The sequence below is a fragment of the Isoptericola halotolerans genome (assembly GCF_013149785.1).
GTDB classification, from domain to species: Bacteria; Actinomycetota; Actinomycetes; order Actinomycetales; family Cellulomonadaceae; genus Isoptericola; species Isoptericola halotolerans.
This window is the reverse complement of the sequence record NZ_JABEZU010000004.1, coordinates 201,273-258,943: the sequence shown is the minus strand read 5'-3', so window position 1 is coordinate 258,943 and position 57,671 is coordinate 201,273. Positions and strand designations below refer to the sequence as shown.

The following is a 57,671-nucleotide window of genomic DNA, read 5'->3' as shown; positions in this document are numbered from 1 at the left end:
TCGAGGCCGCCGCGGTCGACGCGCGGGCGGAGACGCCCGTCGGCGAGATGCTCGCCGGCGGCGGGCGGCAGGTGTCGACGAGCCTGGACCGGGTGTGGCCGGTCGGCCCGGTCAGCACGACCGTCACCGTGGTGCCTCGCCCTGCGGAGGGCGACGAGCTCGCGGTCGCCCCGGACCCGGTCACGACCACGGTGACGACGTGGGCCCTGCCGATCCCTCAGCTCCTGCTGGCGCTCCTGGTGCTGACCGTCGTCTTCCTGGAGCGGGACCGGCGTCGGCGTCGGCGCGCGGACCTCGCGGCGCAGCTCGCCCGGGCTCGCGCGGAGGGAGCTGCCGCCGCCCGGGGTGCGTCGAACTGATCGTTCCTTTGCGATCGTGACCTTTTTGAGCGGTTCTGTTGAATCGGTCCAGGACCGATCGTAGGTTCGAGCCCACACGCAGCCACCGCGGGGACGTCGGCCGTCGACGTCCACCCACGATCACCGACGTTCGTGACGGTGGGGCGCCAGCGATCGAAGGAGATTGCCGTGCTCGACCACCCCCGGCGCGCGTGGAGCGCCTCCTGCCTGACCGTCGCGGCCCTCGTCGTCACCGCAGGGCTGGCGACGACGGCCGGCGCCGCGGCCGCCCCCGCCTCGACGGAGCCCGGGTCGACGGTGCCCGCCCCGGACGGGACGGCCTGGCCGGACGCCGACGGCCACCCGATCATGGCGCACGGCGGCTCCGTCGTCACCGTCTCGGAGGCCGAGGTCGGCCTGGACATCACCGGTGACGGCACCCAGGACCAGGACGTCCACCTCTGGTACGGGGAGGACAAGACGAACGCCACCCGACCGGTCGACGGGGTGCGGGGGTACTGGTCGACCGACCTGGCGACCTGGCACGACCTCGGCCGGGTCCTGCCGACCCACCAGCACTTCACGCTGACGGTCGAGGACGGCGAGGTGCAGGTCGACCCGGCGAAGGTCGAGGCGCTCAAGGACGTCGCGAACAAGACCGCCCCGGACGACGGGTCGACCCAGGAGCAGATCGACGAGGCCAAGGCGTTCGTCGCCCCTTACGTCGAGACCTGGGCCGACGAGGCGAACGGCGTCGCGGCCTCCTACGACGAGGACAACCTGGCGAACGCCAGCTACCGGCTCAACGGGAACATCAACATCGTCGAGCGTCCGAAGATGCTGTGGAACGCCAAGACCAGCAAGTTCGTCATCATCTACCACGCCGACGGTCCGCTGGCGACGAGCACCGAGCTCCGCCGCTGGGTCGACGGCGGCGGTGACCCGGCCGACCGCGACCTCGGGTCACGCTACGGGCGGGCCGAGATCGGCTTCGCGACGTCCGACACGCCCTGGGGCCCGTTCAGGCTCGTCAACACCACGAAGATGAACTGGGCCGAGGGCGTACCCCCGGCGGGGCGGGAGGGCGACTCCCGCGACATGACGGTCTTCCAGGACGAGGGAGAGCACGCCGTCGACCCCGTGGCCGACGACGCGTACGCCGTGTACTCCTCCGAGATGAACAAGTGGATGTACGTCTCGCGCCTGAACGCCGAGTACACCGGTCCGCTGGCCGAGGGCACGGACGCCACGCTCGGCGAGGACTTCTCGAACCGGGTGCTGCCGGACTTCAGCCGCGAGGCCTCCGCCGTCTTCAAGACCGGCGGCTGGTACTACATGATCACCTCGGGCACCGACGGGTGGGCCTCGACCCCGGTCGTGGCGTACCGCTCGCGCTCGATGATCACGCCGACCGAGGCGGTCGTCGGCAACCACGACGGGCACCCGGCCACCGGCCAGTGGGAGCGGCTGGGCAACCCCTGCGTCGGCGCCGCCGACCGCGACGACGTCGGCACCGCCGACCCGGCGATGTGCTTCGACTCCCAGCCGACCTTCGTCATCACCCTCGACCAGGAGGCCGGGCACTTCGTCTACATGGGCGACCGCTGGAAGATCGACCCGAGCACGGGGTCGGCGGGCCAGGGGTCGCGGTACGTCTGGGCGCCGGTCCAGGTGGACTCGCAGACCGGCGACCTCACGATCGAGAACGTCGGGCCCTGGGACCCCCGCAACGAGACGCTCTTCCGTCCCCTGGAGCCGGTGGCCCCCCTGGAGCTCGAGGCGAGCACGGAGGACCGCGACGACTTCGACCCGACCTTCGACGTCGTGGTCGACGGCGTGCGGTACGACGACCTGACCGCCCGCTGGAGCCCCGCGAGCCTCGACGCGGCGTTCAGCGCCCCGGGGACGTACCCGCTGGAGGGCCACGTCGCCGGCGACGGGCCGCTGGCCGGCCGCCACGTCACCGCCACCGTCGACGTGACCGGGCCGGCGAACCTGTGCACCGAGCCCGGCACGACGGTCTCCGCGTCGTTCCACCAGACCGACTACGGCACCTTCCCGGCGCAGGCCGCCTGCGACGGCGATCACGCCACCACCTGGTCCACCTGGGCCAGCGGCTCGGGCAAGCAGGACAGGGTCAGCTTCACGATCTCCCTGGCCGACCGGCACCGGGTCGGGTCCGTGCGGTTCACGAGCACCGAGGGCACGATCGCGTCGGTGGGCGTCGAGCACCAGGACGCCGACGGCTCCTGGCGGCCGGTCAGCTCGCCGAGCGGGACTGTCGCCGCGCCCGGGGCGCAGACCAGGATCTCCTTCGAACCCGTCGTCACGAGCGGGGTCCGGCTGACGTTCGACACCCCGGGGTCCTGGCTGAAGATCCCCGAGATCGTCCTGCCCGGCCCCACCGGGGACGGACCGCAGGCGACGACGGAGGCCGAGGTGCGCTGCCTCGGCGGTCGTGCGCTGCTGGCCGTCCGGGCGGTCAACACGTCCGACGGCCCGGTCGACGTGACTCTCGGTTCTGCCTACGGCACGCGGGACGTCGCCGACGTCGCCCCCGGTGCCAGCGCCTACCAGACGTTCGCGACCCGGCAGGCCTCGGTCGAGGCCGGGTCCGTGACGGTGACGGTGACCGACCCGACGGGCCGGACCGCCGTCGTGCCCACCACCCATGCGGGGGCCGACTGCTCATGACCCCCCGTCGACGACGACAGGATCAGCGATGACACCACCGAGTACCGCACCTCCTCGCCGTGGGCGACGCCCGCGGACCCTGGCAGCGCTCACGACGACGGCGGCGCTCGTCGTCGGTGGGGCGCTCGCCCCGCTCACGGCGACCGCCCTCCCGGCACCCGCGACGGCATCGACCGCCGTCGATCTTGATGACCCCAGCATCGACTGGCGCGAGATCGTCGTGGACGGCGAGGACGTCGACCGCCGCGACGACGGGACCGCGTTCAACACCTTCGGCGGCTTCGGCGCCGTGAACTGCAACAACACCGGCAATCTCCTGCTCGACTACAAGGAGGAGAACCCGGACGCCTACTGGCGGATCATGCACCTGCTGTTCGACCCCGACGAGGGCGCGGGCCTGATGCACATCAAGGCCGAGCTGGGCAGCGACACCAACACCTCCTCGGGGACCGAGCCGGCCACCAAGCGCACCGAGGACGAGCCGGCCAACGTGCTGCGCGGGGCGGGCTTCCACTTCATCGCCGACGCGCTGACCATCAACCCGGACATCGAGACCGAGGTGCTGCGCTGGGGCGAGCCCTCCTGGACGGGTACCGACCCGGTCAAGCGGTACCAGTGGTACAAGGAGACGATCGACGCCGCGTACGACACCTTCGGGGTCGAGCTCGACTGGGTCAGCCCCTCGCAGAACGAGGTGCGCGGTGGCTCGTGGCAGGCTGCCGAGCTGGACTGGACGGTGCAGTTCGCCCAGTGGCTCGAGCGCGACGCGCAGGCCGAGGACGCCCGCTTCGACTACCGCGACATCAAGATCGTGGCGCTGGACTCCTACCGTGAGGGGGACGCCATCGCCGGGCGGATCCTCAACCACCCGGAGGCGCTCGACCACGTGGACGCCCTCGGCTACCACTACGACATCGTCGGCGGGCCCAACGTCACCGCGCTCAACAAGGAGCACGGGATGCAGATCCTGTACTCCGAGGCGATCGCCCCCATGATCGACCCGCAGTACCGGCTGCACGCCGAGCCCGAGCGCGGCGGCGTCGGCGGGGCCACCAGCGCCGCCGACATCGCCGACCGCTTCATCAACGCCTACCGCTGGGACGGCGCCGGGGAGCACCCCGGCTACATGACGACGTTCCTGTTCCAGCCGGCCGTGAGCGCCATGTACGAGGGCACCCAGTACTCGCCCAAGCACCTGATCCGGGCCTCCGACCCGTGGTCCGGCTACTGGGAGGGCGGCATCGGCATCAGCACCGTGCGGCACTTCCACCAGTTCATCGACCACGGCTGGGAGTACATCGAGGGCGCCACCCGCGGCGACGGCACCAAGGGCGACGGCGGCACGCTCGTCGACACCTCCACCCGGACCGTGATGACCGCGCGGACCCCGGCCGCCGACGACGGCGCACCGGACTTCAGCCAGGTGCACGCCAACAACACCGCCGACGACCGGTGGTTCGAGGTGAAGGTGGCCAACCTCGGCGAGGCGCGCACCCTGCACGCCTGGCAGACCCGCGGGCCGGACGACGGCCAGGTGTACGACGCGAACCACTTCCAGCAGGTCGGCGGGCTCGACCCGGTGCGCTCGGAGACGATCGAGGGCACCGATCACCACGTCTACCGGGTGCACGTGGAGCCGTACTCGATCCTCACGCTCTCGACCCTGGAGAACGGGGTGCGCGGCGTCACCGAGGAGTACACGCCCGGCGACTTCGCGCCCGAGGCGCAGGACGAGATCCTCGCCCTGCCCTACGGCGACGACTTCGAGTACAGCGACTACCCGACCACCGTGGTCGGTGGCACCGAGATGTCCTACGTCGAACGGCGGGGCGGGGCGGCGCGCTACACGGCGGACCAGAACGGGGCCTTCGAGGTCGTCGAGACCTCCGGTGCACGGGGCAACGTGCTGCAGCAGCAGAACCACGCCGAGAACAGGGGTTTCACGTGGAACGTCTGGGGTGACGGCACGCAGGACAACCCGTCGACGGCGGCGCCGACGACCGTGCTCGGGGAGCACCGCTGGGCCAACTACACCGCGTCGGTCGACTTCCGGCTCGATCTCGTCGAGCGCGACCCGGGCCTCGACAACTTCGCCGGGCTCGGCGTCCGCCAGCTGTACGCCCGCGGCGGCGACCAGGCGACCTACGCGGCGCACGTGCACGACGACGGCTCCTGGCAGCTGCGTCGGCTCGACGTGCCCGTGGCGGAGGGGGTCATCGAGGACTTCGACCCCGAGTCCTGGCACACGCTGAGCGTCGAGGCGCGCGAGAACGTCATCACGGCCTCGGTGGACGGCGAGGAGCTCGCCACCTACGTCGACGCCGGCGCCAACCCCGTGATGACCGGTCGGATCTCGCTGGTCAGCGGGTACTACAACACGCGGTACGACGACCTCGAGGTCACCCCGATCGACGGGTATGCCTGGGCCTCGGAGAAGATCGACGACTCCGACCCGCGCATCGAGTACCCCGACGGTGCCACCTTCAGCCAGTCGGGCTTCGCCCACGACAACCGCACCCGGCACCTGGTCGCGACCGGCCAGTCCGTCCGGTTCGACCTCGACGGCACCGGGTTCGACCTGTACGGCGAGACCGGTCAGGCTACCATCGAGGTCCAGGTGGACGACCGTGCCCCGCGGACCGAGCAGGTGGGTGCCACCGGGGCACGGCAGACGTCCTACTGGCTGCGCGGCCTGCCGCAGGGCGAGCACACCGTGACGGTACGGGTGGTGTCCGGCACCCTCGGGCTCGACGGCGTGGACCTGCTCACCGGGGGCGCCGAGGTGCCCGAGGTGCCGGACGAGGAGCGGCCCGTCGCGGTCGCCGAGCCGGTGGCCCGCTCCGTCGTCGTGGCGGGCCAGGCCGTGGGGCTGCCCGAGACCGTCCGGGCGACGAGCGCTGCCGGCACGACCATCGACGCGGAGGTCGACTGGCTGGTCCGACCGGCCGACTTCGACACGGCGTATGCGATGGTCACCGTGCAGGGCACGTTCGTGAACGACCCGTCGTTGCGCGTCTCGACCGTGGTCGAGGTCGTTCCCGAGGGCGTCGTCTACTTCGTCGACGCCGCGGCGCCGCTGGTCCCCACGGCCGAGGCCTACGAGGCCGTCCGCGACCACGCCGCCGCCACCGGCGGGGGGCTGCTCAACGACCAGGCCGACGCCGCGTGGTCGGCCGACGCCGGCTGGGGCCGGGTCGCGTCCTACGGGGTCAAGGCACCGGTCGGCACCAGCCCGTATGACAAGACGCGCGAGACCGGCTACTACTCCTCGGGCACGGGCCAGGCGATCGAGTACCGGCTCAGCCTGGACGCCGGCAGCTACGAGGTCTCGTCCGGCCACACCGAGTGGTGGAACCCGGGCAGCGGACGGTCGCGGGACCTGGCGACCTCGGTCACCTGGACGACGGCCGGCGGCGACGAGCAGACGGTCCCGCTCGGCACGGCCTCGTTCCCGAACGGCAGCAACGGTCGGTCCGCCGTGATCAGCGGGACGCTCGACCTCCCCGAGGACGCCGTGGTGACGTTCAGCGTCGCGGCCGACGGCGGCACCGAGGCGCCGGTGCTGAGCTGGCTCGCCGTGGCGGGCGAGCCCCAGGCCGGCCCGACGGTCTCGGTGTCGGCCGAGCCGCGGTGCGTGGGCAAGCGCGTGATGGTGGCCGTCCGGGCGGTCAACGAGTCCGACGGCCCGGTCGACCTGCTGCTGGAGACGGCGTTCGGCAGCCGGGAGGTCACCGGGGTGGAGCCGGGTGACAGCGGGTACCAGTCGTTCGCCACCCGGTCCGCCCAGGTGGACGCCGGGTCCGTGTCGGTCACGGCCACGGACGACGCCGGCCGCTCGGTCGAGGTCGACGCGGACCACGAGGCGGCCGACTGCTCCTGAACCCACGCCCGGGGGGCCGGCACGGCCCCCCGGGCCCGAGCTTCGACGAGGAAGAAGGACGAGATGGACAAGAATGCAGGCGCCCGGCGGATGGCCGTCGGCGTGAGCGTCCTGGCGATGGCCGGGGTGGTCGGGCTCGCGAGCGCGGCCGCCGGGGACGACGACTCCGACGGCGTGGACCTGTCGGTCACGATCGAGGACCTGTCGCCGCCCGGGACACTGGCGATGTCGGTCGCGGCGCACGACGCCGTGGAGCTGGCCGAGGACGGCTCGGACGACGACGCCCGCCAGTTCACCGGGGCGCTGCCCACGGTGACGGTGAGCGACACCCGGTCCGCCGAGCAGGTCCCCGAGGGCTCCTACTGGGCCGTGGTGGGGCAGGCGGCCGACTTCACGTCGGACGGGGCCGACGCGTTCGGCGCGGAGTACCTGGGGTGGACGCCGCGGCTGGTGGCCGGTCCGGGTGGCGACGTGGCGGCCGGCGAGCCGGTGTCCTCGGTGATCGCCGACGGCTCGGGTGCCGACGCCGTCGGCCTGCAGGGCCAGGAGCTGCTGGTCTCGACGTGGGCCTCGGAGCCCGGCACGTGGGGCGTCGAGGCGGACCTCACGCTGCGGGTGCCCACCGACACCCCGGCGGGTGACTACTCGTCCACCCTGACGCTCTCGCTGTTCGAGGGCTGAGCCCCGCCTGACGTCCACAAGGGCCCGGCCTCGCGACCGCCACGGTCGCGGGGCCGGGCCCTTAAGCCCTTCGTCTGGTGCCGGTCCTGGTACTCCTTCTCGTCGCTGGCGCGCGCTCAGCGCGCCCCGTAACGTTGGGCAACGTCGGGGCGCTCGAAGCGGATCAATTTGCTTGGTCGCTTCCGATCAGCGGGGACCTCGGCTGCGCCCCACCGGATCGGCGAAGTGCCGATCTATACCTGCACTGCTGAGATTGCCGACGTGAAGCTTTTTTTGGGTGCCGTTCTGAGATTTATAGGAAGTGAGCATCTTATGCCCGGTGGTAGGCCAAGATGAAGATTGCGTATCGCATCCTTCTCATCGTTGTAGTTATTGCGGCGATCCTTGCTCTAGGTTGGTGGATTCTCGACGCTCTTGCCCGGATGTGGTTCCGCTCTGTTCCATGAAGACAGTTTGCTGGCGCTATCGCCTGCCGTCGCAAGCGACGTACTCGCATGAGACTTGTCGCGTCTGCGCAACGACACCACGCCCGACTCGGCACCCGGCTCGCCGATACGTACATGACCGCGCCTGCGATGAAGGTGCGAGCGCGGACAAGCGGACTCACTGCTTAGCCGGGAGCCGGCCCGGTGGACTCGCGGACCATGAGCCGCGGGCTGATCGCCATGCGGTGCACCGGCCGCGACGGGTCGGCGATGCGCTTGACCAGCAGGTCGACGGCCGCGTGGCCCACGGCGTCGCGCGGCGGGCGGACTGCCGTCATCGCCGGGCTGAAGAGGTTCGCGACCTCGTCGTCGTAGGCCACGACGGACAGGTCGCCCGGCACGTCGAGCCCGCGGTCCATGGCGCCCTGCGCGACGGCGGAGGCCTCCGGGTCGGAGTGCACCAGCAGGCCGGTGGTCCCGGAGCTGAGGGCTGTCGAGATGACCTCGTCGATGACGCCGGAGAACTCGGGGCGGCTCCGGTCCGGCGCGAGCCGCTCGAAGTGTTCGTCGCTGGTCAGCCCAAGGTCGTTGCACGCGGCGCGCCAGCCCGCCGCGATCTTCCGTGACGTCGGGGACTCTCGCGACAGCACGAGGCCGACCCGGCGGTGGCCCTGGTCGGCGAGGTGGTGGACGGCCATGAGGGCCCCGAGGGCGTGGTCCGAGACGACCGCCTCCAGGGCGTCCCGGTGCGGGGCACGGGCCGCCTCGCGCTCGACGAGGACGTGCGGCACGTCGGCGGCGGCGAGCCACTCGGCGACGTCCTGCGCATGCGAGCCGTCGATGCGCGGGGCGCAGATGATCCCGCGCACCCCGTCGGTGTCGACGAGGCGACGCAGGGCGGGCCGCTCGTCGGTCGTGTCGTACGACGACCCGCGCAGGACGATCCGCAGGCCGTGCTTGCGTGCCTCGGCCTCCATGCCGCGCACGACGCCGGGCCAGTAGTAGTCCAGGGAGGGGACGAGCACCCCGATCGCCTCGGCGGCGTCGTGCGGTGCGGCCGACGCGTGGCCCTGGAGCCCGCGCGCAGGGTCGGCCGGGACGGCGCCGCCGTGCACCCTGGTCAGCAGCCCTTCCTGCTCGAGCTGGGCGATGTCCCGGCGGACGGTCACCGCGGTGACCTCCAGCTCGGCCGTCAGGTCGGCGACGCGGACCACCCCGTCACGCTCCAGGACGCGCAGCAGGTGGGAACGTCGTTCGGCGGGCAGCGGCGAGCGCGGGCTCTCGGTGCTCACAAGGTCTCCTTCGTCGAGGTGGTCGTCGACCGGGCGGCGTGCTCGCGGGTGATGACCACCCGCGCCTCGCGCCGGTCCGAGACGTCGAGGTCGAGCCGGGTCAGGCGTTCGCCCCAGACGTCGCTGAGCAGCGGGTCGTCGAGGGGCCGGACGGTCAGCGAGGCCCGGGCGCCCGCGGGCCACTCCAGGCGGACCGGTGCGGCGCCGTCCAGGGGCCTGACGGTCGCGGAACCGGGACCGAGCGTGACGTCGCCCGCCAGCAGGAACCGCACCGTCGTCGGCGCGCCGGTGTCCCCGAGGTCCCAGGCGTCGTCGATCACGACCCGCGTGCCGTCGCCGGACCGATCGAGGCGGGCGCTGCGGCGCCACCGGCGCAGGCCGGGCACCAGGTAGGCGGCGGCGAGGTCCATCGCCAGCCCGTGCGGGTCGCCGGCCGGGTCGTCGAGCAGCTCGACGTCGCGCGCCCGGAACTCCTCCCCCACACCCTGCGCCGTCCCGGCGACCTCCGGCACGCAGTGCCAGGAGGACTGCATGGTCCAGATGTCGTACCGGTCGGGGCCGAACGTCTGCGCCGTGTAGGTGGGGCGTCCCGCGTCGACCACCACGGGCACGCCGTCGCTGGCGACCGTCACCGAGCCGACGTCGTTGTGGTTGTGGGCCTCGCCGTTGTGGCCGCCCTTGACCGACAGGGCCAGGCCGTCGGCGCTCCCGGGGCGCTCACGGACGACGAGCACCTGGGTGGACGCCCACCAGGACGACCGGGGGAGCGGGGCGGTGGCGCCGGCGTCGAGCGCGGCGTGCCAGCGGGTGTCGGTCACGCAACGCAGCAGGCGGCCCAGCCCCGCGTCCTCCTGCGCGACCGTGCCGGACAGCGCACCCGGGACGGACGGCGCACCCGTGCCCGCCTGGGCGACCGCGTAGGCCGCGGCGTCGTCGTCCCCCACCGCCCGGGCCGCGCGGTGCAGGGCGTGCCAGGGCTGGACGGCGGTGGTGCGGGCCTGCGCGTCGGCGACGCTGAGGTACCAGTCGCCACCGAGGTGCATGCGGTGCGGGAACGCGACGGTCTCGCGCAGGGCGGGCGGGACGACGGCGGGGTCGAGGGCGTCGAGGGCGCCGCCGGTGGCGTGCCGTAGGACGTCGAGGGCCTCCAGGGCGCGGCACGCGCCGTTCCACCAGTACCCGTACCCCTCGTCGATCGCGCCGTCGACCGGCAGGGCGGCGACGTAGCGGTCGATGCCCTGGACGCAGAGGTCGACGACGCGGGCCCGGTCGGCAGCCTCGTCGGCGCCGTCGAGCAGCCGGAGCCCGGCGACGAGCACGTTGCCGTGGATCCACGGGTTCCAGTTGTGCACGTGCCCGTCGAGGCCGAGCCAGTGCCAGTCGCGGCGGCGCAGGAACGGGTCGACGACGCGGGTCCGGACCTCGTGGCGGACGCGCTGGCGCAGCCCGGGGTAGCGCTCGTCGAGCGGGTCGGCGAGCACGTGGTCGGCCCAGGCGAGCTGGGCGGCGACCTCGCCGGCGCCGAGGTCGAGGAAGGGGTCGGTGACGGTGGCCAGCACGGAGCCGTGGCGGGCGCGGGTGTCGTCGTGCGCGGGCCAGCACCACGAGCTCTGCTCGCAGAGCTGCCAGATCCCGTCGGCGGCCTCGTCGACCCATGCGTCGTCGAGGGTCGTCGCTGCGGCGAGGACGGCTCGGGACAGTCGGTGCTGGCGGGTGAAGACGAGCTGTTCGTGCGTGTTCCGGTCACCGTCGTGGTGCACGCGGGCGGCGGTGCTGGCCAGCGGCTGGGGCCAGGGGGACCCGCGGTCGGCCTGCGCCCGGCTCACGACGGCCTCGACGGTCGCACCGTGCGCGACGCCGGCGCTCGGGTCCCAGGCGTTGCGGTCGTTCGCGGGGGCGACGGGCAGGGCGTCGCCGGGGTCGCGCAGCAGGCCGGCCGTCGTCACGGTGCCGGCCACGGGGTCGAGGGCCGCCGCCAGCGGCCCGATGAAACGTTCCTCGGTACCCATCTCTCCTCATCGAGATCTGCGTCACGATCCAAACGATCGGAAACGATCATCACAGTACAGCAACGTGGTTGACATGGCCAGAAGATGACCTATTTACTTCGAACGTGTTCGATCGAAGTGGATCGGGCAGGGGCGCTACGAGGCGGCCCACGCATTCGACGAGGAAGGACGACATGCCGGAGCCAGCGAGCTGGGATCGCGGGGCCTGGGCGGCACACGCCGACCGGATGCTCGCCGCCGTCGCCCCCTTCACCTCGCCCGGCGGGTCCCTCGTCACCCTTCCCGGTGCCGAGGGCGGCTACGGCCGCGCGATCGACGGCCTCGAGGGCTTCGCGCGCACCTTCCTGCTCGCCGGATTCCGCCTCGCCGGGGACGACGGCGAGGACCCGCACGGGTACGCCGAACGATTCGCCGCCGGGCTGGCCACCGGCACCGACCCGGCCTCCCCGGAGCGCTGGCAGCGGCTCTCCGAGCACGCGCAGGCCAAGGTCGAGGCTGCCTCGATCGCGCTGATCCTCGACCTGACCCGCCCGTGGGTCTGGGACCGGCTCGACCCGCGCGTCCAGGAGCAGGTGGTCGACTACCTCGCCGAGGCCGTCGGGGACGACACCTACCCCCGCATCAACTGGGTCTGGTTCCGCCTCGTCGTGCAGACCTTCCTGCGCGGCGTCGGCGGCCCGCACTCCCTCGACGAGATGCGCGAGGACCTGGCCACCCACGACACCTTCGCCCGCGCCGACGGCTGGCTCGCCGACGGCGCGGAGCGGTCGTTCGACCACTACAACGGCTGGGCGCTGCACCTCTACCCGACGCTCTGGGCGCGCATGGCCGGCGCCCAGGACCTGGCCGCACCGCGACGCGAGCACGACGTCGCCCAGCTCGACCGCTTCCTCACCGACGCGCTCGCGCTGGTCGGCGGCGACGGCTCCCCGCTGGTCCAGGGTCGCTCGCTCGCCTACCGCTTCGCCGCCGCCGCGCCCTTCTGGGTCGGCGCGATGGCCGAGGTCCCCTCGCACTCACCGGGCCGGCTGCGCCACGCCGCGAGCGCCGTCGTCGGTCACTTCGCGGAGCGCGGTGCTCCCGACGACGACGGCCTGCTCACCATGGGCTGGCACCACGCCTGGCCGCGCATCGCCCAGGCCTACTCCGGCACCGGCTCGCCCTACTGGGCCAGCAAGGGGATGCTCGGCCTCGCGCTGCCCGCCGAGCACCCCGTGTGGACCGCGCCTGCCGAGCCGCTGCCCGTCCAGACCGGGGACGTGCTGCGCACCGTCGCGGCACCCGGTTGGATCGTCAGCGGTACCCGGGCCGACGGCGTCGTCCGCGTGGTCAACCACGGCACCGACCACGCGCTGCCCGGTGCCGAGGTCGGGGACTCACCGTTGTACGCGCGCCTCGGGTACTCGACCGCCACCAGCCCGTGGCTCGACGAGGAGAGCTGGGACTCGCCCGTCGAGCAGTCGGTGGCGCTCCTCGACGCCGCCGGCCGGGCCAGCCACCGCGCCGGGTTCGAGGTGCTGCGCGCTCCCGAGGTGCGCGACGGCGTGGCCGTGGCGGCCTCGCGGGCCACGGCCCGCTGGCTCGACCCGGAGCCCGGCCAGCGTGACCACGGCTCCGGCCGGCACGGCACCACCACCTCGGCGGGAACGATCACCACCGTCTCGCTGGTCCGCGGCCCGTGGGAGGTGCGGTGCGTGCGCGTCGAGGACGTGGCCGACGACGGCGCCACCCCGGTCGCCCTGCGCGTCTCCGGCTGGCCCACCGTCGACGGCGACGGGCTGGTCTCCGGGCTCGACCCGCTGGTCGGGGACTGGACCGGGGCCCGTGTCGAGCGGCACGGGGCGAGCCCGCTCGGCGAGCGTTCCACCGTGCCCGTGCTCGACGGCCCCGTCGTCCCCGGAACGTGGGTCGCCGTGCTGGTGACGCTGCGCGGTGACGCTCGGGAGCAGCAGCCCGCCACCTGCACGATCGACGGTGACACCGCCGTCGTGACCTGGCCCGACGCCCTCACCACCCGGACACACCTGGGCTGACGACCGACACCTCTGATCCGACGCGCCTGACAAACCATGGCCCGCACCCGACGACGGGACGGGCGAACTCGAAGGAGAGCACCCATGAAGCGCACGATCCCCGCGGTCGGCCTGGCCGCCGCCCTCGCCCTCACGCTCACCGCGTGCGGCGGCGACACGACCGACGAGACCCCGTCCACCGGTGACGGGGGCACCACCGAGGAGATGGGCGACGAGCCCGTCACCCTCAGCCTCGCCGGGTGGAGCCTGTCCACCACGCCCGAGTTCCAGGCGCTGGCGGACGCGTTCAACGAGGAGCACCCGAACGTGACCGTCGAGCTCGCCGAGTACAGCGCGGGCGACGACTACGACACCCAGATGATCGCCGACCTCGCCGGCGGCACCGCTCCCGACATCTACGTGCAGAAGAACCTCAGGAACTTCTACACCTACGCGGACGGCCAGCAGCTCCTCGACGTCTCCGACGTCGCCGCCGGCCTCGACCCCGCGACGGGCGGCGTCGACTTCTACGAGATGGACGGCGCCTCCTACGCCGTGCCGTACCGCCAGGACGCCTGGCTGCTGTTCTACAACAAGGACCTGTTCGCCGAGGCCGGCATCGACGAGCCCGACGGCTCCTGGACCTGGGACGACTACGTCGACACCGCCAAGGAGCTGTCCGACGAGCTCGACGCCAAGGGCACCTACCAGCACTCGTGGCAGTCCGTGGTGCAGGGCTTCGCCCTCGCCCAGTCCGAGGGCGCCGCCCTCGACACCGGCGACTACTCCTGGCTGGCCCCGTACTACGAGCGCTCCCTCGACCTGCAGGAGTCCGGCGCCCAGGAGTCCTTCGGCACCGTCACCACCAACTCGCTGAGCTACCAGGCGCAGTTCGGCACCCAGGAGGCGGCGATGCTTCCCATGGGTTCCTGGTACGTCGCGACGCTCATCGCCCAGCAGGAGTCCGGCGAGGCCGACGAGTTCGAGTGGGGCATGGCGCCGATCCCGCAGGCCGACGCCTCCACCACCGGCACCGACGCCACGCCGGTGACGTTCGGCGACCCGACCGGCCTGGGCATCAACCCGGCGATCGACGAGGACAAGATCTCCGCCGCCAAGGAGTTCCTCTCCTTCGCCGCCGGTGAGGGTGGCGCCGACGCGCTGGCCGGCATCGGCATCACGCCGGCCCTGCTCAGCGACACCGTGGTGGACACCTACTTCGCCCTCGACGGCGTCCCGACCGACGACCTGTCGGCGTTCGCCTTCTCGACCCACGACACCCGGCCGGAGAACCCGGTCTCCGAGACCACCGCCGTCGTGCAGAACATCCTGGGCGACGCGCACTCGGCGATCATGTCCGAGTCCGACTCGATCGAGGACGCGCTCGCCGAGGCGTCCGACCGCGCCGCCAACGAGGCCGGCATCGGCTGAGCCGAAGGTGAAGCACCGGGTGAGGGCCGAGGAACGAGGCACTCGTCCGGAGTGGAACCGCTGTCTCAGCCGGTACGGCACCGGCTGAGACAGCACAGGCTGACCATCCCGACGTCGCAGCGGGGCCCCGCGAGGGCCCCGCTGCTCCGGGGAGGCGGCACCCGCCGACTCGCGACCAGACAGGAGTGACCATGGCGACGACCGCTGTCGACCAGACCCACGGGGGGCCGGGCCCGTCGGTGCCCGCCCCGCCACGACCGCGGCGGCGGTCGCGGAGCCGGCTCGCACTGCGCAACACCCTCATCGGCTGGAGCTTCATCCTGCCGAACTTCCTCGGCTTCGGGCTGCTGACGCTCATCCCCGTGCTCGCGCTGTTCTACCTGTCATTCACCAGCTGGAACGTCTTCGGCGCGGCCGAGTGGGTCGGTCTGGAGAACTTCCAGCGGCTGCTCGGGGACGGCAGCTATCACACCGCGCTGTTCAACACCCTGTACTACGGGGTGTTCCACATCCCGCTCACCCTGGTCTCCTCGTTGGGGCTCGCCCTGCTGCTCAACCGCCGGCTCCGGGGCGTCGCGTTCTTCCGCACCGTGGCCTTCCTGCCGTACATCACCTCGATCGTCGCGATCGCCGCCGTGTGGAACATGCTGTTCAGCCCCGAGTTCGGTCCGATCAACCAGTTCCTCGGCGCACTGGGTGTGCAGAACCCCCCCGGGTGGACGACGTCGGCCGACTGGTCGATGCCCGCGGTCATCATCGTCAGCGTCTGGCGTGACATGGGCTACTACATGCTGCTGTTCCTCGCCGGCCTGCAGACCGTGCCCGGCGAGCTCTACGAGGCGGCCCGCGTCGACGGCGCCGGCGCCTGGAGCCGGTTCCGGAACGTCACGCTGCCCTGCCTGCGGCCGACCACCTTCTTCGTCACCGTGCTGCTGACCATCGGCAGCTTCAAGATCTTCGACCTGATCCTCGTCATGACGGACGGCGGACCGGGGCAGTCGACGCTCGTGCTCAGCCAGTACATCTTCGACAAGGGCTTCGTCGAGAGCCAGTACGGCTACTCGTCCGCGGTGGCCGTCTCGCTGTTCGCGATCTGCCTCACCGTGACGATCTTCCAGTTCGTGTGGAACAAGAGGAGGGACGCCTGATGGCCACGGACGTCACCCCGGCGGTGGGGTACCGCCGACCGCCGCGCAAGCTCTCCGACCCGGTCAAGAAGGTCCTCGGGTACGGCGCGCTCATCGTCGCCGCGGCGCTCATCATGATGCCGTTCGTGTGGATGATCATCTCGTCGCTCAAGACGAACAACCAGGTGTTCACCATCCCGGTCCAGTGGATCCCCGACCCCGTGGTCTGGCGGAACTACCTCGACATCTGGACGGCGTCCGACATGTCGACGTGGCTGCAGAACACCCTCATCCTGTCGGTGACGGTCACGTTCCTGCAGGTGCTCACCGGCAGCTTCGCCGCCTACGGGTTCTCCAAGGTCGTGTTCCCGGGGCGGGACGTGCTGTTCCTGGCCTACGTCGGCACCATGGCCGTGCCGTGGCAGGCGTTCATGATCCCGCAGTTCATCATCATGTCGAACATCGGCCTGAACAACACGCTCTGGGCGATCATCGCCCTGCAGGCGTTCGGCGCCTTCGCGGTGTTCCTCATGCGCCAGTACTTCGTCTCGATCCCCGAGTCGCTGAGCGAGGCGGCCCGGATCGACGGGATGAGCGAGTACGGCATCTGGTGGCGGATCATCATGCCGCTGTCCGTGCCGGCGATCGCCAGCCTCACGCTGCTGACCTTCGTCAACACGTGGAACGACTACCTGGGCCCGCTCATCTACCTGCGCAGCCCGGAGCTGCGGACCATCCAGCTCGGGCTGCAGACCTTCATCGGCCAGTACGACGCCGAGCACGCGCTGATCATGACCGGCTCGGTGCTGTCCATCATCCCCGTGGCCGTGATCTTCCTGCTGGGCCAGCGCTTCTTCGTCGAGGGCATCGCCACGACGGGGGTCAAGGGATGAGCGCGAGGAGCCCCCGCGCCGGGGCGCCGAGGAACGAGGTGCATCCGGTGCGAGGCACCGCAGTGCTCGGACAGGGGAGTGCAGGATGAGCGCGAGGAGCCCCCGCGCCGGGGCGCCGAGGAACGAGGTGCATCCGGTGCGAGGCACCGCAGTGCTCGGACAGGGGAGCGCAGGATGAGCGCGAGGAGCCCCCGCGCCGGGGCGCCCCGCAAGGGCGTCGGCTCGGAGACGTACGAGTCGATCTTCGGCCTCGTCTACGTCGGCCTGGCCACGAACCTCCTGCTGGTGGTGGCGACCCTGCCCCTGCTGGTCCTGCTGATGACCACCGACCCGGCGACGTCGTGGCCCGCCCTCGCGGTGGTCGCGCCCGTCGCCGCACCCGCCCTGGTGGCCGCGTTCGCCGTCTTCGGCGCCCACTCCGCCGACGGGTCGACGACGGCGGTCCGCACCTTCGCGCGGGCGTACCGGCACCACCTGCGCCGCTCCCTGGCGGTCGGTGCCCTGACGAGCGCCGTCGTCGTCGTGCTGGTGGTGGACGTCGCTGCGGTCTGGGGTGCTCGCATCGGCGCGCTCGCCATCCCGGTGTTCGTCACGCTGCTCGTCCTGGCCGTCGCCACGGCCGTCGTGGCGCTCGTGGCGGTCCCGGAGCTGCCCGGCACCCGGCTGCGCGACCTGCTGCGCGTCAGCCTGTTCGTCGCCGTGCGCCGGTGGTACGTCAGCGCGGCCGCGCTGGCGGTGCTCGGCCTGCTCGCCGGCGTCGTCGTCGCCCGCCCCGCCATCGGGCTCGGTGTGACGGCCGCCCCGCTGCTCTTCGCGGTGTGGGGCAGCCACCGCTACGCGCTGCGGGCCCAGCTGCGCGCCGTGACGCCACCGGCCCCCGCCTCCTGAACCATCACGACGGCTCCCGACGCCGGAAAGCGAGATCCACCCATGCCCACCATCGACGTCCGTGACCCGGCCGACCCGGCCGAGCCCGCCGTCTCCTCGGCAGGCCCCGGCGACGAGACCCTCGCCGCCGCCGTCGACGCTGCCGTGAAGACCGTCCGGCGCAACGCCGCCGCCTTCGGCGCGCTGTACCCCGACTCCACGACGCGGGACGACCGCTACCCGTTGCGCCCCGCCACCGCGGAGTTCGCCGAGGGCGCCAACCGCGACTGGACCACGAGCTTCTGGCCGGGGATGCAGTGGCTGTCCGTCGAGCTCACCGGCGACGCCGAGCTGCGGGCCGCGGCCCTCGCGCACGCCGCCGACTTCGCCCGCCGGGTGCACGCCGGCGAGGACCTCGACACCCACGACCTCGGGTTCCTGTACACGCTGTCCTGCGTCAACGCGTGGCGGCTGGCCGGTGACGAACCGGCACGGGACGCCGCGCTCGCCGCGGCCGACCACCTCATGACACGGTTCCTGCCGTCGGCCGGGATCATCCAGGCGTGGGGCGACCTGTCGGACCCCGCGCAGCGCGGCCGCACCATCGTCGACAGCCTCATGAACATGCCGCTGCTCACCTGGGCCACCGAGACCACCGGGGACCCGCGGTACGCCGACGTCGTCGCCCGGCACGTCGTCCAGGTGCGCACCCACCTGCTGCGCGACGACGACTCGACCTTCCACACCTTCTACTGGGACCCGGAGTCGGGCGAGCCGCTGCGGGGCGGCACCGAGCAGGGCGCCGGGGACGAGTCCTGCTGGGCCCGCGGCCAGGCGTGGGGCATCTACGGGTTCGCGCTGCACCACCGCACCTCCGGCGACCCGGAGTCGTTGCGCGCCGCCGAGCGCTGCGCCGGCTACCTCCTCGACCACCTGCCGGCCGACGGCGTGCCCTTCTGGGACCTCGTGTACACCGACGGCTCCGACGCCCCGCGGGACTCCTCGGCCGGAGCGATCGCGGCGTGCGGGCTGCTCGAGCTCGCCTCGGTGTCGTCCGACGCCGCGCGGGCGGCGCGCTACGAGGCGGCCGGCCGGGCGATGCTCGACGCGCTCGTGACCGGGTACACCCCGGCCGACGCTGCCGACTCGGACGCGCTGCTGCTGCACGCCGTCTACGACGCCCCCAAGGGCAAGGGCGTCGACGAGGGCTGCCTGTGGGGCGACTACTACTACCTCGAGGCGCTGACCCGCCTCACGCTGCCCGGCTGGGTCTCGCCGTGGTGGCCCACCACCACGGCCGACGGCGGCACGGACGGAGAGAGCGCATGATCCTGGACCAGTTCCGGCTCGACGGGAAGGTCGCCCTGGTCACCGGCACCAGCCGCGGCCTCGGGCAGGGCGCTGCCGTGGCGCTCGCCGAGGCGGGTGCCGACGTGGCACTGCTGGACCGCAGCGAGCCGACCGACACGATCGCCGCCGTCGAGGCCCTCGGCCGGCGGGCGTTCAGCGTGCGGCGGGACCTGGCCACCGCGACTCCCGCCGAGCTCGACGCGGCGGTCGCCGAGGTCGAGGGTGCCCTGGGGCCGGTGGACGTGCTCGTCAACAACGCGGGCACGATCCGGCGCGCCCCGGCCGCCGAGCACCCGGCCGAGGACTGGGACACCGTGCTGGCCGTCAACCTCGACGCCGTCTTCCACCTCTCACGGGCCGTGGGTCGCGGGATGCTGGAGCGGGGGACCGGGAGGATCATCAACGTCGCCTCGATGCTGTCCTTCCAGGGCGGGATCCTCGTGCCGGGCTACGCGGCGTCCAAGCACGCCGTCGTCGGCCTGACCAAGGCGCTCGCCAACGAGTGGGCGGGCCGTGGCGTCAACGTCAACGCCGTCGCGCCCGGCTACATGGCCACCGACAACACCGCACCGATCCGGGCGGACGAGGCGCGCGAGCAGTCGATCTCGGCGCGCATCCCCGCCGGCCGGTGGGGCACCCCCGAGGACCTCGCCGGGATCTTCGTCTACCTCGCCTCGCCCGCCTCCGCCTACGTGCACGGCGCCGTCGTCCCTGTCGACGGCGGCTGGCTCGTGCGCTGAGAACCGACCGAAGGAGCATCACCCATGGACCAGCGTTACGCCACCAACCCCACCGAGATCCCCGGCCTGACGACCCAGGGCCTGCGCGACAAGTTCCTCGTGGAGGACCTGTTCGTGCCCGGAGAGGCACGGACCGTCTACACGCACCACGACCGCATCGTGCTCGGCGGCGTGCTGCCGGCGGGCGAGCCGGTCGCGCTGCCGAACCCCGACGAGCTGCGCGCGGAGTACTTCCTGCAGCGGCGCGAGGTGGGGATCGTCAACGTCGGCTCCACGGGCACCGTGACCGCCGACGGCGAGACCTACGAGCTGCCGAACTGCGCCGTGCTGTACATCGGCAGCGGGACGCGCGACGTGTCGTTCTCGGGCGAGGGCGCGGCGTTCTACCTGTTCAGCGCGCCGGCGCACACCTCGTACCCGACCGTGCTGACGCTGCCGGGCGAGGGGAACACCCTCGAGCTCGGTGACCAGGTCACCTCGAACCGGCGCTCGCTGGAGCAGGTCGTCCACGCCAACGGTGTGCAGTCCTGCCAGGTGGTCATGGGGGTCACGCGCCTGCACGACGGTTCCATGTGGAACACGATGCCCGCGCACACCCACGACCGCCGCACCGAGTGCTACCTGTACTTCGACCTCGACGCGGACGCGCGCGTGCTGCACCTGTGCGGCGAGCCGACCGAGACGCGCCACCTGGTGGTCGCGGACCGCCAGGCGATCATCTCGCCGAGCTGGTCGGTGCACTCGGGCGTGGGGACGTCGTCGTACGCGTTCGTGTGGGCGATGGCGGGGGAGAACCAGGACTTCACCGACATGGACGCGGTCCCGCCCACCGAGATCCGCTGAGGCGTTCCTCAGGCGTGGCCGTAGGCCTTGCGCTCGTCGGGCATGAGGATCCAGAAGACGATGTACGCGAGGACCTGCGGCCCGGGGATGAGGACCGACAGCGCCGTGAGGAGGCGCACGAGTCCGCGGCTCCACCCGAAGTAGTCGGCGATCCCGGCGCACACGCCGCCGAACACACGGCCGTTGCCGGGTCGGTACAGCTTCTGGGGACGCGGTGTGGTCTGGGGAGTGCTCATGCTTCGACAGTAGGCACGACGGCGGCGGCCCGGTATCCGGTGACCCCCGGATCCGACCCTGGGTCACCCTGAGACGGCCTCCCCGCGCGGATCACTCCGGCAGTTCGTGTTCTGACCGGCAGTCCGGACTGCCGGTCAGAACACGAAGTGACGATCTGACCGGTCTGGGGAAGCGCGCAAGGCGCCGGCAGCGCCAGGACCCACCGTGCCTGCGGACCGGTTCGAGGAGCTCACCTGCGACGGCGAGCCCGTCCCGCCCGGCGTGGTCGAGTCGATCGATGACCTCCGGACCGCGATCGACCTGAGGGACGAGGCCAGGGCCGCGCTGGACGGCGCGGAGGTCCCGCCGATCGACCCCGCCGAGTGGGCGATCGTCACGGAGTCCCCGGAGCGTGTCGCGCTGCTGCGCGAGCTGGACGAGCCGGAGGATCTCGGCGGCGGCGACGTCCGTACCCACGAGTTCCTCACGATCGAGAGGGTCGACGGCCCACGATGGATGCTGACCTCGGCGAACAGCTGTGCGCTGCGCTCCGGGCCGGCGGAACCGACCGATGCGTACGGTCAGGCGGACCTCACCCTGGATCCCGACCACCCGCTCGATCCTGCCGCGACCGAGATCCACCTGCTGGTCACCGAGCGCGCGTGCAACAGCGGTCAGGACGCCGAGGGACGCATCGTGCTCGACAGGCTGGCGGCGACCGATGATGCGATCGACCTGGTCATCGGTGTCACGCTGCAAGAGGGTAACTTCACGTGCCCGTCCAACCCGCCGACGCCGTTCGTCGTCGAGCTGGAGGCGCCGCTGGGCGACCGGGTGGTCCGTGACGCCGCGGTCGTGCCCCCGCGCGAGCTGGAGCCCGCTGGGTAGACGACTGCTCGGCACGTCCAGCTCCGGTCGGTCACTCGAGCGACCGACCGGAGTCGAAGCTGCCGATCGGAGCGGGGGATCCCGTTCACCAGCCGCCGGGGGTCAGGATCTTGCGGATCCGCTTCTCGCTGACGGCGCCGTCGGTGCCGAGCTGCTGGGCGAACAACGACACGCGCAGCTCCTCGAGCAGCCAGCGCACCTCGGCGAGCTCGGCGGCGCGCGCCGGGTCGGCCGCACCGGACGCGTACGCGGTCCGGGCCCGCTCGTACGCGTCGGCGACGTCGTGCACCTTCCAGGCGAGCTCGGCATCGCGGTGCGGGTTCGACTGTGCCTTCTCCAGCCGGTACGACGCCGCCCGCAGGTAGCGCACGAGGTGCGGCACCCGGCGCGGCGGGGTCGCCGAGACGAACCCGGTGTGGATCAGCCCGGCCACGTGGTCGCGGATGTCCTGCAGCGTGTTGAGCAGCGCGAGGGACGACGACGAGCGCACCTCGTTCTCGACGGTGCGCCACGCGCTGAGGGCGGCGACGACGTGCCCCACGACGCGGTGCACCTCGTCCTCCAGGTGCTGCCGCACGAACGCGACGGCTTCCTTGTACGACTCGGCGTCCCGTACCTGTACAGCCACCGGTCCGCCGGTCGGCGTGCCGGGGGCCTTGTCCCCGTCCGGGCTGGTCAGCGCCACCACCGCGGCCAGCTGAAGGTCCGCGACGAGCGCCTCGGTGTTCCGGTACGGCGCCGCCGCGAGCGTCAGCGACTGCTTGGACGTCCACCGCGAGGTGATGCGAGGGGTCGCCAGCGCCGTCTCGGACAGCAGCAGCCGCCGCACGCCGGCCTCGTGGGTCGCATCCTGCGCGGCCGCGTCGGCGAGCACGCGCAGCGCCACCGACGGCGCACCCTTCGCGCCCGGCTCCTCGACCAGCGCCGGATACCCCTGCACCACGACCCCGCCCCCGAGGTCGGTCGACACCACCCGAGGCAGCACCCCACCGACCAACGACGCGGGCCACCCCGTCAGCCCCGACTCCTCCGCCACCACAGCGCCGGATCCGCTCGACGCAACCCCAGCGTCAGTGGATGCGCCAGCGGCACCGGACGCACCGCCGTCGGGCACGGAGGTCGGTGTGCCGCCGTCAAGCCGTAGCGGAGGGCCCCCCGGGGCCCGTGAGCGAGGCGGCGCACCGACCTGCGCGCCCGACGGCCCCGAGCCCGGCCCCGAACCAGAAGCAGCCCGCGCCGCCTCCTCGAGCGCGACCCCGACCGCCCCCTTCACGGCCGCCCGCACGGCCGCCTCGGCCTGCGGGGCCAGCCGCTTCTGCAGCGACAGCAGGTCCTTGGACTCGTCGAGCGGGACGGGAGCGGGTCGCGTCGACCGCTTCTTCTTCGAGCCCTTGCGCCCCCGCCCGTCGCCCGGGGCATCGGGCGCACCCGACGCGCCGGCACCGGAGGGCTCTTCGACCCGGAACGTCATGCGCAGGTGAGCCGGCAGCCGTTCGACGCGCTCGGCGTCCCAGACCTCGTCGGGGATGACGACGTCGCGCAGCTCACGCACGGCGCGCGAGAACTCGACGTGGAACGGGGAGGCCATGTCGCCGGCCCGGGCCATGTCCGACCACTGCGGGGTGTTCTCGCGCAACCAGCGGGCGACGGCGGCACCGACGTCGGGCGCGGGCACGAGCTCGCGCCGCACCGTCTTGGGCAGCGAGCGGATGGTGGCGACGCAGAGCTCGTCGAGCAGGCCGGGGACCATCCAGTCGAACCCGCTGGGGCTCACGCGGTTGAGGATCGACAGCGGGACGTGGACGGTGACGCCGTCGGCGTCGGTGCCGGGCTGGAACTGGTAGGTGAGCGGCAGGGTGATCTCACCCTGCGTCCACGTCTCGGGGAACATCTCGGGAAGCGCAGCGGTGTCGGCAGAATCGACGAGCTGGTCGAGCGTGAGGGTCAGCAGGTCGGGGTCGTCGTGCTGGGCCTTCTTCCACCAGGTGTCGAAGTGCCGGGCGCTGACCACCGACGCGGGCACGCGTTCGTCGTAGAACGCGAAGAGGTCGTCCTCGCTGGCCATGAGGCCACGCTGCCGGGAGCGGGCCTCGAGCTCCTCGGCCTCGGCGAGCAGGCGGCGGTTCTCGGCGAAGAACCGGTGGTGGGTGGTCCACTTCCCCTCGACGAGGGCGTGCCGGACGAACATCTCCCGGGCGGCCTCCGGGTCGACCTTCGCGAACAGGACCGGGCGGTCGGCGACGATCGGCACGCCGTACAGCAGCACCTTCTCCGTGGCCATGGCCGCGCCCTGCTTGGTGGACCAGTGCGGGTCGGCGTAGGTGCGCCGGGCGAGGCCGCCGGCGAGCTCCTCGGCCCACTCGGGCTGGATGCGGGCGACGTCGCGGGCCCACAGGCGGGAGGTCTCCACGAGCTCACCGGCCATGATCCAGGCCGGTGGCTTCTTGCTCAGCGGCGAGCCCGGGAAGATGGCGAAACGGGCGCCGCGGGCCCCGAGGTACTCGTTGCGGGCGCGCTTGGCGGCCTGCCGCAGCGCGCGGGCGCGTGCCTCGCCGCGCAGGTGGGCGACGGAGGACGCCTTGACCTCGTTGGTCTCCTGCATGCCGAGCTGGGAGAGCAGCCCGGCGAGCAGCGAGCGGTGGATGGTGTCGCCGTCCCACTCCTGTCGATGGTCGTCAGCGGCGGGGTCCGGTGCGCTGCCTCGCTCACGGGCCCCAGGGGGCCCTCCGCTACGGCTCGACGGCGGCGCACCGGACCCCGCCGCTGACGGCCCGCCGGTGGTCGGCTGGTAGGAGAGATCGATGCCGAGGGGCTTGCCCATCTGCCGGATCTGCGCGACGACGTCCTGCCACTCGCGGACCCGCAGGAAGTTGATGTACTCGCTCTTGCACAGCCGGCGGAACGCCGAGGACCCCATCGCGTGCTGCTGCTCGCGCAGGTACTCCCACAGGTTGAGGTAGGCGAGGAAGTCCGACGACGGGTCGCGGAACCGTGCGTGCTGCTGGTCCGCCTGCTCCCGGGCCTCGGCCGGGCGTTCGCGCGGGTCCTGGATCGACAGCGCCGCCGCGATGATCGAGACCTCGCGGGCGACCCCGCGCCGTGAGCCCTCGATGATCATGCGGGCGAGCCGCGGGTCCATGGGGAGCTGCGCGAGCGTGCGGCCGACGTCGGTGAGCCGGGTCTGCGTCGCGGAGCCGTCGCGCTGCGGGCGGGCGAGGGCGCCGAGCTCGGTGAGGAGCTGGACGCCGTCACGCACGGCCCGCGTGTCCGGGGGCTCGACGAACGGGAACTTCGCGACGTCGTCGGGCGTCTCCACGACGCCGACGGAGATCATCTGCAGCAGCACCGACGCGAGCGAGGTGCGCAGGATCTCGGGCTCGGTGAACTCTGGCCGGCTCTCGAAGTCGTCCTCGGCGTAGAGGCGGATCGCGACGCCGTCGGCCACGCGGCCGGAGCGGCCGGAGCGCTGGTTGGCGCTGGCCTGGCTGACGGGCTCGATCGGCAGCCGCTGGACCTTGGTGGCCTTGGAGTAGCGGGAGATGCGCGCGGTGCCGGGGTCGACGACGTAGTGGATGCCGGGCACGGTCAGCGACGTCTCGGCGACGTTCGTGGACAGCACGATCCGGCGCGAGGAGTGCTGCTGGAAGACGCGGTGCTGCTCGGCGGCGGACAGCCGCGAGTACAGCGGGAGGATCTCCACGTGCTGGGGGTGCTTGGGGTCGCGGGCGCGTTCCTTGAGGTGGCCCTCGAGGGCGTCGGCGGCGTCGTGGATCTCGCGCTCCCCGGAGAGGAACACGAGGATGTCGCCGGGGCCCTCGCGCATGAGCTCGTCGCAGGCCTCGACGATGCCGGTGACGAGGTCCTTCTCCTCACCCTTCTTCTTCGCCGGGGCGTCCGGGTCGCTGTCCGGCGACAGCGGGCGGTAGCGGATCTCGACCGGGTAGGTGCGTCCGGTCACCTCGATGACCGGCGCGTGGTCGGGCAGGACGTCGACGACGGCGGCCGGCGCACCGCCGACCTCCGCCAGGTGCGCGGGCGAGAAGTGCGCCGCGAACCGTTCGGAGTCGATCGTCGCGGAGGTGACGATGAGCTTGAGGTCGGGACGGCGCGGCAGCAGCCGCGACAGGTACCCGAGCAGGAAGTCGATGTTGAGCGACCGCTCGTGCGCCTCGTCGATGATGATCGTGTCGTAGGCGAGCAGCTCCGGGTCGCGCTGGATCTGCGCGAGCAGGATGCCGTCGGTCATGACCTTGACCAGCGTGTCCGCGCTGGAGGTGTCGGTGAACCGCACCTGGTAGCCGACGACGCCGCCCAGCTCCGTCCCCAGTTCTTCGGCGACCCGCTCGGCGACCGACCGTGCCGCGATCCGCCGCGGCTGCGTGTGCCCGATCTGGCCGGCCCGCCCTCGGCCGAGGTCCAGCAGGATCTTCGGCAGCTGTGTCGTCTTGCCCGAGCCGGTCTCGCCGGCGACCACCACGACCTGGTGCTTCTCGATGGCGGCGGCGATGTCCTCGCGCCGTGCGGAGACGGGGAGCTGCTCGGGGTAGGTGATGTCGGGGACGACGACGGCGGCACGCGCTGCCGCTGCCCGGTCGAGCTGGTCGCGGCTCACCCGCGCCGGGCCGCGTCCGTTCCTGCTCTGGCTCGACTTCCCGCCGCCGCCGCGGCCGCGACGGCGGCGGGCGCCGTCCTTCCCGGCGTGCTGCTCACCGCCGCGCCGGTCCCGGCGGTCGCCGCGTGCGCCGCCGTCGTCGGCGGGCTGCGGGGTGGATGAGGTCTCGGTGCTCACGGCCTCCCATTCTCGCAAGGCCGCGCAAGCTCATTCGGCGGCCGGCGTCGACGCTGCCAGCAGTGCCTCCACCGTCGCGCGCGCCTCGGTCAGCGCGTCGGGTCGGCCGCCGGCGGTCGAGAGCACCAGCGCCCCCTCGTAGACCAGGTGGACGGACGCGCCGGCCGTCTGCGGGTCGGTGAGTCCGGCACCGGCGGCGAGGGCGACGAAGAGCCGGCGCATCCAGTCCTTCTCGCGGCGGACGACGTCGCGGGTCGCGGCGTCGTCGGCGCCGACCTCGGCGTGGGCGTTGACGAAGGCGCACCCGCGGTCCTGGCCGGCGTGCCAGGCCTCGAGCGCGTCGAAGACGGTGAGGATGCGTCGCCGGGGGTCTGGCTGCGCCGCGACCAGCTCCAGGACGTGGTGCTGCCAGCGGGCGCCGCGGCGGGTGAGGTACTGCGCGACGAGCCGGTCCTTGGACCCGAAGCGGTCGTAGAGCGTCTTCTTGGTGGTGCCCGCCTCGAGGGCGACGAGGTCGACGCCGACGGCGCGGATGCCGCGAGCGTAGAAGAGCTCGCTGGCGGCGTCGAGGAGGGCGTGGCCGGCGGGGGTGAGCTCGGGCTCGGCGAAGATCGGGGCCGGCGTCTCGAACATGGTCGTCATGGTGCGCTCCCGGAGAAGAGGGTACTGCGAGTATACAGACCGGTATGGTTGCGTCGAGGCCATGAGACGAGACACTGTCGCAGCCGTCGGGCTGGTCGTGTTCTGGAGCTCCGGCTTCATCGGGGCGGAGCTCGGCACGCGCGACGCCTCACCGCTGACCCTGCTCGCCTGGCGGTACCTGTTCGCCGGCGCGCTGGCGCTCGCGGTCCTCGCCGTGCTGCGCGCCCGCCGCGGTCGCGTGCCGCACCGTCGCACGCGCCACGCCGTCGTCGTCGGCCTGCTGACCCAGGCCGGCTACCTCGGCGGGATCATCGGGGGCGTCGGGCTCGGGGTGGACGCCGGGACGGCCGCGCTCGTCGCCGCGCTGCAGCCGCTGGTCGTCGCGGCCCTGGCGCACGCGGCCTGGGGCGAGCGCACGTCGCCGGGCCAGCGCCTCGGGCTGGCCGTCGGGCTCCTCGGCGTGCTGCTCGTCGTCCTCGGCGACGTAGGACAGGGGACCGCGCCGTGGTGGGCGTACCTGCTCCCGCTCGGCGGCATGCTGTCGATGTCCCTGGGGACGGTCCTGGAGCGCCGGGCGCCCGACGGCGGGGACCTCCTCGGCGACCTGGCCGTGCACACCCTGGCGGCGGGAGTCGCCCTCGTCGCCATCGCGGCCGTGACCGGCCGGGTGGCGCCGCCGGAGGGTGCGCCCACCTTCTGGGTGGCCGTCGTGTGGCTGGTGGTCCTGGCGACGGTCGGCGGGTACGGCTGCTACCTCGTGGTGCTGCGGCGCAGCGGACCGCAGGCCGCGAGCACGCTGCTCTACCTCACGCCGCCGGTCACCGCGGCATGGGCAGGGCTGCAGCTCGGCCAGGTGCCGGGGCTGCTCGCGGTCCCGGGGGCGCTCGTGTGCGCGGCGGCGGTCTGGCTGGTGGCGCGTCGCGAGCCGTCCCGTCAGCCCGCAGCGGGAGCGGCCCGCGTGTAGCGGTCCGCCAGGACGCGCACGTGCTCGACCAGCTCCGGCGGCTCGGTGACGTGGAAGTCGAACCCGAGCATGCCGCTCCACACGGCGACGGTCTCGACGCTGTCACCGCCGGTCACCAGCACCGACCGGCCGTCCGGCAGCGCCTCGACGGTGCCGACGGCGGGGTTGATCCGGGCCAGCACCTCCTCGGCCGAGGCGTCGACGACGATCCGGGCGTGCACGGCCCACCCGGTGCGGGCGACCTCGCGGACCACGAACTCGGTGAGATCGCCGGGGAACGGCGCCGGGGTGAAACGCCGCCCGCCAGGGGTGCGCAGCTCGAGCCAGTCCACGCGGTAGGGCGCCCAGGTCCCGGTGGGGACGTCGCGCCCGACGAGGAACCAGCGCCGCTGCCAGGCGACGAGGTGGTACGGCTCGAGCTCCACGGGCTCGCCCCGGGAGAAGGCCCGCAGCCCCTGGTGGTCGCGGATCGCGGCGGCGACGTCGCGCAGGACGCCGGGGTCGACCTCCGGGTCCTCGACGTCCGAGTCGGTGTTCGCCGGTCCGGCCGTGCTGGCCGTGCGGAGCGCGGTGAGCTGGCGGCGCAGGCGGTCCGGCATGACCTGCTCGAGCTTGGCCAGGGCGGACCGCCCCGGTTCCTCGAGCCCTGCGGTGCCGGTGGCGGTCCGCAGCCCGACGGCGACCGCGACGGCCTCGTCGTCGTCGAGGAGCAGCGGGGGCAGCCGTGCGCCGGCGCCGAGGCGGTAGCGCCCACCGGGCCCGCGGACGGCGTCGACGGGGTAGCCGAGCTCACGCAGGCGGGCGACGTCGTGGCGCACGGTGCGGTCGGTGACGTCGAGCCGTGCGGCCAGCTCGGCGCCCGACCAGTCGGCACGGGACTGCAGGAGCCCGAGCAGGGCGAGGAGCCGTGACGCGGTGGTGCTCAGAGTGACCTCCTCGAACCCGTGACGGTACGTCGAGAATAACGGAACGAAGTGTTCCTGATCCTTTCCTATCGTCGAAGACAGCAGCGAGGCACCTGCCCCGCACCGACACCGGGAGAACCGTCATGGACACCACCACCGGGCTCACGATCCGCCCCTTCGCCGTCGAGGTCCCCCAGGCCGACCTGGACGACCTGCACGAGCGGCTCGAGCGCACCCGCTTCGCCCCGGCCGCCCCCGGCGACTCCTGGGAGTACGGCACGCCCGAGTCCTACCTGCGCGACATGGTCGAGCGGTGGAAGAGCTTCGACTGGCGTGCCGTCGAGGCCCGCCTCGGTGCCTACCCGGGCTTCCGCACCGAGATCGACGGCCAGCCGATCCACTTCCTGCACGTCCGCTCCGAGCACGCGGACGCGACGCCCCTGCTGCTGGCCCACACCTACCCCGGCTCGGTGCTCGACTTCCTCGACATGATCGACCCGCTCGTGGACCCGGTCGCCCACGGCGGCCGCGCCGAGGACGCCTTCCACCTGGTGATCCCCTCGGTGCCCGGGTTCGGGTTCTCGACCCCGCTGGTCGGCGAGAGCTGGACGACGGCGCGGGTGGCCCGGGCCTACGACACCCTCATGCGCGGGCTCGGCTACGACTCCTACGGCGTGCACGGCAGCGACAACGGCGCGCTCGTCGGCCGCGAGCTCGCCGTCGTCGACCCCGAGGGCTTCCGCGGGGCGCACGTGCTCCAGCTCTTCTCGTTCCCGTCCGGGGCCGACGGCGAGATGGACGGGTTCGGCCCGAAGGAGTTCGCCGCGCTGGAGCACATGCAGTGGTTCCAGTCCGTGGGGGCGTACAACGTGATGAACGCGTCCCGGCCGCAGACGATCGCCGCCGGGCTGGCGGACTCACCCGTGGCGGTGCTCGCCTACCACGAGCTCTTCGAGAGCTTCGGCAACGGCACGGCCCTGGTGCGCCCCGAGCAGGTGCTCGCCCAGGCGACGCTCTACTGGCTGACCAACTCCTACGCCACGGCGGTGCGCCAGTACCACGCCGAGCAGCGTGCCGGGGCGGAGCCCGTGGTCAGCACCGGGCGGATCGGGGTGGCCGTCTTCGCCGACGACTTCCAGACGATCCGCAGCCTCGCCGAGCGGGACAACGCCCGCATCGAGCACTGGTCGGAGTTCCCGCGCGGCGGGCACTTCGCCGCCCTGGAGGTCCCCGACGACGTCGTCGCGGACCTGCGGGCGTTCTTCGCCTGACGTCCACCACCACGGGCCGGGCTCACGTCGTGGGCCCCGCCCGTCGTGCGTCAGTAGTTGACCGTCGAGACCACCGTGCCGAACAGGGCGACGGCGAACGCGAGGTAGGCCAGGACGATGAGCACGCCCAGGCCCGTGAAGATGATCGACAGCCACAGGCCCCACTTGCCGAGGACGTTGTCGTAGCCGGCCTTCTTCGAGTCGGACAGCGCCAGCGCGGACACCACGATCCCGGCCGGCGAGAAGATGAACGCCAGCACGAAGCCGATGATCCCCATCGTCTTGCCGGGCGGGTCCGGCGCGTACGCCGGCTGGTAGCCCGGCTGAGGGTAGCCGGGCTGCCCGTATCCCGGGGCGTAACCCTGCTGCGGAGGCTGCTGGGCGCCGGGCTGCTGCCCGTAGCCGGACGACGGCTGCGAGGGACCCGGCGTGGTCCCGGGTTCCTCGGCCGGGTTCGAGCCCGGTGTCGAGTACGGCTGGGGCGGCTGGTAGGGATCGGTCATGGGCCCAGTCTCCCGGACGCGCGGCGCGCGCACCAGGGCTCCCTTCACGGGCCGCCGTGCCCGTGATGGGATCGGGCCATGTTCACCCGCTCCCGCACCTCGTTCGACCTGATCCCGCGCCGAGTGCGCGTGCACGACGTCCGCCGGCTCACCGGGTCGATGGTCCGCACCACCTTCCGGGACGTCGACGGCGCGGACCCGGCGGCGCCGTCGTCCCTCGCGGCGCTCCGGGCGCCGGGGCCGGAGGACCACGTCAAGGTCTTCCTGCCCGACCCGGCCACCGGGGAGCTGCACGCCCCGACGATCGCACCCGACGGCGGCCTCCATCGCCCGACCGGTGTCGTGTCGATCTCGCGCGACTACACGGTGCGCGCGCAGCGGACGGTCGACGGGGTCGCCGAGCTGGACGTCGACTGGGTGCTGCACGGCGACGAGGGGCCGGCGTCGGCCTGGGCGGCGCGCGCTGCCGTCGGTGACGAGGTGGTGCTCGCCGGGCCCCGCGGCAGCCTCGGCGTCCCGGAGGGGATCCGTCGCCTGATCGTCGTGGTGGACGAGACCGGCCTGCCCGCCGCCGCGCGCTGGGTGGCGGCCGTGGGTCCGGGCGTCCCGGTGACGGCGGTCGTGGAGATCGGCGACGACGTGGACGAGTCGTTCGTGGAGTCCGAGCTCGGCCACGCCGCCGTCGAGATCCTCTACCGCACCGACGGGCCCGGCCAGGTCGAGGAGGCCGTGCGGTCCCTCGGCGGGGTGGACGACGGCGAGCTCGTCGTCGCGCTCGGCGAGGCCGGCGAGCTGGTCCCCGTGCGCCGCTACCTGCGGCACGAGGCCGGCGCGCGCCCGGACCAGCTCGCGGTCGCGGGCTACTGGCGGCGCGGGACCGTCAACCTGGACCCCGACCAGCCGCTGGACCCGACCGACCCGGACTGAGCCGCACTCCCCGCAGAGTGCTAGCATTCTGCTGTCAAGGAGGTAGTGATGTCGATGACGATCACCGTGCGAGGGCTCGACGACGAGCTGCACCGGCAGATCAAGGAGCGTGCGCGCAGGCACCATCGGTCGATGGAGGCCGAGGTGCGCGCGATCCTCGCGGGCGCGGTGACGGCACCCGCGATCGGCGTCCGCCGGGGCGAGGCGCCGGAGGACGGCCCGCCTCGCGACGCGCCGGCAGGCGGCGACTGGATCGACCGCGCGCGCTCTGCCCTCCACGAGGCCTGGGCGGATCCCGCCTGGGATGACGACTGGCTCCCGGGGCGTCCCGAGGCGCCGTCCCGACCGGCCGTGGAGCTCGAGGGGTGACCTACCTCCTCGACACGAACGTTCTCTCGGAGCTGACGCGTCGAGCGCCCGATACCGGCGTCCTGCGATGGCTGAGGTCGCACGACGACCTGTGGACGACGTCCGTGGTGGTGGGTGAGCTGCTCTTCGGTGTGGCCCGGCTGCCTTCCGGACGCCGGCGAGAAGCGCTCCACGCAGCGGTGCTCTCGATCCTCTCGGAGAGGTTCCGCGACCGGGTGCTGCCGTTCGACCAGCCCGCTGCCGTCGAGTACGCCGTGGTGCGGAGCCGTCAGGAGCGGGCCGGGCGACCGGCCGGTGACCTGGACGCGATGATCGCCGCCGTGGCCAGGGCGCACGGGGCCGCGGTCGTGACGCGCAACGTCCGGCACTTCGCGGACAGCGGCACCGAGGTCGTCGATCCGTGGAGTCGGACCTGAGTCCGAGGCATGGTCACCTGTGGGCGCGCACGAACACCACGGAGTCGCCGAGCAGCGGCATGCGCTCCACCGTGCGCGTGTCGGCCAGGCCGGCGGCGGTGAGCAGCCGCTCGATGCCCCCGTCGGCGTTGTCGGCGTCGTGCGTGCGGCTCCCCGGTCCGTGACCGGGCTGGTGGCCGCCCCGTCCGTGACGGTGGCTCGCGCCGTGCTCGTGGCCCCTGTCGTCTCCGTCGTGGTGCCCGTGCGCGCTCGCATGGTCACCGGCGAAGTCCGCGATCGTGACCTGTCCGCCCGGCGCCAGGACCCGGGCGATCTCCGCGGCGAGGAGCTCCTTCTCGGCGGCCGGCACGTGGTGCAGCGCCAGGGACGAGACCACGTGGTCCTGGCTCGCGTCCGGCACGGGCAGCCGGTGGGCGAAGCCGCGCACCAGCGTCACCTCGCCCCCGCGACGACGGCGGAGCTTGCGGGCCGCGCGGCGCAGCGAGTCGCCGTCGGGGTCGAGGCCGGTGACGACGGCGTCCGGCGCGGCGCGCAGCACCTCGCGGGTCAGGTTGCCGGTGCCGCAGCCGACGTCGAGCACCCGCTGGCCGGGGCCGACCTGAGCGAGCTCGACCGTCCGGCGGTACAGGCGGCCCAGGCCGCGGAAGCGGGCGACCAGGTCGTACCAGGGCATCAGCCAGCCGCGGGCCATGCCGGGCAGGAACTCGTGGGCGGACTCGTCCGGGCGGACGTCGTCGAGCAGGCGGACTTCGTGGGGCATGGGGTCTCCTGAGGGTGCGGGCGCTCCCATGCTCCTCCCGCCCGCTCGAGCGTGGAAACTGCTTTGCCAGACCGGCAACCGCGGAGGCGGCAGACGTCGTGCCGTGCGGCGCCGTCCGTACGATGGCCGCATGTCTGTGGATGGTCCGCCCCCGCCCAGCACCGCCTACCTCGACCACGTCGTCGACGAGACCGAGGAACGCCGTCGTGTGGCGCTCGCGGCGCAGGCAGCGGAACCCGGGTCCGTGGACGACGGCGGCGCTCCGGCCGCGCTGCGCGCCGCGGTCGAGTCGCGGGTCGCCTCGCTCGCGCCCGACCTGACCCGGATCGTGCAGTCGTTGCACGCGAACCCGGAGACCGCGTTCGAGGAGCACGAGAGCGCCCGGCTGCTCGTGGACGTCGTCGCCGAGCACGGCATCGAGGTGCAGCTCGGGGTGCACGGCGTCGACACGGCGTTCCGTGCGGAGCTGACGGGTCCCGGCCCGGTCGCCGGGCCGACGATCGCGATCTGCGCCGAGTACGACGCGCTGCCCGTCATCGGCCACGCCTGCGGCCACAACGTGATCGCCGCCACCGGCGTGGGGGCGTTCCTGGCGCTGCGCGACGTGATGCGCGGCCCGGACGCGCCGTCGGGCCGGGTGGTGCTGCTCGGCACACCGGCCGAGGAGGGCCACAGCGGCAAGGAGGTCATGGCGCGTGCCGGGGCGTTCGACGACGTCGACGCCGCGATCATGGTGCATCCCTACGGGGTGGACGTCGCCGACCAGGTGTGGCTCGGCCGGCGCCTGCTGACCTGGACCTTCACGGGCCGGGCCGCCCACGCGTCCGCCCAGCCGTTCATGGGTCGCAACGCCCTGGACGCCGCCACGCTGGCCTACCAGGGCATCGGGCTGCTGCGGCAGCAGATGCCGCCGTCGGACCGGGTGCACGCCACGATCGTCGAGGGCGGCACCCGGCCCAGCATCATCACCGAGCGTGCGGTGATGCACCTCTACGCCCGCTCGAAGTACCCGGACACGCTGCGGGACCTGTCGCGGCGGCTCGACGACGTCGCCCGCGGCGCCGCACTGATCACGGGCACGCAGGTGCAGATCGACTGGGACGACGGCGCGCACCCGTCGTTGCCGGTGCGGACCAACCAGGCGCTGACCCGCCGGTGGGTGGCGGCGCAGCGGGCGCGCGGCCGCGACGTGCTGCCGGGAGGGGTCGTCTCCGAGACGCTGGCCGCCTCCACGGACTTCGGCAACGTGAGCTTCCGGGTGCCGGGGATCCACCCCCTCATCCAGGTGTCGGCCCCGGGGGTCGCGCTGCACACGGCCGAGTTCGCGGAGGCCGCCGCCGGGCCGGACGCCGAGCGCGCCGCCGTCGACGGTGCGGCCGGGCTCGCCCAGGTCGCGCTGGACTACCTGTGCGACCCGGCGCTGCGTGCCGCCGTCGACGCGGAGTTCGCGGCGGCCGGCGGACCGATCGACGTCCCGCAGTACTTCGCATGAGCTCGCGTCGCCCGGTATCGGCGGCGGCCGTGCTGCTCGTGGGCGCCGTGCTGAGCGGGTGCGGATCGGGTGAATCCGTGTCGGGGTATGCGTCCAACGTGAAGGTCGAGACGCAGGGCGGCACCACGGCTCTGGTGCAGGTGGCGGACCTGGGTGGAGGCGATGCGGCGTTCGAGGGCGTCCTCGCCACGAGCCCGGCCGGATGCCTCGGTCTCGCTCCCCCCGACGGCAGCGGCACGGTCCGCGTCGTCGTCTGGCCCGCGGACGTGTCTCTCTCCGGCGAGGGAGAGCTCACGACGTCGTCCGGCGAGAAGCTGGCCGTCGGTGACACGGTGTTCGGTGGAGGTGAGGATCTCGAGGACCTGCACGAGCACAGGGGTGACGCTGTCACCGCCTGCGTGGAGGAAGGGGAGCGCGGGTTCGTTCTCGGCGAGGTCGAGAAGATCACGGAGTAGATCGACCCCGCTTGCCCCGCACAGCGACGGGTGGTGGCGATCGATCGCCACCACCCGTCGCTGTGTGCTCGTCACCGCGGTCAGGCCGCGGTGGTGACCTCGATGCGCTGCGGCGTCGTGCCGGCGAAGACGCCGGTGACCGTCACCGCGAGCACGCCGGCGTCGTAGGCCGCGGTCACGGACTCGCCGTCGACCGCCTTCGGGAGCGGGACGACGCGTCGGAACTCGCCGAGGCGGACCTCGGAGTAGCGGCGGCCCTCCGCGTCCTCGTCGCGGTGGTCCCGGCGCTCGCCGCGCACGACGAGCCGACGGCCCTCGAGCTCGACGGTGACGTCCTCGGCCGGGTCGATGCCCGGCAGGTCGAAGCGGGCGACGAGGTCCTCGCCCTGGCGGTAGACGTCGGCCGGGGCAGCCTGGCGCTCGGCGGGTGCGAGCGGCAGACGGCGTGCGTCCCGGATCCGGACGTCGGCGAACGCGGGACGGGTCAGGGTGGCGATCATGGTTCCTCCTCGGGGTGGGTGCTGCTGAGGGGCATAACTTGAGTCGTGCCGACTCAATTTCCGAGTTCGCCGACGGCGGACGACGGGCGCCGCGCCGTCGCGAGCGTCCCTGTTCGTCAGGAATCGGCCGGGGAATCCTGACGAACAGAGACGCTCGTGCGGCAGCTCCCGCCCGTCCTGGGCAAGATGGCCGGATGAGCGCTCTCACAGCCGACGAGCTGACCGCGATCTACACCGACCTGCACGCCCATCCGGAGCTCGCCTTCGCCGAGCACCGCACCGCGGAGATCGTCGCCGACCGGCTGCGGGCGTCCGGCTTCACGGTCCACGAGGGGATCGGCGGCACCGGCGTCGTCGGCGTCCTGGCCAACGGTGAGGGCCCGACCGTGCTGCTCCGGGCGGACATGGACGGCCTGCCGGTCGCCGAGCGCACCGGCCTGCCCTACGCGTCGACGGACACCGCGACCACGGCCGACGGAGAGTCGCCCACGATGCACGCCTGCGGCCACGACGTGCACGTCACCTGCCTCCTCGGTGCCGCCGCCGACCTCGCCGGACGTCGCGCCGAGTGGGCCGGCACGCTGCAGGTGCTCTTCCAGCCGGCCGAAGAGGCCGGTGCCGGCGCGCGAGCCATGGTCGACGACGGCCTCTACGAGCGCGTCGGCACCCCCGACGTCGTGCTCGGCCAGCACGTGATGCCGTTGCCCGTGGGCACCGTGAACCTCACACCGGGCACCGCGATGGCCGCCGCCGACTCGCTGCGGATCGTCCTGCACGGCAGTGGCGGGCACGGGTCCAGCCCGGAGGGGACCGTCGACCCGGTGCTCATGGCCGCTGCCACGATCCAGCGCCTGCAGGGCATCGTGTCGCGCGAGATCGGTGCGCGCGAGGCGGCGGTCGTCACCGTCGGCTCCGTCCGTGCCGGGACGCAGGCGAACATCATCCCGGACCGTGCCGAGCTGCTGGTCAACGTGCGCACCTTCGACGAGCGCGTCCGGGACAGGGTCCTCGCCGCGATCCGCCGGATCGTCGACGCCGAGGCGGCGGCGTCCGGCGCGCCGCACCCGCCGGAGGTCGAGTCGATCTCGGGGTTCGGCGCCATGGTCAACGACCCGGACGCCTCGGCCCGCACCCGGGCCGTCCTGGAGCGCCTGGTGGAGGACCGACGCGCGACGATCGAGGCCGCCGGTGGGCGTCCCGTCGTCATCGAGCTGCCGCCGGTGGCCGGCTCGGAGGACGTCGGCGAGCTGGCGACGGCTGCGGGGGTGCCGCTGGTCTACTGGAACCTGGGCGGGTTCGACGCCGCGCTGTTCGAGGGGTTCGACGCCGCCGGCGCGAGCATGGGCAACCTGCCCGAGGGGGTGGCGCCGAACCACTCACCGTTCTTCGCGCCGGTGCCCGAGCCCACGCTCGAGCTCGGCGCCGACCTGCTGGTCGCCGCGGCCCGGGAGTGGCTCGCCTGAGCGGGCGCGCGCTCCGGGGCGCGGGGCGCGGCGGATACCCTTCGACTGTGCTTCGGTCCGGACAACAGCCCCCTGTGCTCAGTGACGTCGCAGAGCGGGCAGGTGTCAGCGTCTCGACCGTCTCGCGCGTCCTGACCGGGCGCACCCCCGTCAGCCAGAAGCTGCGCGACCGGGTGGAGAGCGCCGTGGCGGAGCTCGGGTACCGCCCGAACGCTGCGGCGCAGACGTTGGTCAGCGGGCGGCGCTCCACCGTGGCGGTGCTGGCGCGCAACACCCTGCGCTACGGCTACGCCGCCACGCTGCAGGGCATCGAGGAGGCGGCGCGCGCCGAGGGCTTCGTGGTGACGATCGGCGTCATCGAGTCCGAGGACCCGGGAGCGATGAAGAGCGCGATCGACCTGGTGCTCTCGCAGCCGTTGGCGGGCGCGATCGTGGTCGAGTTCGACACCCTGGGCATCGCGACGCTCGACGCGCTCCCCGCGTCCCTGCCGGTGGTGGCGGCCGCGGGTGCGCGGCGCCGGGCCGGGTCGCGGCCGCACGCGTTCCTGGACGACGAGGCCGGCGGACGGGAGGCGACGCAGTACCTGCTGTCGCTCGGGCACCGCACGGTGCACCACGTCGCGATCCCGGCGACCCGGGAGCGCGCCGGGCGCAGCTGGGGCTGGCGGTCCGCGATGAACGACGCGGGCGTGCCGCTGCCGCCGATGATCCAGGCGAGCTACGACCCCGACTCGGGGTACGAGGCGGGCCGTGAGCTCGCGAAGGACCCGTCGGTCACGGCCGTGCTGTGCGGCAACGACGAGCTGGCGATCGGCGTCGTGCGTGCGCTGGCCGAGGCGGGCCGGGGCGTGCCCGGTGACGTGAGCGTGGTGGGCTTCGACGACCAGCCGTTCGCACGGATGTGGATGCCGGCGTTGACCACCGTCGCGCAGGACTTCCCGGAGCTGGGCCGGCGGACCTTCGGGCTGCTGTCGCAGTGGCTCGGCACGGGGACGAAGCCCCGCAGCTCCTCGGCGAAGCCGCGGCTGGTGGTGCGGGACAGCACCGCCCCGCCTCGCGCCTGACGTCCCGGCCGGTCCCGGGCCCTGGCCTGTCTGCCTGATCTACCTGTCGCCCTGACCTGCCCGTACGGCCCCGTCCTGCCGCAGCGCCGGCACCTCGTGGCCTCCCGTGAGCGGCGGCTTCCTGCACGCGTTCTGACCAACGTTTGCAGAATCGGCTCCCGCCCGTCTACTCTCTGACCAACGTTTGCAGAACCCGCGGAGCGGCGGGGACGACAAGGGAGTTGGCGCGAGTGTCGAGCATGCCGATGGCGCAGGACGGCGTTGCCGCCGCAGGACGTGGATGGCCCACCAGGGTGCGGCTGGCTGCCGCAGGGGCGGCCGTGGTGCTCTCCCTCCCGCCCGACCGGTTGCCCACGGTGCTGCACTGGGGCGCCGACCCGGGACCGCTCGACGACGCCGCGCTCGCCGAGCTGGAGCACGCCGCCCGGCCGCCGCTGGCGACGAACGGCGTCGACGAACCCGCCCCTGTCGCCCTGCTGCCCGAGCCCTGGACCGGCTGGACCGGCAGCCCCGGCCTCGAGGGCCATCGTTCCGGCCGCGACTGGTCGCCGAGGTTCACGCCCGTCGACGTCGTCGTCGATCGGCGCGACGCGGGCGGGACCGTCACCGTCACCGCCGACGACGCCGAGACCGCGCTGCGCCTGGTGCTCGAGACCGAGCTCCTCGCCTCCGGCCTGCTGCGGCTGCGGGCGCACCTGACCAACCGGGGGAGCACGCCCTACGCGGTCGACGCGCTGCGCCTGGCGCTGCCGGTGCCGACCTCGGCCGACGAGCTGCTCGACCTCGCCGGCCGCTGGGCCAAGGAGCGGGTACCGCAGCGGCGAGACTTCACCGTCGGCACCCACCTGCGCGAAGGGCGGCACGGGCGGACCGGGGCCGACGCCGCCACCCTGCTCGTGGCCGGCCGGCCCGGTTTCGACTTCGGCCACGGCGAGGTGTGGGGGATGCACGTCGCGTTCAGCGGCAACCACCACGTCGCCGCGGAGCGGACCTTCGGCGGCGAGCGCCTGCTCCTCGGCGGAGAGCTGCTGCTGCCCGGCGAGATCGAGCTGGATCCCGGCGAGACGTACTCCTCGCCACGTCTCTACGCGGGCCACGGCGACGGCCTGGACGGGCTCGCCGCCCGGTTCCACGGGCACCTGCGCGCACGGCCGGGTCACCCGCGCTCCCCGCGTCCGGTCGTCATGAACGTGTGGGAGGCCGTCTACTTCGACCACGACCTGGACCGGCTCAAGGAGCTCGCCGACCACGCCGCCGACGTCGGCGTCGAACGGTTCGTGCTCGACGACGGGTGGTTCGGCTCGCGCCGCGACGACACCGCCGGTCTGGGTGACTGGCACGTCTCGGAGGAGATGTGGGGTGCCGGGCGTCTCAAGGAGCTGGTCGAGCACGTCAAGGGGCTCGGCATGGAGTTCGGCCTGTGGTTCGAGCCCGAGATGGTCAACCTCGACTCCGAGCTCGCGAGGGCGCACCCGGAGTGGCTCCTCCAGGTGCCCGGCCGGCTGCCCGTCGAGGCCCGCCACCAGCAGGTGCTCGACCTCACCCACCCCGGCGCGTTCGACCACGTGCTCACCAGCGTGCTGGCCGTCGTCGAGGACCTGGGCGTCGACTTCGTCAAGTGGGACCACAACCGCGACCTCGTGGACGCCGGCTCGACCCGCACCGGACGGGCCGGCGTCCACGCCCAGACCCTGGCGGCCTACGCGCTGCTGGACCGGGTGCGCGCCGCACGCCCGGCGCTCGAGATCGAGTCGTGCTCCTCCGGGGGCGCCCGCGTCGACCTCGAGATCCTCGAGCGCACCGACCGGGTGTGGGCCTCGGACTGCATCGACGCGCACGAGCGCCAGGAGATCCAGCGCTGGACCGCCCAGCTGCTCCCGCCCGAGCTGGTCGGCAGTCACGTCGGTGCCGAGCGCGCCCACACCACCGGCCGCCGGCTGGACCTGTCGTTCCGCGCCGCGACGGCGCTGTTCGGCCACCTGGGCATCGAGTGGGACCTCGCGGAGGCGGGCGAGCACGAGCGGGCCGAGCTGCGCGCCTGGGTCGAGTACTACCAGCAGGTGCGTGACCTGCTGCACACCGGGACGACGGTCCGGCGCCACCTGGAGGGCGGCGACCTGTGGCTCCACGGGGCGGTCCGCCCGGACCGGTCCGAGGCCCTGTACTGCGTCACCGTCCTGGAGCGGCACGTCACCTGGCCGCCCGGCCGGGTGCTGCTGCCCGGCCTCGACCCGGCGCGCACCTACCGGGTCGAGGCGGCCGGCCCGGGGGCGACGTCGCAGCGCGACCCCCGGGTCTACCCGGCCTGGTGGCAGCACGGGCTGCGGCTCACCGGGGCGACGCTCGGCAGCGTCGGGGTCCAGGTGCCGGCGCTGGACCCGGACCGCTCCGCGCTGATCCACGTGGAGGAGGACCGGTGAGCGCCGCCCCCGCAGCGACCGGGCGGGCCCGCCCGTCCCCGGGCACGCGGCGTCGGCGCCTCCAGGGCCTGGGAGACCTGCCGGCCGCCCTGGTCTTCATCCTGCCCGCGACCGTCGGGTTCGTCGCCTTCCTGCTGTGGCCGACCCTACGAGGCATCTGGCTCAGCCTCACCGACTCCACCGCGTTCCAACCGGGAGGGTTCGTCGGTCTGGCGAACTACGAGCGCATGGTCGCCGACCCGGTGTTCTGGAACGCGTTCCGCGTGACGATCTGGTACGTCGTGCTCAACATCGGCGTCCAGACCGTCCTGGCGGTCCTGGTGGCCGTCCTGATGCACCGCCTGACCCGGTCGATGATCGTGCGCGGCATCATCCTGACGCCCTACCTGGTCTCGAACGTCGTCGCGGCGATGCTCTTCCTGATGCTGCTCGACTACCAGCTCGGGTTCGTCAACGAGGTCGTCGAAGGGCTCGGGTGGGACCGGGTCATGTTCTTCGGCGACCAGTCCCTGGTCATCCCGACGATCGCCATGGTCAACGTGTGGCGGCACCTCGGCTACACCGCGCTGCTGGTCTTCGCCGGCCTGCAGACCATCCCCGCCAACCTGTACGAGGCCGGTCGCGTCGACGGCGCGTCCGAGCTGCGGATGTTCCGGGAGATCACGATGCCGCTGCTGCGGCCCTACCTCGGGCTCGTCCTCATCGTCACGATGATCGGCTCGTTCCAGGTGTTCGACACCGTCTCCGTCACCACCCAGGGCGGCCCCGCGAACGCGTCGAACGTCGTCCAGTACTACATCTACGAGGTCGCGTTCAGCCGCGGCTACGACTTCGGCTACGCCTCGGCGATGTCCGTGGCGCTCATGGTCGTCCTCGCGACGATCTCCATCGTCCAGTTCCGGGCCACCCGGGCCAACCAGAACGACATGGCGTGAGGCACCGATGACCACCACCGCACCAGCGCCCGCACCGCCCGGCACCGGCACCGTGACGCCGGCGAGCGCCCCCCGACGACGACGTCGCCTCCGCCGTCCCGGCCTCGGCAGGGTCCTCGGCTGGGTCGTGCTCGTCCTGGTCATGCTCGCGACGTTGTTCCCCTTCTACTGGATGCTGCGCACGGCGCTGTCGACCAACGCGGCGCTGCCCGGCGGGGCGGCCGACCCGCTGCCGGTCGGGTTCAGCACGGAGGGGTTCCGCCGGGCGCTCGGCCTGGCGACGCCGGCGGAGTCCCTGGCCGACGGCGGCTCGGGCGCCTCGCTCGACTTCCCGCGGTACCTGCTGAACTCCGTCGTGGTGGCGACGCTCGTCACCGCCGGGCAGATCTTCTTCTCCGCGATGGCCGCCTACGCGTTCGCGCGGCTGCGCTGGCCGGGACGCGACGTCGTCTACAGCGTGTTCCTCGCCGGGCTCATGGTGCCGGTGATCTTCACCCTGCTGCCGAACTTCCTGCTGATCCGCGACCTCGGCCTGCTCGACACCCTGGCCGGCATCGCGCTGCCCACCACGATCATGACGCCCTTCGCGGTGTTCTTCCTGCGGCAGTTCTTCGCGGGGATCAGCGTGGAGGTCGAGGAAGCCGCGAAGCTCGACGGCGCCGGCCGGTTCCGCACCTTCTTCACGATCATCCTGCCCATGGCGTCCCCGGCGGTGGCCACCCTGGCGATCCTCACGTACATGACCGCCTGGAACGACTACCTGTGGCCGCTGCTGGTCAGCCAGTCCGAGGACTCGCGCGTCCTCACCCTGGCGCTCGGCATCTTCCGCGCCCAGGCGCCGCAGTCCGCCCCCGACTGGGCCGGCCTCATGGCGGCGACGCTGCTCGCCGCGCTCCCGATGCTCCTGCTCTTCGGGCTCTTCGCCCGGCGCATCGTCAACTCGATCGGCTTCACCGGGATCAAGTGACCCCGGTGCCCGCACCACCATCTCCGCACCATCGACGCGGATGTCTGCGAAAGGGAACGACCATGCGAAAGACCGCACACCTCGCCGTGGCAGGATCCTTGGTCCTGGCGCTCGGCGCCTGCTCCGGCGGCGACGGCGCCGCCGGGGACGAGGCCTCCGGCGAGATCACCTACTGGCTCTGGGACTCCAACCAGCTGCCCGCCTACCAGGCGTGCGCCGAGGACTTCGCCGAGACCGGGGACGTCTCGGTCAAGATCGAGCAGTTCGCCTGGGACGACTACTGGACCAAGCTCACCGCCTCGTTCGTCGGCGGGTCCGGCCCCGACGTCTTCGTCGACCACCTGTCCAAGTACGGCGAGTTCGCCGCCCAGGGGCAGGTCGTCGCGCTGGACGAGATGATCCAGGCCGACGCGTTCGACACCGGTGTCTACGCCGACGGCCTCCTCGAGCCCTGGCAGTACGTGGACGGCTCCACCTACGGGCTGCCCAAGGACTGGGACACCACCGCCTTCTTCTACAACACCGAGATGCTGGCCGACGCCGGGCTCACTGCCGAGGACCTCTGGACGGCCGACTGGAACCCCCAGGACGGCGGGACGTTCGAGGACGTCGTGGCACGTCTCACCGTCGACACCAACGGGGTGCGCGGTGACGAGGAGGGCTTCGACGCCTCCAGCGTCGCGGTGTACGGGATGGGCATCAACCCGAACTTCGAGGAGACCGGGCAGATGCAGTGGGCCAACTTCACCGGCTCCCTCGACTGGGACTACCTCGACAGCAACCCGTGGGGCACGCAGTACCGGTTCGACGACCCGCAGCTCCAGGAGGCGATCGACTGGTTCTACGGCCTGGCCGACAAGGGCTATGCGCCCTCCGCCGGCGTCTTCTCCGACGAGACCCCGACGCAGCTCGGCTCCGGCAAGGTCGCCATGGGCACGAACGGCTCCTGGGCCACCGGCTCGTTCATGGAGCTGGACGGCGTCGACGTCGGCATCGCACCCGGGCCCGTCGGCCCGACCGGCGAGCGCGCCTCGATCTTCAACGGGGTCGCCGACTCCATCAGCGCCTCCTCCTCGAAGCAGGCGGCCGCCTGGGAGTGGGTGAAGTACCTCGGCTCCAGCGAGTGCCAGGACGTCGTCGCGGAGCACGCCGTCGTCTTCCCGGCGATCCCCGGGTCTGCCGAGAACGCCCTGGCCGCGTTCGACGAGAAGGGCTGGGACGTCTCCGCGTTCTTCAGCTACGAGGAGGAGGGCCGGACCTTCCTGGCCCCCATCACCCTGCACTCCGGCGAGGTCAACGCCATCGCCTCGGTGGCGCTGGAGGACATCTACCTCGGCAACACCGACGCCTCGTCGCTCACCGCCGCGAACGACTCGATCAACGCCCTGCTCGAGGACTGACACCGACCGTCCCACCGCCAGCAGATCCCTGACTCACGAAGGAGTGACGATGCAGGACCACAGCAGCACGGCACACAGCAGCCACCGACAGGGCAGCCATCGACAGGGCCCGACGCCGCCCTGGCGGCGCGCCGCTGCGGGCGCGACCGCCGCGATGATGGTAGCCACGGGTCTCGTGGCCATCACCTCAGGATCAGCGACCGCCGCCGACGTCGAGGTGCTCGGCGTCGACCTGTCGACCTCGACGGGTGCCGTCCAGGGGGGTGCGTCCGGCATGCTCTACGGGCTGGGCGACGACGGCGCCCCGACGGACGCGATCATCGCCGGCGCCCGCCCCACGAACGTCACGCAGAAGGCGCCGTACGGCGAGCAGCACCCCAACGGCGACCCACTGGAGGTGGAGCGCTCGTTCTTCGAGAACGGCGGGGAGTACCTGATGGTCAACATCCAGGACTACTACCCGGACTGGCCCTACAACGGTGGGCAGCGTCCCGAGGACTTCGAGAGCTACCTCGAGATCGTGCGCACCGTGGTCACCCACATCGTCGAGGAGTCGGAGTATCCGGAGGGGTACGTCTTCACGCCGTTCAACGAACCGGACGGCATCAACTGGTACGGCAACTGGTCGGAGATGCGCGACCACTTCCTCGAGGACTGGGTCGCGGCCTACCGGACGATCAAGGAGATCTACCCGGAGGCGCGCATCGCCGGGCCCGGTGACGCCTGGTGGCACGGGGGCAGCACACGAGAGATCCTCCAGCACGGCAAGGAGACCGACACGCTGCCGGACATCTGGACCTGGCACGAGCTGGGTGTGGACAACCTCGCGACCTTCCGGTCCCACCTGGCGGAGTTCCGCCAGATCGAGCAGGAGGTCGGGGTCGGACCGCTGCCGGTCAACATCACCGAGTACGCGATGCGCCGGGACATGTCGGTGCCCGGTCAGCTCGTGCAGTGGATCTCGATGTTCGAGGACGAGAAGGTCGACGCGCAGACGGCCTACTGGACGTTCGCGGGGAACCTGAACGACAACATGGCCAGGACCAACGAGGCCAACGGCGCGTGGTGGCTGCTCAAGTGGTACGCCGACCTCACCGGCGACACCGTCGAGGTCACCCCGCCCGCGCTGGACGCCGTCGACACGCTCCAGGCGACGGCCACCCTCGACACCGAGCGCCGGCAGGCGACGGTGCTGCTCGGCGGAGGCAGCAAGGACGTCCGGGTGGACATCAGCGGGCTCGACGAGGAGGTCTTCGGCGCCGTGGTGGACGTCCAGGTGCGCGAGGCCGAGTGGTCGGGCCAGGAGGGTGCTGCCCTGAACCCGCCGGTGGTCGCCACCGAGCGCGTCGAGGTGCAGGACGGCACGATCCAGGTGGCCGTCCCCCACGACGACCGCCACTCGGCCTTCCAGGTGGTCGTCACTCCGCCGCTGGCCGAGCAGCCCGAGCCCGCCACGGCGTGGCGCGCCACCATCGAGGCGGAGGACACCACGCTCCAGGGCGTCCAGGTCGACCACCAGCCGGCCGACGACGCCTGGACGTTCGCCGCGTCGCGCCAGCACGACGTGAGCGGCCTGTCCTCCGCGAGCTCGTCCCTGACCTGGGACGTCGACGTGCCCACCACGGGCACCTACCGGCTGCGCGCGGTGGTCGGCACGACCACGGCGGGTCGCAACGCGCTGTTCGTGGACGGCGAGCACGCCGCGACCGTCCAGCACGAGGCCGGGTTCAACGCCCGCTACCGCGGCGCCTCCGAGGTGCTGCTCGACCTGGAGGAGGGCACGCGGGAGCTGTCGTGGCGCACCAGCATCGACGGGACCACGACCCTGCCCGGATCGAACGTGACCGTCGACAGGTTCGAGCTGACCCGGGTCGACGGCCCGGACACCGGGGTCTACCCCGCGCACCTGGCCCGGCTGGACGGCGGGTCGGTGCTGTTCGGCGAGCCGGCCGGGCAGGCCGACGCCGGTGACGTGCGCCTGGACGAGGGCGACGCGGCCACCTTCTACGTCGCCGTCCGGGAGACCGGCTACCACGACCTCACCGTGGGCTACGCGTCGTCGCAGGCCACCGACCTCTCGCTGGAGGTGAACCGCAGAGCGGTCGACGGCCTGGCGGCGACGGGCGCAGGGCGCTGGAGCTCCACGGCTCGCGTCCACCTGGCACAGGGCATCAGCGAGGTCACGGTGCGGGCGCAGGGCGCGGTCGACCTCACCTCCGTGACCACGGTCCGCGCCACGGACGCCGACACCGCGGTGGTCACGGTCGAGGCCGAGGAGGCGCTGGAGCTGCAGGGCGGTGCGCGGGTCGACGAGGTCGCCGAGCCGACGAACGTCTCCGGCGAGGTGGTCGGCTGGCTCGGCGGCGGCCCGGACAGCCGTGCCGTCTGGCAGCGTCCGGACGACGTGCCGACCGGCGCGTACAACTTCGTGGCCCGCTACGCCAACGCCGAGGTCAACACCGGGCACCCGTACAACACGGACGTGGTCACCCGGTTCCTCGACATCGGCGAGGAGGGGGGCGGCACCACCCGGGGTGCCTACCGCCACAACTACTCGTGGCAGGGGTTCTGGACGCACACCGTCCCGCTCGACCTCGTGACGGACGACGGCGCCCTCACGCTCGGCAACGCCACCGGGTGGGCCCCGAACCTCGACCAGCTCACGCTGGCACCGCTGGTGCTGTCCGTCACCAACGACGGCGCCGACGGCGGCACGGAGGCGCCGACGGTGGAGGTCAAGGACGGTGCCCGGTACACCGTCGGCGAGGACGGCACGTACCGCAAGGTGTCGTTCGCGCTGCACAGCAGCGAGGGGCTGGACCGGTTCTCGCTCAACGGGACCGTCCACGACCTGGCAGGCGTGACCGACCACGACCTCGACGTCGTGGTGCCGGGCCGGTTCGGTGCGCAGCGGGGGCAGAACGTCCTCGAGGTGCTCGACGTCGCGGGGAACGTGACGGTCGTCGAGTTCACCATCGGGCCCAAGGCGAAGCCCTAGGGCCGACGACCGACGGCCCCCGGCTCGTGGATGCGCTCCACGGGCCAGGGGCCGTCGGTCTGCGCCGAGCCGGGCGCCCGGGTCGGGACGCTACTCGCTCGCGTCCTCCGTCTGCCCGCGCAGCGCGTTGATCTGCTCCTGCAGCTCGGTGAGGGCTGCGGCGACCTCGGGGGTCGTGTCGGCGTGCTCGATCACGTGGTGGAGCTCGGCAGAGGCTGCCTCGAGCGCGACCTGGGCGTCAGCGAGCGCCACGACCGCGCTGTCCGAGGAGTCGGCGGCCTTGTCGAGCGCGGTGAGCGCCTCGTCGGTGGCGGCCTGTGCTGAGTCGACGGCGTGCGTGACGTCCTCCCCGAGTCCGGAGGTGAGCTCGGAGGTCTGGTCCGCGAGCTGCTGAAGGTCGGCGTCGAGGCTCTCGGCCTGGACCTGGGCATCGGCGATGTGCCGCTCGACGTCGTCGGGCACGGAGCAGGCGCCGAGGGTGAGGGTCACGGCGAGCAGACCTGCCGCGGCGGCGCGGCCCGGTGCTCGACCGGTGGAGGTGCTGGTCGTCATCGACGTCATGGGCCCTATCCTGCCTGGGGCGTCGTGCTTTGTGTGTGGTCGCCACCACAGAGTTGGTGGAGATCTTGCGCACACTCACGTCACACGGAAGCGCAGCCGTGCCCCGGGGGGAACCTGGCCGAGCCGCCACAGGTCCCTCGACGACACCGCGGCGACGACGGGGTAGCCCCCGGTGAGCGGGTGGTCGGTCAGGAGCAGGACGGGCTGCCCGTCGGGCGGGACCTGCAGCGCTCCGGTGACGCACCCCTCGCTCGGCAGCTCGGCGTGCTGCGCGGCGGGCTCGCGCTCCAGCGGGACGGCGCCGGCCAGGCGCAGCCCGATGCGGTCGGACCGTGGCGTGACCTCCCAGACCTGGGAGGTGAGCACCTGCCGTGCTGCGGGGGTGAACCAGTCGTCGCGCGGGCCGAGCGTGGCCCGCAGGGTCACCGTCTCGCCCGGGGCGGGCAGCTCCTGCGGGTCGGGCCCTCCGACGTCGTCGACCGCCACGGCCGACGACGCCGCCCCGGCGGCGGGGAGGAACGTGCCGCGGTGCGCGGGGTCCGGTCCGAGGACGGCGAGCACGTCGGTGGCGCGCGACCCCAGCACCGGGGGGACGTCGAGGCCCCCGCGCAGCGCCACGTAGGACCGCAGGCCGCGCGGCGGCATCCCGACGGTCAGTTCGTCGCCGTCGGCCAGGGGGAACGGTCGGCCGCGTGCCGGCTCACGGACGGTGCCGGCGCCGGTCGTCACCAGCAGGGGGCCGGTTGCGCCCGTCACGGCGACGACGCACGGCCCGTGCGCGCGGAGCCGCAGCCCGCCGAGCGTCTCCAGGCAGGCGGCCTCGGCCGCGTTCCCGACGGCTCGTGCGGCGGCGCGCAGGCTGCGCGGGTCGGCGGCACCGGAGGCCGTGACGCCGAGGTCGCCGTGCCCGGGGCGGCCGAGGTCCTGGACGAGGGTCTGCAGCCCCGGGTCCACCACCTCCAGCCCGCTCCGCTCGGCACGTCCGGCTCCGTTCGGCACCTCGAGCTGCCGAGCGGAGCCGGACGTGCCGACCGCGCGGGCGCCTCGCACCGACTCCCGCACCGCCACGAAACGGACGTGGTCGCCGGGGACCCACAGGGACGGCGGGTCGCGCCGGACGTCCCAGGCAGCGACGTCGGTGCGGCCGACCAGCTGCCACCCGCCGGGGCTCGCGCGCGGGTAGACGCCGGAGTACTCGCCGGCGAGCGCCACCGACCCCGTGGGGACACGCGTGCGCGGGGACGGGCGCCGCGGCACGACGAGACCCGGGTCGTCCCCCACCAGGTACCCGAAACCGGGGGCGAACCCCATGAAGCCGACGGTCCAGCCCGCGGCGGCGTGCCGGCGCACCACCTCGGCGCGGCTCCACCCGAGGTGGGCGGCGACGTCGTCGAGATCCGCGCCGTCGTAGGTCGTCGGGACCTCCACGAGCCGCCCGGGGTCGTCGGCGCCGGCCGACGGCGCCGCGGCCCGCGCCAGCAGAGCCGCCGCGAGGGTCGACGCCTCGACGACCCCGGTGTCGAAGGGGACCAGCACCGTGCGGGCGCCGGGCACGGTGTGCCCGACGCCGGGGAGCGGGTCCGAGCGCAGGGACCGGTGCAGCTCGGTGGCGGCCGCGAGGTCGGCGACCTCGACCAGCAGGACGTCGTCGCGGGCTCGCCGCACCCGCACCCCGGGGGCGGGTGCGCCGGGTGGTGACCCGTCGCGGGGACTCCCGCTCATGCGGTCTCGACGAACGGTCGCAGCTCCACGCCCTGCGCGGCCAGCACCTCGCGGACCCGCTGCGCCATGGCGACGGCACCCGGGGTGTCCCCGTGCACGCACACGGAGTCCGCCGGCACGCGGACCTCCGTGCCGTCGACCGCCGTGACGGTCCCGGTGGTGACGAGCCGCAGGACACGCGCGGCGACGGCGTCGGCGTCGTCGAGCACGGACCCGGGCTCACCGCGCGGCACGAGCGTCCCGGCCGGGGTGTACGCCCGGTCGGCGAAGGCCTCTGTGGCGGTCGCCAGACCTGCCTCGGCCGCGGCGGACAGCGCGACGCTGCCCGGCAGACCCAGCAGGACGAGCGTCGGGTCCACCCCGGCGACCGCCACGGCCACGTCGCGGGCGACCCGTTCGTCCGTCGCCGCCGCGTGGTAGAGCGCCCCGTGCGGCTTGACGTACCGCACCCGCGCTCCCTCGGCGGTGGCGAAGGCCTGCAGCGCACCGAGCTGGTAGACGACGTCGGCGCGCAGGTCGTCGCTCGGCACGTCCATCGCGCGACGCCCGAAACCCGCGAGGTCCCGGTAGGACACGTGCGCCCCGATCGCCACCCCGCGCCGGGCCGCACCCCGGACGGTCCGCCGCATCGTCGCGGGGTCGCCGGCGTGGAAACCGCAGGCCACGTTGGCGCTGGAGACGACGTCGAGCATGCGGTCGTCGTCCCCCAGCTCCCAGCGGCCGAACCCCTCGCCGAGGTCGCTGTTCAGGTCGATCCGTGGCGCCGACGCGGAGGCAGGGAGCATGGTGCCCAGTGTGCCCGGCCGGTGGCGCGGGCGAACAGGGGGTGAATGGTGCGCCGGACGGGTGGCGGGACGTGGCCGCGTACCGCAGAGTGGTCCGCAGGGGGAAGTTGCCCGCAGCATCGCAGCACGTCGATGTGCGAGGATGCGTTCGGCAGCACAGCAGCTGGCAGAGGGGTTCCACGTGGTGCTCGACAAGAACGGTGACCTGGGAGGACACGACGGCGACGCCGTCGACGAGGCCTGGGCGGGATCAGCCCCGCCGGCCGGGCACGCCCACCCGGTGCTGCGCACCCTGGGAGCGAGCTCCGCGGCCTTCGCCCTCGTCGCGGGGATCATGGCCGGCTCGATGGCTGACCTGCCGTGGAACGACTTCGCCGAGCACCCCGGGTTCACCGCTCCCGTCGAGGCCGACCCGGTCGTCCTGGGCGTCGTCGGCGCGGCGACGCCCACCGGCCCTCAGACGGTCGAAGAGATCCTCGACATCATCGAGCGCGCGGAGCTGGCCGCCCTCGAGTCCGGGCGCGCGTTCGACGCGGAGGTCCAGCAGGCCGCGGCCGAGCTCGGTTCGCTGCTGAGCATCTACGTCGCCCAGGAGCGGGTGGCTCTCGAGCCCCGGGACGGCCTCGGCGGTGCCCGTGACGACGTCGTCGAGATCGACCCGGCGGAACCTGACCCCGCGCACGACCACGACCTGACTCTCGACACCGACGGCCTCGAGGTCGAGGAGCTGCGCCCGCCCGCGCAGGCGGAGCCCCCGGCTGTCGACGCCACCGACGCCGACGCCGACACCGGCTCGGTGCGGCCGCAGGACTCCGTCGACGTCGGCACGCCGCAGGTGGAGTACGCGGACCCCTCCGACGACCAGGAGGCCGACGGCGCCGACCGGTCGCGGGCGACGGCGGAGCCGGAGCCCGTCGAGCCGATCGAGGTGCCGCGACTCGAGCTGCCCACCCTGGAGGAGCTCCTCGCGGCGGACGGTGCCCTGCCGGTCGCTCGCCCGTTCGAGAGCGTCGGGCTTCTCGGCGAGACCGAGGGTGCGGAGCCGGACGATGTCCCCGCTGTGCCCGACGAGGCTCCCGCCGTGCCCGACGAGGTCCCCGCCGTGCCGGACGAGCACGACGAGGAGGGCCACGAGCACCTGCACGAGGCCGTGACGTTCGACGACGTCGTGGTGGCGGCGATGCGCCTGTCCACGCTTCTCGACCCTGCGGCCGCGACGTACGTCATCGAGGTGCGCCGTGCAGTGACCGAGCTCCCGGACGGGTCGTTCGTGACGAACGACGGCACCCCCGCCACGGCCGACGGGTTGCCGCTGGCCGCCGCGGCCGACTCGCTGTCCGCGGCACTGCGCTCCGTGGTGGACCAGCACGCGGCATCGACGGCCGGCTACAGCAACGGTCATATCCCGGCCTCGGTGCTGTGCGACCTCCCGTGGGCCCCGGGCCACATGCTGCGCTGCGACGCCGCCCTGCAGCTCGAGGCGCTCAACGAGGCCTACCGCGAACGGTTCGGGACGAACATCCCGATCACCGACTCGTACCGCTCCTTCGCCGGGCAGGTCGCGGTCCGTGCCGCCAAGCCGCACCTGGCCGCGGTCCCGGGCACGTCGAACCACGGCTGGGGCCTGGCCGTCGACCTGTCCACCCCGATCTCCAGCGGCCGGTCCGCCGAGTACGCCTGGTTGCGGGTCCACGGGCCCGACTACGGATGGGACAACCCGACCTGGGCCCGTCTCGACGGCAGCAAGCCCGAGCCGTGGCACTTCGAGTTCTTCGCCGCCGGGCCCGTGCCGGACCGTGCCTCCTCGACCACGGACATCGCCGGTGGTGCGGCCGGCGGCACGGGGTCGAACGGCAAGAGCGCCGGCGCGGGCCAGAGCGCGTCGGCCGACACGAAGGACGGCAAGGGCAAGAGCTCCGACAAGTCCTCGGACAAGAAGAAGGCCGACAAGAAGCCGGACGGCAAGAAGGCCGACGGCGCGAAGGACAAGAAGTCGGACGGCAAGAAGAACGGCACGTCGGACGGCAAGAAGGCCGACAAGAAGAAGGACGAGCCGAAGCCGAAGCCGAGCACCTCGCCGAAGCCGAGCCCGAGCCCTTCGCCGTCGCCCAGCACCTCGCCGAAGCCGAGCCCGAGCCCTTCGCCGTCGCCGAGCACCTCGCCGAAGCCGACCGAACCGGCCCCCACGCCGTCCCCGAGCGGGTCGCCGAAGCCGACCGAACCGGCCCCCACGCCGTCCCCCAGCGGGACGCCGAAGCCGTCGCCGAGCCCTTCCCCGTCACCCTCGGAGGACGAGGGTGATCCGGACGAACAGGAGAAGGACGGCGGCTCCAAGGGGCTCCTGGGCGGCGTCCTGGGCCTGACCGGGCTCAAGAAGTAGGGAAGGCGCCGAGGCCCTGTGACGAGTGACCTCCCCGGCGGGCGCCGTGGGCCGGGAGCCGGGTCCGAGGCCGAGCAGCGTGCCCGAGACGCTCTCGAGGCGTCGGGCGTCGCCTTCGCGATCACGCGCCACGGCCCGGTGGCGTCCCTGGAGGAGGCGGCCGTCGCGCGAGGGGTCGCCCCGCACCAGGTGCTCAAGACCCTGGTGGTCCGTCGTGGCGAGGACGACTTCTTGTTCGTGCTCGTGCCGGGCGGACGGGCCATCGCGTGGGCGCGGCTCCGGTCGTTCCTCGGCGTGAACCGGCTGTCGATGCCGGACGCCGAGGTCGCGCGGGACGTCACGGGGTACGTGCGGGGCACGATCACCCCGTTCGGCGCGACCACGGCGTGGCCGGTGGTGGCGGACGGGTCCGTCGTCGGCGCGGGGCCGGTGTCGATCGGGGCCGGCGGCCCCGGGGTCTCCGCCACCCTGGACGCCGACGAGCTCGTGCGGGTCCTGGGTGCTCAGGTCGCGGACGTCACCGAGCCGGTTCCGCAGTCCGGCGGGTGAACCTCAGGCAACGATCGGTCGGTTCCACTGGACGAATCGACGCAGCGGGTGAACACTCGACCCCGTGGCCTTCGTCGGGGGAGGGGAGCCACGATCGGCCGCCGACGGCACTACGGGAGCCTGACAACCCCATGGACACGGACCGCACCACAGAACTCGAGCCCGATCCGGGCTCCGGAATCTCTTGCCAGCAGCAGGAGGACGGCACGTACGTCACCCTCTGGGGTGAGGTGGACGCCGCGCTGCGCGAGGCGGCGAGCGACGCGATGTCCACCGTGGTGGCGCGTCGCACCGCCGCCCCGATCGTCCTGGACGTCCGCGACGTGACGTTCCTCGACTCCTCGGGTGTGGCGTTCATCCTGCAGATCTACATGCTCGGTCAGGAGACCGGTTCTCCGGTGCAGCTCTTCGAGCCGTCCGAGGCGGTCACCGAGGTCCTGGACATGGTGGGTATGGCGGGGCGCATCCCCGTCGTGCGCGAGGAGCAGCCCGCGGGCGCCTGACCTGCCCTCGTCCGACCCGTCCGCGATGCCGGGGTGCTCACGCCGAGCGGGTGGTGGCGCGCACGACGAGCCGCACCGGCGCCGTGACGTGCTCCGGGCCGGACGACCTGCCGTCGGCCTCGCCGGACGCTGCGCGGGCCACGACCTGGTCGAGGAGCCGGAGCGTCTCGACGGCCATCTGCTCGTGTCCGGGGTCCACGGTGGTCAGCGCCGGCACCGTGAACCCGGACGAGGCGAGGTTGTCGAACCCGACGACCTGCACGTCGTCGGGCACGCGCCGGCCGGCCTCGGCGAGGGCGGCGAGGACGCCGACGGCCAGGGTGTCGGTGACGGCGAACACGGCGTCGAAGTCGGTGCCGTCGCTGAGCAGGCGGCGGACGGCGTCGCGGCCCGCGGAGAGGTCGGGGCCCGTGCGGACGAGCAGCTCGGGCGCCGGGGCGGTCCCGGTGTCGGTGTGCGCCATGGTCCACCCCAGCGTGCGTGCGGTGCGCATGCCGGCGTCCCGGTCCGGGTCGGCACCGCCGACGATCGCCACCCGTCGCGACCCGGTGGCGAGCAGGTGCCGGGTGGCGAGCCGGGCCCCGGCCACGTTGTCCATGCGGACGTGGTCGTAGCGGGCCGGCATCTGCTGCTCCCCGAGCAGCACGAGCGGGACGGAGGTGTGCAGGCCGGCGAGGTCGTCCGGCGTCGTGCCGACGGCGGACAGCAGCACTCCGTCGTAGAGCTGCCACCGGGCCGGGGCGACCGCGGCGAGCTCGGCCTCGCGCCGCGCGCCGCTCTGCTCGACGACGAGGTGACGGCCCTGGTCGGCGAGGTGACGCCCCATGCGGGCCGCGAGCTCGCCGTAGTACGGGTGGTCGAAGTGCGGCACCACGAGAGCGACGGTGTCGGTGCGGCCGGCGCGCAGGTGGCGGGCGGTGAGGTTGAGCTCGTAGCCGAGGTCGGCGGCGGCGCGCTCGACGCGGGCCCGGGTCGCCGGGCTGACCGGTCGTCGTCCGGTGAGGGCGTTGGAGACCGTCATCGCGGAGACGCCGGCGGCGCGCGCCACGTCGCTCATGGTCGGCTTCACGGACGTCACGGTATCGATCCCCTTTCCGTGGCGAGATTTTATCGTTAAAGTCACGTCCATGGAGAAGACAACGGCTGTCATCGACCTCGACCTCCCCGGCGCGCGGATCTCGCGGCACGTCTACGGGCACTTCGCCGAGCACCTGGGCCGGTGCATCTACGGCGGCTTCTACGTCGGCGAGGACTCCGACGTCCCGAACGAGCGCGGCATCCGGCTCGACGTCGTCGAGGCCCTGCGCGCGCTGAACATCCCGAACCTGCGCTGGCCCGGCGGCTGCTTCGCCGACGACTACCACTGGCGTGACGGGATCGGCCCGCGCGACGAGCGCCCCCGGATGGTCAACTCGCACTGGGGTGACGTCGTCGAGGACAACTCGTTCGGCACCCACGAGTTCATGGACCTGTGCGAGCTGCTCGGCACCGAGGCCTACATCGCCGGGAACGTGGGCTCCGGCTCCGTGGCCGAGATGAGCGAGTGGATCGAGTACCTCACCCGCGCCGACGACTCGCCGATGGCGGCGCTGCGCCGGGCCAACGGCCGTGACGAGCCGTGGAAGGTGCCCTACTTCGGGATCGGCAACGAGGCCTGGGGATGCGGCGGCAACCTGCGCGTGGAGCAGTTCGCCTCGCTGGCGCGCCAGTACTCGACGTACGTGCGCAACCACGCGGGCAACGACGTCTACCGGATCGCCGCCGGCGCCTCGGACGGCGACCTGCACTGGACCGAGGTCCTCATGCAGTCGTTCGACGCGCTCGACAAGCCGGAGGAGTCGGAGCGCCCTGCCGGGCCCTTCCAGGCGATCTCGCTGCACTACTACACGATGACGGGCCCCTGGGCGGACAAGGGCGCCGCGACGCAGTTCACCGAGGACGAGTGGTACCTCGCCCTGGAGCGGGCCCGGTTCATGGACCACCTGCTCACCCGGCACGGCCAGGTCATGGACCGCTACGACCCGGCCAAGCGGGTGGGCCTGGTCGTGGACGAGTGGGGCACCTGGTGGAACGTGGAGCCGGGCACCAACCCGGGCTTCCTGTACCAGCAGAACACCCTGCGCGACGCCCTCGTGGCGAGCGTCCACTTCGACGCCTTCCACCAGCACGCCGATCGCGTCGTCATGGCCAACATCGCCCAGACCGTCAACGTGCTGCAGGCGATGCTGCTCACCGACCCGGAGACCGGGGCGCTGGTGCGGACCCCGAGCTACCACGTGTTCGAGATGAACACCGGCCACCACGACGCCGACTCCCTGGACGTCCACCTGCAGGGCGTGCCCACCCGGGCCGGGGAGAAGGCCGAGCTGCCGCTGGTCTCGGCGTCGGCCTCCACGCGCGGCGGCACCGCGCTCGTCTCGCTGACCAACCTGGACGCGACGGCGGAGCGGACGGTCGTGCTCGACCTGCGCGGGCGCGAGGTCACGGCGCACAGCGGCCGGGTGCTCAGCGCCCCGGAGCTGGCGACGCACAACACCCCGGACGCGCCCGACGCCGTCGCGCCGGTGGCTCTCGAGGCGATCCGCCCGCACGAGCGCGGCCTCGAGGTCACCCTCCCGGCGCACTCCTACGCGACGGTCAGCCTCACCCTCGCCTGACCCCCGAGCGTTGTGGGCGTGATTTCTGGCCCGTGAAGTCTGGTTTGCCCGGAAAATTCGCCCAGAAATCACGCCCACACCGTGGAAGGGTGGCGGCATGAGCGTCGACGCCGCCACGGTCCGCACCGCGCGCCTGCACGCCCAGCACCTGCGGGAGCCCGCCCTGCCCGACCTGCCCACCGCCGTCGGGCACCTGCTCGCCGTCCAGGGGCAGGAGCTGCGCCCGACGCTGTGGGGCCTCTCGCGACGCATCGCCCCCGCGTCGCGGCACGGAGAGCAGACGGGGTTCGACGCCCTCGACGACGGCGAGCTCCTGCGCACGCACGTCCTGCGGCCCACGTGGCACCTGGTGCGGCCCGACGACGCCCGCTGGCTCCTCGAGCTCACCGGGCCCCGCGTCGCGCGCACGATGGCCTCCACGGAGAAGCAGTGGGGCCTCGGCGACCCGACGGCCGCGATCGACGCCGTCGCCGAGGAGGTCGCTGCCGGTGCGCGCACCCGCGCCCAGCTCGGCGCCCTGCTGGTGGCCCGCGGGGTCGTCGCGGCGGACGCCCCCGGCATCACCCTCACCCATATCCTCATGCACGCCGAGCTGCGGCAGGTGGTCGTCAGCGGCCCGACGGCGGACGGGCGCCACACGTACGCGGCCTTCGACGAGCGCGTCCCGGCGGGCTACGGCCCGCTCGGCAGCACCTTCGACCCGGACGACGCCGTCCGGGAGCTCTGGCGCCGATTCCTGCCCGGGCGCGGGTACGCCACCGCCAAGGACCTCGCCCAGTGGTGCGGCCTGACGCTCACGGTGCTCCGCGGCGGGCTCGCCGACCTGCTCGACGCCGGCGAGGTGGTCGAGGTCCCCGGCACCGGCGACCTGGACGGTCTCACGCTGCTCAGCACGCCCTCGGGGCACGACGACGCCGCGCGCCGGCCGGTCGCCCCCGGGCCGCGGGCTGCAGCACCGTCGTCGGGCCCCGTGGTGGACCTGCTGTGCGGGTACGACGAGCTGCTGTGCTCCTACCGGGAGACGCGAGACGTGGTGGCCGACGCCCGGGCGCCCGCACCCGGACGTATCGGGGCCTTCATCCACAGCGTCGCGGTCGACGGGCTCCTCGCCGCCCGGTGGCGCTGGCCCGCCCGGGCCCCGCACGACGGCGAGCTCGAGCTCCAGTGGCAGCGTGAGCCGGCGCCGGCAGAGCACGACGCGGTCCGCGACGCAGCGACCGACCTCGCCGCCTACCGGGTGCGAGCCGTGGCAGGCTAGGCGCGTGCAGAACTGGGCAGGGAACCTCCACTACGCGGCGCAGGCGCTCGCGCGACCGGCCACCCTCGACGAGCTCGCTGAGGTGCTCGCCGACGGTGGGCCCGTGCGCCCCCTGGGCTCGCGGCACTCCTTCAACGACATCGCCGACACCACCGGGACGCAGATCCAGGTCGACCGGCTCGACGACGGCCGGCCGGCCGCGGACCTCGACCCCGACACGGGGGTCGTCTCCGTGAACGCCGGCCTGCGCTACGGCGAGCTCTCCCGGGCGCTGCAGCTGCAGGGGCGCGCCCTGGCGAGCCTCGCGTCGCTGCCGCACATCTCGGTCGC

General features: G+C 73.0%; 46 protein-coding genes (2 of these 46 cut by a window edge). 33 read left to right on the top strand and 13 right to left on the bottom strand.

The annotated features are described in order from the left end of the window. The 4 genes from HDG69_RS15840 to HDG69_RS15825 all read left to right on the top strand — a co-directional run. On the top strand, nt 1-359 hold the 3' end of the coding sequence (locus HDG69_RS15840) for a hypothetical protein (protein WP_171784799.1). Its footprint begins 661 nt before the window's first position; only the last 359 of its 1,020 coding nucleotides appear in the window; its start codon lies beyond the left edge, outside the window; the stop codon is at nt 357-359. A 168-nt stretch (nt 360-527) separates the two neighbouring features. Continuing rightward, nucleotides 528-3,032, top strand: a complete 2,505-nt coding sequence (locus HDG69_RS19650) for a discoidin domain-containing protein (protein ID WP_171784798.1) — start codon at nt 528-530, stop codon at nt 3,030-3,032. Between the two features lie 28 nt (nt 3,033-3,060). Next, nucleotides 3,061-6,912 (top strand): hypothetical protein, encoded by a 3,852-nt coding sequence (locus HDG69_RS15830; RefSeq protein WP_216645778.1) that lies wholly within the window; start codon nt 3,061-3,063, stop codon nt 6,910-6,912. Nucleotides 6,913-6,975: 63 nt separating this feature from the next. After that, nucleotides 6,976-7,593, top strand: coding sequence for a hypothetical protein (locus tag HDG69_RS15825; RefSeq protein ID WP_171784797.1), 618 nt, complete (start codon nt 6,976-6,978; stop codon nt 7,591-7,593). 610 nt (nt 7,594-8,203) lie between these two features. Here HDG69_RS15825 and HDG69_RS15820 read toward each other — a convergent pair. Then, nucleotides 8,204-9,310: a substrate-binding domain-containing protein gene (locus HDG69_RS15820; RefSeq protein WP_171784796.1), complete on the bottom strand. Its 1,107-nt coding sequence runs from the start codon at nt 9,308-9,310 to the stop codon at nt 8,204-8,206. Further along, nucleotides 9,307-11,319 (bottom strand): heparinase II/III domain-containing protein, encoded by a 2,013-nt coding sequence (locus HDG69_RS15815; protein WP_171784795.1) that lies wholly within the window; start codon nt 11,317-11,319, stop codon nt 9,307-9,309. Before HDG69_RS15815 ends, HDG69_RS15820 begins: the two co-directional genes overlap by 4 nt. A gap of 173 nt (nt 11,320-11,492) precedes the next feature. Between HDG69_RS15815 and HDG69_RS15810 the strand changes: the two genes are divergently transcribed. The 8 genes from HDG69_RS15810 (at nt 11,493) to kduI (ending at nt 20,582) form a co-directional block, all read left to right on the top strand. Then, nucleotides 11,493-13,352: a DUF2264 domain-containing protein gene (locus HDG69_RS15810; RefSeq protein WP_171784794.1), complete on the top strand. Its 1,860-nt coding sequence runs from the start codon at nt 11,493-11,495 to the stop codon at nt 13,350-13,352. Between the two features lie 84 nt (nt 13,353-13,436). Continuing rightward, entirely contained in the window at nt 13,437-14,762 is a 1,326-nt protein-coding gene (locus HDG69_RS15805) for an ABC transporter substrate-binding protein (RefSeq protein ID WP_171784793.1), read from the top strand. A gap of 191 nt (nt 14,763-14,953) precedes the next feature. Beyond that, nucleotides 14,954-15,910: a carbohydrate ABC transporter permease gene (locus HDG69_RS15800; RefSeq protein WP_171784792.1), complete on the top strand. Its 957-nt coding sequence runs from the start codon at nt 14,954-14,956 to the stop codon at nt 15,908-15,910. Beyond that, nucleotides 15,910-16,782, top strand: a complete 873-nt coding sequence (locus HDG69_RS15795) for a carbohydrate ABC transporter permease (protein ID WP_171784791.1) — start codon at nt 15,910-15,912, stop codon at nt 16,780-16,782. Before HDG69_RS15800 ends, HDG69_RS15795 begins: the two co-directional genes overlap by 1 nt. A 174-nt stretch (nt 16,783-16,956) precedes the next feature. Next, entirely contained in the window at nt 16,957-17,670 is a 714-nt protein-coding gene (locus HDG69_RS15790) for a DUF624 domain-containing protein (protein WP_171784790.1), read from the top strand. Nucleotides 17,671-17,712: 42 nt separating this feature from the next. Further along, nucleotides 17,713-18,978, top strand: coding sequence for a glycoside hydrolase family 88 protein (locus tag HDG69_RS15785; RefSeq protein WP_171784789.1), 1,266 nt, complete (start codon nt 17,713-17,715; stop codon nt 18,976-18,978). Further along, entirely contained in the window at nt 18,975-19,739 is a 765-nt protein-coding gene (gene kduD, locus HDG69_RS15780) for a 2-dehydro-3-deoxy-D-gluconate 5-dehydrogenase KduD (RefSeq protein WP_216645777.1), read from the top strand. Before HDG69_RS15785 ends, kduD begins: the two co-directional genes overlap by 4 nt. Before the next feature lie 24 nt (nt 19,740-19,763). Next, nucleotides 19,764-20,582, top strand: a complete 819-nt coding sequence (kduI, locus tag HDG69_RS15775) for a 5-dehydro-4-deoxy-D-glucuronate isomerase (RefSeq protein WP_171784788.1) — start codon at nt 19,764-19,766, stop codon at nt 20,580-20,582. 8 nt (nt 20,583-20,590) lie between these two features. On the opposite strand, the gene HDG69_RS15770 is transcribed toward kduI, so the two are convergent. Next, a complete protein-coding gene (locus tag HDG69_RS15770; protein WP_171784787.1) occupies nt 20,591-20,818 on the bottom strand; it encodes a PspC domain-containing protein in 228 nt (75 codons plus the stop codon). A gap of 205 nt (nt 20,819-21,023) precedes the next feature. Here HDG69_RS15770 and HDG69_RS15765 point away from each other — a divergent pair, with 205 nt between their 5' ends. Beyond that, nucleotides 21,024-21,686 carry a hypothetical protein gene (locus HDG69_RS15765; RefSeq protein WP_171784786.1) on the top strand — a complete coding sequence of 221 codons (663 nt, stop codon included), beginning with the start codon at nt 21,024-21,026 and terminating at the stop codon, nt 21,684-21,686. Between the two features lie 85 nt (nt 21,687-21,771). Here HDG69_RS15765 and hrpA read toward each other — a convergent pair whose 3' ends face one another. Together hrpA and HDG69_RS15755 are read right to left on the bottom strand one after the other, a co-directional pair. Continuing rightward, on the bottom strand, nt 21,772-26,475 hold the full coding sequence (gene hrpA, locus HDG69_RS15760) for an ATP-dependent RNA helicase HrpA (protein WP_171784785.1): 4,704 nt from the start codon (nt 26,473-26,475) through the stop codon (nt 21,772-21,774). 30 nt (nt 26,476-26,505) lie between these two features. Then, complete coding sequence (locus HDG69_RS15755) at nt 26,506-27,117, bottom strand: TetR/AcrR family transcriptional regulator (protein WP_171784784.1); 612 nt, start codon at nt 27,115-27,117, stop codon at nt 26,506-26,508. A gap of 61 nt (nt 27,118-27,178) precedes the next feature. Between HDG69_RS15755 and HDG69_RS15750 the strand changes: the two genes are divergently transcribed. After that, on the top strand, nt 27,179-28,081 hold the full coding sequence (locus HDG69_RS15750; protein ID WP_171784783.1) for a DMT family transporter: 903 nt from the start codon (nt 27,179-27,181) through the stop codon (nt 28,079-28,081). On the opposite strand, the gene HDG69_RS15745 is transcribed toward HDG69_RS15750, so the two are convergent. Further along, nucleotides 28,051-28,977: a helix-turn-helix transcriptional regulator gene (locus tag HDG69_RS15745; RefSeq protein ID WP_425484049.1), complete on the bottom strand. Its 927-nt coding sequence runs from the start codon at nt 28,975-28,977 to the stop codon at nt 28,051-28,053. The two genes, HDG69_RS15750 and HDG69_RS15745, sit on opposite strands and share 31 nt — an antisense overlap. 152 nt (nt 28,978-29,129) lie before the next feature. Between HDG69_RS15745 and HDG69_RS15740 the strand changes: the two genes are divergently transcribed. After that, complete coding sequence (locus HDG69_RS15740) at nt 29,130-30,257, top strand: epoxide hydrolase family protein (protein ID WP_171784782.1); 1,128 nt, start codon at nt 29,130-29,132, stop codon at nt 30,255-30,257. Between the two features lie 50 nt (nt 30,258-30,307). Here the strand turns inward: HDG69_RS15740 and HDG69_RS15735 are convergent, their stop codons facing one another. Continuing rightward, nucleotides 30,308-30,760 carry a DUF2076 domain-containing protein gene (locus HDG69_RS15735; protein ID WP_216645773.1) on the bottom strand — a complete coding sequence of 151 codons (453 nt, stop codon included), beginning with the start codon at nt 30,758-30,760 and terminating at the stop codon, nt 30,308-30,310. 78 nt (nt 30,761-30,838) lie between these two features. Here HDG69_RS15735 and HDG69_RS15730 point away from each other — a divergent pair, with 78 nt between their 5' ends. Genes HDG69_RS15730 through HDG69_RS15720 form a run of 3 tightly spaced genes read left to right on the top strand, consistent with a single transcriptional unit; the run spans nt 30,839 to nt 32,472 of the window. Beyond that, on the top strand, nt 30,839-31,687 hold the full coding sequence (locus HDG69_RS15730; protein WP_171784781.1) for a siderophore-interacting protein: 849 nt from the start codon (nt 30,839-30,841) through the stop codon (nt 31,685-31,687). 48 nt (nt 31,688-31,735) lie between these two features. Continuing rightward, entirely contained in the window at nt 31,736-32,056 is a 321-nt protein-coding gene (locus tag HDG69_RS15725; RefSeq protein ID WP_216645772.1) for a FitA-like ribbon-helix-helix domain-containing protein, read from the top strand. Beyond that, the gene (locus tag HDG69_RS15720; RefSeq protein WP_171784780.1) at nt 32,053-32,472 is read left to right on the top strand and encodes a type II toxin-antitoxin system VapC family toxin; all 420 of its coding nucleotides are present in this window, start codon (nt 32,053-32,055) and stop codon (nt 32,470-32,472) included. The genes HDG69_RS15725 and HDG69_RS15720 overlap by 4 nt, the downstream gene beginning before the upstream one ends. Before the next feature lie 13 nt (nt 32,473-32,485). Here HDG69_RS15720 and HDG69_RS15715 read toward each other — a convergent pair whose 3' ends face one another. Beyond that, nucleotides 32,486-33,232: a class I SAM-dependent methyltransferase gene (locus HDG69_RS15715; RefSeq protein ID WP_171784779.1), complete on the bottom strand. Its 747-nt coding sequence runs from the start codon at nt 33,230-33,232 to the stop codon at nt 32,486-32,488. A 130-nt stretch (nt 33,233-33,362) separates the two neighbouring features. Here HDG69_RS15715 and HDG69_RS15710 point away from each other — a divergent pair, with 130 nt between their 5' ends. Further along, the gene (locus HDG69_RS15710) at nt 33,363-34,724 is read left to right on the top strand and encodes a M20 family metallopeptidase (protein ID WP_171784778.1); all 1,362 of its coding nucleotides are present in this window, start codon (nt 33,363-33,365) and stop codon (nt 34,722-34,724) included. Nucleotides 34,725-34,822: 98 nt separating this feature from the next. Further along, a complete protein-coding gene (locus HDG69_RS15705; RefSeq protein ID WP_171784777.1) occupies nt 34,823-35,179 on the top strand; it encodes a hypothetical protein in 357 nt (118 codons plus the stop codon). Between the two features lie 80 nt (nt 35,180-35,259). Here HDG69_RS15705 and HDG69_RS15700 read toward each other — a convergent pair whose 3' ends face one another. Then, entirely contained in the window at nt 35,260-35,679 is a 420-nt protein-coding gene (locus HDG69_RS15700) for an Hsp20/alpha crystallin family protein (RefSeq protein ID WP_171784776.1), read from the bottom strand. A gap of 194 nt (nt 35,680-35,873) precedes the next feature. Here HDG69_RS15700 and HDG69_RS15695 point away from each other — a divergent pair, with 194 nt between their 5' ends. From HDG69_RS15695 to HDG69_RS15665, 7 genes are all read left to right on the top strand, one after another. Continuing rightward, a complete protein-coding gene (locus HDG69_RS15695; RefSeq protein WP_171784775.1) occupies nt 35,874-37,142 on the top strand; it encodes an amidohydrolase in 1,269 nt (422 codons plus the stop codon). Nucleotides 37,143-37,216: 74 nt separating this feature from the next. Continuing rightward, a complete protein-coding gene (locus HDG69_RS15690) occupies nt 37,217-38,206 on the top strand; it encodes a LacI family DNA-binding transcriptional regulator (RefSeq protein WP_343036474.1) in 990 nt (329 codons plus the stop codon). 239 nt (nt 38,207-38,445) lie between these two features. Further along, nucleotides 38,446-40,626, top strand: coding sequence for an alpha-galactosidase (locus tag HDG69_RS15685; RefSeq protein ID WP_246256727.1), 2,181 nt, complete (start codon nt 38,446-38,448; stop codon nt 40,624-40,626). Continuing rightward, the gene (locus tag HDG69_RS15680) at nt 40,623-41,561 is read left to right on the top strand and encodes an ABC transporter permease subunit (protein WP_171784773.1); all 939 of its coding nucleotides are present in this window, start codon (nt 40,623-40,625) and stop codon (nt 41,559-41,561) included. Before HDG69_RS15685 ends, HDG69_RS15680 begins: the two co-directional genes overlap by 4 nt. A gap of 7 nt (nt 41,562-41,568) precedes the next feature. Further along, on the top strand, nt 41,569-42,528 hold the full coding sequence (locus tag HDG69_RS15675) for a carbohydrate ABC transporter permease (RefSeq protein ID WP_171784772.1): 960 nt from the start codon (nt 41,569-41,571) through the stop codon (nt 42,526-42,528). Nucleotides 42,529-42,590: 62 nt separating this feature from the next. Further along, on the top strand, nt 42,591-43,928 hold the full coding sequence (locus HDG69_RS15670; protein WP_171784771.1) for an ABC transporter substrate-binding protein: 1,338 nt from the start codon (nt 42,591-42,593) through the stop codon (nt 43,926-43,928). A 49-nt stretch (nt 43,929-43,977) separates the two neighbouring features. Continuing rightward, a complete protein-coding gene (locus HDG69_RS15665) occupies nt 43,978-46,926 on the top strand; it encodes a hypothetical protein (protein WP_171784770.1) in 2,949 nt (982 codons plus the stop codon). Between the two features lie 90 nt (nt 46,927-47,016). Here HDG69_RS15665 and HDG69_RS15660 read toward each other — a convergent pair whose 3' ends face one another. From HDG69_RS15660 to HDG69_RS15650, 3 genes are all read right to left on the bottom strand, one after another. Continuing rightward, a complete protein-coding gene (locus HDG69_RS15660; protein WP_171784769.1) occupies nt 47,017-47,487 on the bottom strand; it encodes a hypothetical protein in 471 nt (156 codons plus the stop codon). Nucleotides 47,488-47,562: 75 nt separating this feature from the next. After that, nucleotides 47,563-49,209, bottom strand: coding sequence for a 5-oxoprolinase subunit B/C family protein (locus HDG69_RS15655; RefSeq protein ID WP_171784768.1), 1,647 nt, complete (start codon nt 49,207-49,209; stop codon nt 47,563-47,565). Further along, nucleotides 49,206-49,994 (bottom strand): LamB/YcsF family protein, encoded by a 789-nt coding sequence (locus HDG69_RS15650; RefSeq protein WP_171784767.1) that lies wholly within the window; start codon nt 49,992-49,994, stop codon nt 49,206-49,208. The genes HDG69_RS15655 and HDG69_RS15650 overlap by 4 nt, the downstream gene beginning before the upstream one ends. 142 nt (nt 49,995-50,136) lie before the next feature. Here HDG69_RS15650 and HDG69_RS19175 point away from each other — a divergent pair, with 142 nt between their 5' ends. The 3 genes from HDG69_RS19175 to HDG69_RS15635 all read left to right on the top strand — a co-directional run bounded on the left by HDG69_RS19175 (nt 50,137) and on the right by HDG69_RS15635 (nt 53,426). Next, complete coding sequence (locus HDG69_RS19175; protein WP_171784766.1) at nt 50,137-52,374, top strand: M15 family metallopeptidase; 2,238 nt, start codon at nt 50,137-50,139, stop codon at nt 52,372-52,374. Between the two features lie 18 nt (nt 52,375-52,392). After that, the gene (locus HDG69_RS15640) at nt 52,393-52,923 is read left to right on the top strand and encodes a YbaK/EbsC family protein (RefSeq protein ID WP_171784765.1); all 531 of its coding nucleotides are present in this window, start codon (nt 52,393-52,395) and stop codon (nt 52,921-52,923) included. Between the two features lie 131 nt (nt 52,924-53,054). Beyond that, the gene (locus HDG69_RS15635) at nt 53,055-53,426 is read left to right on the top strand and encodes an STAS domain-containing protein (RefSeq protein ID WP_171784764.1); all 372 of its coding nucleotides are present in this window, start codon (nt 53,055-53,057) and stop codon (nt 53,424-53,426) included. A 37-nt stretch (nt 53,427-53,463) separates the two neighbouring features. On the opposite strand, the gene HDG69_RS15630 is transcribed toward HDG69_RS15635, so the two are convergent. Next, on the bottom strand, nt 53,464-54,495 hold the full coding sequence (locus HDG69_RS15630; RefSeq protein WP_343036473.1) for a LacI family DNA-binding transcriptional regulator: 1,032 nt from the start codon (nt 54,493-54,495) through the stop codon (nt 53,464-53,466). A gap of 58 nt (nt 54,496-54,553) precedes the next feature. On the opposite strand from HDG69_RS15630, the gene HDG69_RS15625 reads away from it, so the two are divergent. From HDG69_RS15625 to HDG69_RS15615, 3 genes are all read left to right on the top strand, one after another. Further along, nucleotides 54,554-56,083 (top strand): alpha-N-arabinofuranosidase, encoded by a 1,530-nt coding sequence (locus HDG69_RS15625; RefSeq protein WP_171784763.1) that lies wholly within the window; start codon nt 54,554-54,556, stop codon nt 56,081-56,083. 97 nt (nt 56,084-56,180) lie between these two features. After that, the gene (locus HDG69_RS15620) at nt 56,181-57,341 is read left to right on the top strand and encodes a winged helix DNA-binding domain-containing protein (RefSeq protein ID WP_171784762.1); all 1,161 of its coding nucleotides are present in this window, start codon (nt 56,181-56,183) and stop codon (nt 57,339-57,341) included. A gap of 4 nt (nt 57,342-57,345) precedes the next feature. Then, nucleotides 57,346-57,671: the beginning of an FAD-binding protein gene (locus tag HDG69_RS15615; RefSeq protein WP_171784761.1), read on the top strand. It continues 925 nt past the right edge of the window; the window shows 326 of its 1,251 coding nt (coding positions 1-326); its start codon is at nt 57,346-57,348; its stop codon lies beyond the right edge, outside the window.

Bases quoted from the DNA above. Each gene is read 5' to 3' on its own strand.
- HDG69_RS15670 (WP_171784771.1), top strand. From the start codon at position 42,591: ATGCGAAAGACCGCACACCTCGCCGTGGCAGGATCCTTGGTCCTGGCG.
- HDG69_RS15685 (WP_246256727.1), top strand. From the start codon at position 38,446: ATGCCGATGGCGCAGGACGGCGTTGCCGCCGCAGGACGTGGATGGCCC.
- HDG69_RS15620 (WP_171784762.1), top strand. From the start codon at position 56,181: ATGAGCGTCGACGCCGCCACGGTCCGCACCGCGCGCCTGCACGCCCAG.
- HDG69_RS15700 (WP_171784776.1), bottom strand. From the start codon at position 35,679: ATGATCGCCACCCTGACCCGTCCCGCGTTCGCCGACGTCCGGATCCGG.
- HDG69_RS15785 (WP_171784789.1), top strand. From the start codon at position 17,713: ATGCCCACCATCGACGTCCGTGACCCGGCCGACCCGGCCGAGCCCGCC.
- HDG69_RS15805 (WP_171784793.1), top strand. From the start codon at position 13,437: ATGAAGCGCACGATCCCCGCGGTCGGCCTGGCCGCCGCCCTCGCCCTC.
- HDG69_RS19175 (WP_171784766.1), top strand. From the start codon at position 50,137: ATGCGTTCGGCAGCACAGCAGCTGGCAGAGGGGTTCCACGTGGTGCTC.
- HDG69_RS15825 (WP_171784797.1), top strand. From the start codon at position 6,976: ATGGACAAGAATGCAGGCGCCCGGCGGATGGCCGTCGGCGTGAGCGTC.
- HDG69_RS15735 (WP_216645773.1), bottom strand. From the start codon at position 30,760: ATGACCGATCCCTACCAGCCGCCCCAGCCGTACTCGACACCGGGCTCG.
- HDG69_RS15655 (WP_171784768.1), bottom strand. From the start codon at position 49,209: ATGAGCGGGAGTCCCCGCGACGGGTCACCACCCGGCGCACCCGCCCCC.
- HDG69_RS15795 (WP_171784791.1), top strand. From the start codon at position 15,910: ATGGCCACGGACGTCACCCCGGCGGTGGGGTACCGCCGACCGCCGCGC.
- HDG69_RS15815 (WP_171784795.1), bottom strand. From the start codon at position 11,319: ATGGGTACCGAGGAACGTTTCATCGGGCCGCTGGCGGCGGCCCTCGAC.
- HDG69_RS15710 (WP_171784778.1), top strand. From the start codon at position 33,363: ATGTCTGTGGATGGTCCGCCCCCGCCCAGCACCGCCTACCTCGACCAC.
- HDG69_RS15675 (WP_171784772.1), top strand. From the start codon at position 41,569: ATGACCACCACCGCACCAGCGCCCGCACCGCCCGGCACCGGCACCGTG.
- HDG69_RS15660 (WP_171784769.1), bottom strand. From the start codon at position 47,487: ATGACGTCGATGACGACCAGCACCTCCACCGGTCGAGCACCGGGCCGC.
- HDG69_RS15635 (WP_171784764.1), top strand. From the start codon at position 53,055: ATGGACACGGACCGCACCACAGAACTCGAGCCCGATCCGGGCTCCGGA.
- HDG69_RS15750 (WP_171784783.1), top strand. From the start codon at position 27,179: ATGAGACGAGACACTGTCGCAGCCGTCGGGCTGGTCGTGTTCTGGAGC.
- HDG69_RS15725 (WP_216645772.1), top strand. From the start codon at position 31,736: ATGTCGATGACGATCACCGTGCGAGGGCTCGACGACGAGCTGCACCGG.
- HDG69_RS15830 (WP_216645778.1), top strand. From the start codon at position 3,061: ATGACACCACCGAGTACCGCACCTCCTCGCCGTGGGCGACGCCCGCGG.
- HDG69_RS15810 (WP_171784794.1), top strand. From the start codon at position 11,493: ATGCCGGAGCCAGCGAGCTGGGATCGCGGGGCCTGGGCGGCACACGCC.
- HDG69_RS15650 (WP_171784767.1), bottom strand. From the start codon at position 49,994: ATGCTCCCTGCCTCCGCGTCGGCGCCACGGATCGACCTGAACAGCGAC.
- HDG69_RS15790 (WP_171784790.1), top strand. From the start codon at position 16,957: ATGAGCGCGAGGAGCCCCCGCGCCGGGGCGCCCCGCAAGGGCGTCGGC.
- kduI (WP_171784788.1), top strand. From the start codon at position 19,764: ATGGACCAGCGTTACGCCACCAACCCCACCGAGATCCCCGGCCTGACG.
- HDG69_RS15665 (WP_171784770.1), top strand. From the start codon at position 43,978: ATGCAGGACCACAGCAGCACGGCACACAGCAGCCACCGACAGGGCAGC.
- HDG69_RS15740 (WP_171784782.1), top strand. From the start codon at position 29,130: ATGGACACCACCACCGGGCTCACGATCCGCCCCTTCGCCGTCGAGGTC.
- HDG69_RS15800 (WP_171784792.1), top strand. From the start codon at position 14,954: ATGGCGACGACCGCTGTCGACCAGACCCACGGGGGGCCGGGCCCGTCG.
- HDG69_RS15755 (WP_171784784.1), bottom strand. From the start codon at position 27,117: ATGACGACCATGTTCGAGACGCCGGCCCCGATCTTCGCCGAGCCCGAG.
- HDG69_RS15625 (WP_171784763.1), top strand. From the start codon at position 54,554: ATGGAGAAGACAACGGCTGTCATCGACCTCGACCTCCCCGGCGCGCGG.
- kduD (WP_216645777.1), top strand. From the start codon at position 18,975: ATGATCCTGGACCAGTTCCGGCTCGACGGGAAGGTCGCCCTGGTCACC.
- HDG69_RS15715 (WP_171784779.1), bottom strand. From the start codon at position 33,232: ATGCCCCACGAAGTCCGCCTGCTCGACGACGTCCGCCCGGACGAGTCC.
- HDG69_RS15770 (WP_171784787.1), bottom strand. From the start codon at position 20,818: ATGAGCACTCCCCAGACCACACCGCGTCCCCAGAAGCTGTACCGACCC.
- HDG69_RS15730 (WP_171784781.1), top strand. From the start codon at position 30,839: ATGTTCACCCGCTCCCGCACCTCGTTCGACCTGATCCCGCGCCGAGTG.
- HDG69_RS15695 (WP_171784775.1), top strand. From the start codon at position 35,874: ATGAGCGCTCTCACAGCCGACGAGCTGACCGCGATCTACACCGACCTG.